Annotated in this window: 42 protein-coding genes and 1 tRNA gene (2 of these 43 running past the window's edge); 23 read left to right on the forward strand and 20 right to left on the reverse strand. The window is 71.3% G+C overall.

Translation table 11 applies throughout. The features are described from left to right. Both WMF42_RS06515 and WMF42_RS06520 read right to left on the reverse strand, forming a co-directional pair. Positions 1-2,556, reverse strand: partial view of a GAF domain-containing protein gene (locus tag WMF42_RS06515; RefSeq protein WP_437690918.1) — the 5' portion only. Its footprint begins 360 nt before the window's first position; 2,556 of the gene's 2,916 nt are visible here — the first part of the coding sequence; it begins with the start codon at positions 2,554-2,556; the stop codon falls past the left edge of the window. A gap of 206 nt (positions 2,557-2,762) precedes the next feature. Beyond that, positions 2,763-4,013, reverse strand: a complete 1,251-nt coding sequence (locus tag WMF42_RS06520; protein WP_437690920.1) for an NAD-dependent epimerase/dehydratase family protein — start codon at positions 4,011-4,013, stop codon at positions 2,763-2,765. Positions 4,014-4,337: 324 nt separating this feature from the next. Between WMF42_RS06520 and WMF42_RS06525 the strand changes: the two genes are divergently transcribed. Beyond that, on the forward strand, positions 4,338-5,660 hold the full coding sequence (locus WMF42_RS06525) for a hypothetical protein (RefSeq protein ID WP_233562204.1): 1,323 nt from the start codon (positions 4,338-4,340) through the stop codon (positions 5,658-5,660). Between the two features lie 33 nt (positions 5,661-5,693). Here WMF42_RS06525 and WMF42_RS06530 read toward each other — a convergent pair whose 3' ends face one another. Beyond that, entirely contained in the window at positions 5,694-6,179 is a 486-nt protein-coding gene (locus tag WMF42_RS06530; RefSeq protein WP_437690922.1) for a gluconokinase, read from the reverse strand. A 345-nt stretch (positions 6,180-6,524) separates the two neighbouring features. Between WMF42_RS06530 and WMF42_RS06535 the strand changes: the two genes are divergently transcribed. Then, positions 6,525-7,841 carry a serpin family protein gene (locus tag WMF42_RS06535; RefSeq protein ID WP_437690924.1) on the forward strand — a complete coding sequence of 439 codons (1,317 nt, stop codon included), beginning with the start codon at positions 6,525-6,527 and terminating at the stop codon, positions 7,839-7,841. Between the two features lie 287 nt (positions 7,842-8,128). On the opposite strand, the gene WMF42_RS06540 is transcribed toward WMF42_RS06535, so the two are convergent. After that, positions 8,129-8,791 carry a methyltransferase family protein gene (locus WMF42_RS06540; RefSeq protein WP_061611064.1) on the reverse strand — a complete coding sequence of 221 codons (663 nt, stop codon included), beginning with the start codon at positions 8,789-8,791 and terminating at the stop codon, positions 8,129-8,131. Positions 8,792-8,850: 59 nt separating this feature from the next. Next, positions 8,851-9,348 carry a Kazal-type serine protease inhibitor family protein gene (locus tag WMF42_RS06545; protein WP_081426836.1) on the reverse strand — a complete coding sequence of 166 codons (498 nt, stop codon included), beginning with the start codon at positions 9,346-9,348 and terminating at the stop codon, positions 8,851-8,853. 542 nt (positions 9,349-9,890) lie between these two features. On the opposite strand from WMF42_RS06545, the gene WMF42_RS06550 reads away from it, so the two are divergent. Together WMF42_RS06550 and WMF42_RS06555 are read left to right on the forward strand one after the other, a co-directional pair. Continuing rightward, on the forward strand, positions 9,891-10,178 hold the full coding sequence (locus WMF42_RS06550) for a hypothetical protein (RefSeq protein ID WP_437694216.1): 288 nt from the start codon (positions 9,891-9,893) through the stop codon (positions 10,176-10,178). Positions 10,179-10,269: 91 nt separating this feature from the next. Next, positions 10,270-10,533, forward strand: coding sequence for a hypothetical protein (locus WMF42_RS06555; protein ID WP_061611061.1), 264 nt, complete (start codon positions 10,270-10,272; stop codon positions 10,531-10,533). An 83-nt stretch (positions 10,534-10,616) separates the two neighbouring features. Here WMF42_RS06555 and WMF42_RS06560 read toward each other — a convergent pair. After that, a tRNA-Arg gene (locus WMF42_RS06560) sits at positions 10,617-10,690 on the reverse strand. A gap of 331 nt (positions 10,691-11,021) precedes the next feature. On the opposite strand from WMF42_RS06560, the gene WMF42_RS06565 reads away from it, so the two are divergent. Then, positions 11,022-12,569: a L,D-transpeptidase gene (locus WMF42_RS06565; RefSeq protein ID WP_061607811.1), complete on the forward strand. Its 1,548-nt coding sequence runs from the start codon at positions 11,022-11,024 to the stop codon at positions 12,567-12,569. Between the two features lie 55 nt (positions 12,570-12,624). On the opposite strand, the gene fusA is transcribed toward WMF42_RS06565, so the two are convergent. Continuing rightward, positions 12,625-14,736 (reverse strand): elongation factor G, encoded by a 2,112-nt coding sequence (fusA, locus tag WMF42_RS06570; protein ID WP_061607812.1) that lies wholly within the window; start codon positions 14,734-14,736, stop codon positions 12,625-12,627. A 201-nt stretch (positions 14,737-14,937) separates the two neighbouring features. Here fusA and WMF42_RS06575 point away from each other — a divergent pair, with 201 nt between their 5' ends. The 3 genes from WMF42_RS06575 to WMF42_RS06585 all read left to right on the forward strand — a co-directional run bounded on the left by WMF42_RS06575 (position 14,938) and on the right by WMF42_RS06585 (position 18,826). Beyond that, positions 14,938-15,276, forward strand: coding sequence for a transcriptional regulator (locus tag WMF42_RS06575; RefSeq protein ID WP_437690927.1), 339 nt, complete (start codon positions 14,938-14,940; stop codon positions 15,274-15,276). Positions 15,277-15,582: 306 nt separating this feature from the next. Then, on the forward strand, positions 15,583-17,544 hold the full coding sequence (locus WMF42_RS06580) for a serine/threonine-protein kinase (protein WP_437690929.1): 1,962 nt from the start codon (positions 15,583-15,585) through the stop codon (positions 17,542-17,544). Positions 17,545-17,596: 52 nt separating this feature from the next. Next, positions 17,597-18,826, forward strand: a complete 1,230-nt coding sequence (locus WMF42_RS06585; RefSeq protein ID WP_437694217.1) for a glycoside hydrolase family 113 — start codon at positions 17,597-17,599, stop codon at positions 18,824-18,826. On the opposite strand, the gene WMF42_RS06590 is transcribed toward WMF42_RS06585, so the two are convergent. The 4 genes from WMF42_RS06590 to WMF42_RS06605 all read right to left on the reverse strand — a co-directional run bounded on the left by WMF42_RS06590 (position 18,823) and on the right by WMF42_RS06605 (position 23,166). Then, entirely contained in the window at positions 18,823-20,235 is a 1,413-nt protein-coding gene (locus tag WMF42_RS06590) for an ATP-binding protein (RefSeq protein WP_437690931.1), read from the reverse strand. The two genes, WMF42_RS06585 and WMF42_RS06590, sit on opposite strands and share 4 nt — an antisense overlap. A 177-nt stretch (positions 20,236-20,412) precedes the next feature. Continuing rightward, on the reverse strand, positions 20,413-21,129 hold the full coding sequence (locus WMF42_RS06595; protein WP_061612669.1) for a TIM barrel protein: 717 nt from the start codon (positions 21,127-21,129) through the stop codon (positions 20,413-20,415). Beyond that, positions 21,129-22,208 (reverse strand): nucleotidyltransferase domain-containing protein, encoded by a 1,080-nt coding sequence (locus tag WMF42_RS06600; RefSeq protein ID WP_061612670.1) that lies wholly within the window; start codon positions 22,206-22,208, stop codon positions 21,129-21,131. Before WMF42_RS06600 ends, WMF42_RS06595 begins: the two co-directional genes overlap by 1 nt. 64 nt (positions 22,209-22,272) lie before the next feature. Beyond that, positions 22,273-23,166, reverse strand: a complete 894-nt coding sequence (locus WMF42_RS06605; RefSeq protein ID WP_437690933.1) for a hypothetical protein — start codon at positions 23,164-23,166, stop codon at positions 22,273-22,275. A 197-nt stretch (positions 23,167-23,363) separates the two neighbouring features. Here WMF42_RS06605 and WMF42_RS06610 point away from each other — a divergent pair, with 197 nt between their 5' ends. Further along, positions 23,364-24,473 carry a glycosyltransferase family 4 protein gene (locus WMF42_RS06610; RefSeq protein ID WP_437690935.1) on the forward strand — a complete coding sequence of 370 codons (1,110 nt, stop codon included), beginning with the start codon at positions 23,364-23,366 and terminating at the stop codon, positions 24,471-24,473. A gap of 14 nt (positions 24,474-24,487) precedes the next feature. After that, on the forward strand, positions 24,488-25,675 hold the full coding sequence (locus tag WMF42_RS06615; protein WP_155799033.1) for a glycosyltransferase family 4 protein: 1,188 nt from the start codon (positions 24,488-24,490) through the stop codon (positions 25,673-25,675). 136 nt (positions 25,676-25,811) lie between these two features. On the opposite strand, the gene WMF42_RS06620 is transcribed toward WMF42_RS06615, so the two are convergent. Next, a complete protein-coding gene (locus tag WMF42_RS06620) occupies positions 25,812-26,945 on the reverse strand; it encodes a hypothetical protein (protein WP_437690937.1) in 1,134 nt (377 codons plus the stop codon). A 734-nt stretch (positions 26,946-27,679) separates the two neighbouring features. Here WMF42_RS06620 and WMF42_RS06625 point away from each other — a divergent pair. Together WMF42_RS06625 and glgX are read left to right on the forward strand one after the other, a co-directional pair. Next, a complete protein-coding gene (locus WMF42_RS06625) occupies positions 27,680-27,814 on the forward strand; it encodes a hypothetical protein (RefSeq protein ID WP_267888152.1) in 135 nt (44 codons plus the stop codon). A gap of 69 nt (positions 27,815-27,883) precedes the next feature. Continuing rightward, complete coding sequence (glgX, locus tag WMF42_RS06630; protein ID WP_061612677.1) at positions 27,884-30,013, forward strand: glycogen debranching protein GlgX; 2,130 nt, start codon at positions 27,884-27,886, stop codon at positions 30,011-30,013. A gap of 30 nt (positions 30,014-30,043) precedes the next feature. Here the strand turns inward: glgX and WMF42_RS06635 are convergent, their stop codons facing one another. The 5 genes from WMF42_RS06635 to WMF42_RS06655 all read right to left on the reverse strand — a co-directional run bounded on the left by WMF42_RS06635 (position 30,044) and on the right by WMF42_RS06655 (position 39,012). Continuing rightward, positions 30,044-31,363, reverse strand: coding sequence for a GNAT family N-acetyltransferase (locus tag WMF42_RS06635; protein ID WP_061612678.1), 1,320 nt, complete (start codon positions 31,361-31,363; stop codon positions 30,044-30,046). A 5-nt stretch (positions 31,364-31,368) separates the two neighbouring features. Beyond that, positions 31,369-32,256: a serine/threonine-protein kinase gene (locus WMF42_RS06640; protein WP_061612679.1), complete on the reverse strand. Its 888-nt coding sequence runs from the start codon at positions 32,254-32,256 to the stop codon at positions 31,369-31,371. Positions 32,257-32,509: 253 nt separating this feature from the next. Then, positions 32,510-34,288: a Rieske 2Fe-2S domain-containing protein gene (locus tag WMF42_RS06645; RefSeq protein WP_437690941.1), complete on the reverse strand. Its 1,779-nt coding sequence runs from the start codon at positions 34,286-34,288 to the stop codon at positions 32,510-32,512. 216 nt (positions 34,289-34,504) lie between these two features. After that, complete coding sequence (locus tag WMF42_RS06650; RefSeq protein WP_061610870.1) at positions 34,505-35,671, reverse strand: RtcB family protein; 1,167 nt, start codon at positions 35,669-35,671, stop codon at positions 34,505-34,507. Between the two features lie 158 nt (positions 35,672-35,829). Next, positions 35,830-39,012 (reverse strand): beta-propeller domain-containing protein, encoded by a 3,183-nt coding sequence (locus WMF42_RS06655; protein WP_437690943.1) that lies wholly within the window; start codon positions 39,010-39,012, stop codon positions 35,830-35,832. A gap of 355 nt (positions 39,013-39,367) precedes the next feature. Here WMF42_RS06655 and WMF42_RS06660 point away from each other — a divergent pair, with 355 nt between their 5' ends. The 5 genes from WMF42_RS06660 (at position 39,368) to uxuA (ending at position 48,791) form a co-directional block, all read left to right on the forward strand. Next, a complete protein-coding gene (locus WMF42_RS06660) occupies positions 39,368-41,311 on the forward strand; it encodes a D-glucuronyl C5-epimerase family protein (protein WP_437690945.1) in 1,944 nt (647 codons plus the stop codon). Between the two features lie 229 nt (positions 41,312-41,540). After that, the gene (locus WMF42_RS06665) at positions 41,541-42,731 is read left to right on the forward strand and encodes an FIST signal transduction protein (protein ID WP_437690947.1); all 1,191 of its coding nucleotides are present in this window, start codon (positions 41,541-41,543) and stop codon (positions 42,729-42,731) included. A 40-nt stretch (positions 42,732-42,771) separates the two neighbouring features. Next, on the forward strand, positions 42,772-43,161 hold the full coding sequence (locus WMF42_RS06670; RefSeq protein ID WP_061610383.1) for a tautomerase family protein: 390 nt from the start codon (positions 42,772-42,774) through the stop codon (positions 43,159-43,161). Positions 43,162-44,176: 1,015 nt separating this feature from the next. Further along, entirely contained in the window at positions 44,177-47,512 is a 3,336-nt protein-coding gene (locus WMF42_RS06675; protein WP_437690949.1) for a glycosyl hydrolase 115 family protein, read from the forward strand. 220 nt (positions 47,513-47,732) lie between these two features. Then, positions 47,733-48,791, forward strand: coding sequence for a mannonate dehydratase (gene uxuA / locus WMF42_RS06680; protein WP_437690951.1), 1,059 nt, complete (start codon positions 47,733-47,735; stop codon positions 48,789-48,791). Positions 48,792-48,825: 34 nt separating this feature from the next. Here the strand turns inward: uxuA and WMF42_RS06685 are convergent, their stop codons facing one another. Further along, complete coding sequence (locus WMF42_RS06685; RefSeq protein WP_437690953.1) at positions 48,826-50,028, reverse strand: serine hydrolase domain-containing protein; 1,203 nt, start codon at positions 50,026-50,028, stop codon at positions 48,826-48,828. Between the two features lie 227 nt (positions 50,029-50,255). Between WMF42_RS06685 and WMF42_RS06690 the strand changes: the two genes are divergently transcribed. After that, complete coding sequence (locus WMF42_RS06690) at positions 50,256-50,762, forward strand: winged helix-turn-helix transcriptional regulator (protein WP_061610389.1); 507 nt, start codon at positions 50,256-50,258, stop codon at positions 50,760-50,762. Here WMF42_RS06690 and WMF42_RS06695 read toward each other — a convergent pair. Both WMF42_RS06695 and WMF42_RS06700 read right to left on the reverse strand, forming a co-directional pair. After that, positions 50,723-50,884, reverse strand: coding sequence for a hypothetical protein (locus WMF42_RS06695; protein WP_437690956.1), 162 nt, complete (start codon positions 50,882-50,884; stop codon positions 50,723-50,725). The genes WMF42_RS06690 and WMF42_RS06695 overlap by 40 nt on opposite strands. Positions 50,885-50,945: 61 nt before the next feature. Further along, a complete protein-coding gene (locus tag WMF42_RS06700; RefSeq protein ID WP_081426756.1) occupies positions 50,946-51,761 on the reverse strand; it encodes a TetR/AcrR family transcriptional regulator in 816 nt (271 codons plus the stop codon). Between the two features lie 423 nt (positions 51,762-52,184). On the opposite strand from WMF42_RS06700, the gene WMF42_RS06705 reads away from it, so the two are divergent. From WMF42_RS06705 to WMF42_RS06725, 5 genes are all read left to right on the forward strand, one after another. Further along, positions 52,185-52,394, forward strand: coding sequence for a hypothetical protein (locus WMF42_RS06705; RefSeq protein ID WP_437690958.1), 210 nt, complete (start codon positions 52,185-52,187; stop codon positions 52,392-52,394). 145 nt (positions 52,395-52,539) lie between these two features. Beyond that, positions 52,540-54,069 (forward strand): amidohydrolase family protein, encoded by a 1,530-nt coding sequence (locus WMF42_RS06710; protein WP_061610387.1) that lies wholly within the window; start codon positions 52,540-52,542, stop codon positions 54,067-54,069. A gap of 80 nt (positions 54,070-54,149) precedes the next feature. After that, on the forward strand, positions 54,150-55,682 hold the full coding sequence (locus WMF42_RS06715) for a hypothetical protein (RefSeq protein WP_437690959.1): 1,533 nt from the start codon (positions 54,150-54,152) through the stop codon (positions 55,680-55,682). Positions 55,683-55,706: 24 nt separating this feature from the next. Continuing rightward, positions 55,707-56,789, forward strand: a complete 1,083-nt coding sequence (locus tag WMF42_RS06720; protein ID WP_437690963.1) for an ABC transporter substrate-binding protein — start codon at positions 55,707-55,709, stop codon at positions 56,787-56,789. Between the two features lie 69 nt (positions 56,790-56,858). Further along, positions 56,859-57,671, forward strand: the 5' portion of a protein-coding gene (locus WMF42_RS06725) for an ABC transporter permease (protein WP_437690965.1). The gene runs 48 nt beyond the window's last position; only the first 813 of its 861 coding nucleotides appear in the window; the start codon lies at positions 56,859-56,861; the stop codon falls past the right edge of the window.

Below are 57,671 nucleotides of genomic sequence, written 5' to 3' on the forward strand. Positions count from 1 at the left end.
GACGTGCTGGACCACGCTCGCGGCGAGACCGGCGGCCGCATCGAGCGGCGTCGAGGGGCCGACGCGGACCACCTCGGGATCGCTCGTGCGCTCAGCCTCCACGGTCAGCGCCCCGTCGCGCGCGAGGAGCAGCACGGCCCGCCGCGCCCCCGTGCTCTCGCTCAGGACGCGCAGCAGCCGCTCGAAGAGCCGCTCGAGCACGAGCTCCCCGCTGAGCGCGCGCGACGCGCGGAGGACGGCCATCGCGTCGAGCGCGCCGCCGCGCTCCACGCTCGGCGGGATCGACTCCGCCGGCCGGCTCGGCTGCCCGAGGATCCCCATGCGCGCCACGAGGTGTGGGTACTTTCGCGACAGCTGTCGCACTTTGGCCGTCGCGCCCCACCGCGCGTAGCCCTCGTGCGCGTCCATCATGTAGACGTGCGCGATCCGCTCCCTCCCGCTCGCCAGGTGGAACTTGGCGCAGAGCTCGCTGGCGAGCGCCTCGTCCCGCACGAACCCGTTCACCTTCGCCGCCTCGATCGCCTGATCGTAGAGCTTCATCGCCGCGAGCTCCTCGCCGGCGGCCCGCGCGGACTCCGCGCGGACGAGGAGGTGCTTGTGACGGTAGTTGTCCGGGCACTGCTCCGCCCACGCCGAGAGCCGGTCCCTGTAGCTCGCCAGCGACACGGCGCTGAGCTGCCGGCCGCGCGACAGCGCCGGCGAGAGCTGCGTGAGGCACGTGTAGAAGAAGACCTCGGTCGCGAGGTGGTCGCCGACCCCGCCCTGCATCTTCGCCTCCGCCAGCGACCCCATCCGCAGCGCCCCCTCGTAGTCCTCCAGGAGGAAGCAGAGCTGCTGCCGCAGCGCGCAATGGACGAGCGCGACGGCGCTGTAGCTCGGCGTCGCGAGCCGCTCTTCCTGGGCCGCGTCGTGGAACGCGCGGCTGTCCGGCGCGCGCGAGATGCCGCCGCGCGACGGATCCATCAGCTCGTCGAGCGCGCGCCGCGCGCTGGTCAGCGCCGCGACGGCGAGCTCCTCCCGCGCGCCCCGCGCCAGCGCCAGGGACCCGTCGACCTCGTCCCGCACTGCCTCGCACTCGTCGCCGAGCCCGAAGCGGACCAGGGCCGTGTGGACGCACGCCTGCGCGACGTAGGTGAGATCGCCCGCCCTGAGCCCGGCCTCGTGGGCCTCCTTGAAGAGATCGAGGCTCGAGAGCAGGTGCTTCGCGAAGGGGCTGACGTGCGCCCCGAGCAGGAGGCGGAGGCGGCACGAGAGCTCGTGTTGCCCGGACCGTTCGCCCATCTCGAGCGCGAGCTCGCCGAGCTCGTAGGCCTCGTCGTAGCGGCGGAAGGCCCGCGCGGCGACCCAGGCGTACGCCATGTAGCCGTAGGCGGACACGCCGCCGTGCCCGCGCTCCAGCGACAGGTTGACCTGCCTGGCCGCGATGAAGGCGAAGAGCGGCGGGCTCACGAGCGCCGCGGGCAGCGTCAGCGACATGAGCAGCCGGAGCGCCGCGCGCGTCCGGGCGTCCGACGTCTCGGGCTCGTCGAGCAGGTCCCTGAGCCGGCGCGCGCCGAGCGCGGTGCGCGCGGCCGCGAGCTCGGCGTCCGCGGCCGCCTTCCGCGCCGCCGCCCCGTCCTCGGGGAGGGGCACGCCGAGCAGCGCGAGCGCCGTCTTCCCGAGCGCCAGCGCCTCCTCGATCTGGCCCCGCGTCGTGTACACAGCGATGCGCAGCTCGTGCGCCCGGGCGCGCTCGAGGTCCGAGCGCGCCTCGGCCGCGAGCACCTCGAGCAGCGCCTCCGCGCGCTCGATCTGGCCGCCGACGTACGCGCACTCGGCCGCCTCCGCGTGCAGCGAGAAGGCGAGATCGTGGTCCTCCTTGAAGCACCCGTCCGGCAGCGCCGAGATCCCGGCCTCGAAGAAGTCGGCCGCGGCCGGGGGCGCGCCGCGCTCCTTCGCCTTGCGGCCCGCCGTGAGGTTCATCGCCGCGAGCTCCGCGCGCTCGCGCGGCTCGATGATCAGGGTCGCGCCGAGGTTCAGGTGCTGCGCCGCCTCGAAGAGCGCCTCGTCCGAGCGCTGGCGCTGCGACCGCGCCTCGGCCATGCGCCCGAGGCGCAGGTGCACAGCGCGCCGCTCCGCGTCCGGCAGGGCGGCGTAGGCGGCCTGGTGCACGCCGTCGTGCAGGAAGCGCAGCCGCAGCGCGTCATCGTCGAGCGGATCGGGCGCGCCCTCGTCGCGCTGCGGCGTGAGGATGCCGGCGCTCTCCGCCTCGCGGAGCAGCGCGTTCACCTCGGCCTGCGGCTGCTCGGCGATCTGCGAGAGCGTGGCCGCGTCGAGCTCGTGGCCGATGCAGGCGCCGAGCGCCACGGCGCGGCGCGCGGCGGGCGAGAGCCGGTCGAGCGTGCGTTGCGTGGACGAGGCGCCGTCGTCGAGCCGCTGCGCCTCGGTGAGGGGCCCGAGGTCCCACGAGGCGGCGCCCGCGCGCGCGTCCCAGCGCTGCAGGCACGCCTCGACATCGACCTTCAGCGCCTGCGCGCCCGGATAGCGCTCGTCAGCCGGCTTGCAGAGGAGCTTCATCACGATCTCCGAGGCGATCGCGGGGGCACCGGCAGAGAGCTCCGGGCGTCCGCGCGGCGGCCCCTTCGCTCGCAGGGAGCTCCTTCGTGATCGTGGATGGATGGGGGACCATGGAGGGACGTCGCCCGCGACAGCGGGCTCCCCCAGCGGCGCGACGTCCGCTGGAGTCGTGCTCCGGCATCCTACCTGAAAGAGGCACGGGTGCGCTACGGTGGCAGTGCCCCGGTCTTCTTCGGCTGCGCTCGCCCTGCGCGCCAGGCCACGAGGAGCTCGGCCTCGCGCTCCGGCGAGAGCCCCGCCCGCGGCCTGGACTGCCGCTCCGGCGGTAAAGCCTTCCACCACGACAGGGTGTCCTTGACCGTTTCCTGCACGGCGCGGAACTTGAGCCCTGCCTTGCGCGCGCGCTCGGCGCTGCGCAGGTGAAAGGCCCTGGTCTCGCCCTCCGCGGGCGCCCAGATCGGCAGGTCGACCGGCTCGCCGGGCGGCTTCTCGAGGAACTTCGCGCTGACCCACGTGAAGCGCGCGCTCGATCCCGAGGCGGCCTTGCACGCGTCGAGCAGCGCGCCCATCGTGAGCGGCTCTCCGGGCCCGGCGGCGTTGAAGATGCCTGTCGTCCGGCTCTCCACGACGGTGATGAGCCACTCGGCCAGATCGCGGACATCGATGATCTGGATCGGATCGAGCGGCGCGCCCGGCGCGAGGACCTCTCCGCCCCTGTCGACGCGGGCAGGCCAGTACGTGAATCGGTCGGTCGGGTCCTCGGGACCCACGATGAAGCCCGGGCGAACCCGGGTGACCCGGCCGGGCATCGCGGCCTCGGCGGCCTGCTCGCAGAGCGCCTTGAGAGGGCCGTAGTTCTCGAACTCCTTGCCCATCGTCTCGACGGTGGGATCGGGCATCGTCGCGACAGGGGCCGTCTCGTCCTCTCCTGGGGTCGTGTGGCTCGCATAGACGGAGAGGCTCGAGATGAACACGTACTGTCGCACGCTCGGGGCGAGCAGCTCTGCCGACGCCTTGACGATCCGAGGCACGTACCCGGAGTTGTCGATGACGGCGTCCCAGGAGCGGCCGGTGAGGGCCTTGAGCCCGTCGCCCTTGGCCGGGTCCCGGTCGCCGTGCAGCTTCTCGATATCGGGGAACAGATGGGGCCGCGTCTTGCCGCGGTTGAAGAGGGTGACCGTATAGCCGCGCGCCTTCGCCGCCTCGACGACGGACGGCCCGAGGAAGCCTGTTCCCCCGAGGACGAGCAGCGTCTTCTTCGTCTTCTTCCCGGAGGCCGAGGGCGACTGCGGCGCTTGCGGCGTGGACCGCTGGGTCGGCTCTGGGCCGCGCGATGGGCCGCTTCCCGGGCCGGCGGCCGCCGGCGAGCTGATCCTGGCCGGCGCCGAGCAGCCGAGCGCAGCCATCGCGCCCGCCGTGGCGGTCAGCGAGAGAAAATGGCGGCGTGAGGAGGGCATGAGGCGGTTTTACCCGATCGCGCTCTGTCGTCCCAGGTGAGTTCGCGCGAATCCAGAAAAATTGGAGTGCGCGTAGTGGGGATAAGTTTGAAAGCGAGGGGCCCTGGTCCACATCCTGCAATGTTTCCAGCCTGCCCGCTCGATGCGGGAGAGGAGAAGTGCCGTATGCGGTCTGTCTTGGGGGCGTTGAGCGCGCTTTGTGGGGTCATCTGCTGGGGAGCTGGTTGCGCTTCGGGAGGGGCGGATGGCGCGGCGCAGGGCGGGCCGGGGCGCGACGGCGTCGACCCCGTGGGGGCGAACGCGGAGCACAGATCGCCTTCGGGGATGTGCGGGACGGGCGCAGCGGACGCGACGGGGGTGTGCCAGGACGCCGCGGTCGAGCGCGGCGGGATCCCGTCCGGCGCGGCCGAGCCCGAGCCCGTGAGCGTGCGGTCCGAGCCGGCCTGCCGGCGGCGGTCGTTCGTCCGGCAGTTCCCCGGATCGAGCGCGATCCTGCGCGGCTTCGCTGTCGACACGGCGGGCCGGGCATTGCTCGCCGGCTCCTTCGAGGGGGAGCTCGACTTCGACGGCACCCGGCTGGAGAGCGCGGGCGACGCCGACGCCTTCGTGGCGCGGCTCGACGGCTGCGGCGACCTGATCTGGGCCAGGCGGTTCGGCGGCCCCGAGACCGAGCGGGCCATCGACGTCGTCGCGGGCAGCGGCGGCAACGCGATCGTGCTCGGCTCCTTCTCCGGCGCCATCGACCTCGGGACGCGCCAGCTCACCGCGGCGTCGTCCTGGGGCGTCGATCTGTTCGTCGCGAAGCTCGGCCCGACCGGCACCACCCGCTGGGCGGTGCAGATCTCCGGGGAGGAGGACGCCATCCTGGGCGGCACGGCGCTGGCCTGGGACGGCGAGGGCGGCGTGCTCGTGCTCGGCAAGCTCGAGGGGGCCGCGACGGTCGGCGGCGTGCGGATCGAGCGGCGGGGCCTCGGCACCTTCGTCGTCCGGCTCGACGCCGCGGGCCGCTTCCAGTGGGTCAGCCTGCCGCCGAGCGGCTCGGACACCGAGGAGATCGGCATCGAGGTCGACGACGACGGCAACGCCTTCATCGCGGCCCAGGACGCGCGGGGCTCGGCCACGTTCGTCACCAAGCTGGACGAGGACGGCGAGGTCGCGTGGCACCAGCGGTTCCGCGGCTCCCCGGATCAGCTCGAGATGGCGTACGACATCGCCGTGGATCCGGACGGCGCCGTGCTGCTCTCCGGCAGCGGCGTCTTCGGCGACGCCGCTCTGCCGGGCGGGCCGCGGCCGTTCGTCGCCAAGATCGACGACGGCGGCGAGGTGCTCTGGGTGAAGCGCTACGACGCGCAGAGCCCGCGCCAGGTCACGGCGACCGAGGGGAGCGTGGTGCTGGCCGGCGACGCGCTGTGCGACGTCGCGGAGCCCGGGTCGTGCAGCGCGTGGACGGCCAGGCTCAGCGAGGACGGGGAGGAGCAGTGGACGCAGCGCCTCGGCGCCGACGTCCAGTTCTCCGGGCTGGAGCTCGACCCGTGGGAGCAGCCGATGCTGGCCGGATCGTTCCGTGGCGCCATCGAGATCGGGAGCGAGCACCTCTCCAGCGATCAGGGCGCGCTGTTCCTGAGCCGCGTGGCGACGCGGCACTGACCGCGCGCCTCGGCAGCGCGGCGCGCGGCCGGATCACAGGCCGAGCGCGCGGCGGACGTCGGCGGCGATCTCGTCCGGGGTGCCGCCGACGTCGACGCGGAGGGCGTCCTCGGGCGGCTCGAGCGCGGCGAGCTGGGTCGACAGGAGGCCGGCGGGCATGAAGTGGTTCGATCGCGCCGCGAGGCGCGCGGCGATCAGCGAGGGGTCGCCGGTCAGGTGCACGAGGCGCATCCGCGCGGGATCGACGAGGAGCTGCGCTCGGTAGGCGGCCTTCAGCGCCGAGCAGGCGATCACGGCCTCGCGCCCCTCGTCGAGGAGGCGGCGGATGCACGCGGAGAGCGCGGCGAGCCACGGCGTGCGGTCCTGGTCGTCGAGCGGCTTGCCGGCCCGCATCTTCTCGACGTTGGTGGGGGGGTGGAGGTCGTCGGCATCGACGAACTCCCAGCCGAGGTCGCGCGCAAGGCGCTGCCCGACCGTCGTTTTTCCGGCGCCGCTCACGCCCATCACGAGCACGATCACGGTCGCCGCGCCTCCGCGAGGGCTGTCTCTCGCTCTCTCGACATGTCCAGCGCGATGCTACCACGCGCGGCCGCGGCGCACGCCTCCGCCCGCCCGCGCGTGCGCCACAGTGCGCCGTCCCGGGCCCCGGGATCACGGTCCGCCGCTGCGCCGCGCGCCCGGGCTGCGGCCGGCCCGGCGCCCGGCGCGCCCGGGCTGCGGCCCGATCCAGCGCGCTCGATGCACCCGGAGATCGGCCCGCCGGCGCGCTCGGCACACCCGGCTGCGGCCCCGCCAGGGCGCCCGTCTCACCCGGGTTGCGGCCCGTCGTGGCGCTCCGGCATACCCTCTGCTCTGCCGGGCGGCATGCGTAGGCCCTCGATCCCCGTCGCCCTGTTGCCACTTTCCCTGCTCGTCGCGGGTTGCGCCCCCAGGAGCGCCGAGCCGGAGCCGCAGCCCTCGCCGTCCGTGTGCGGCGACGCCGACACCGCGGGCTGCCTCGTCACCTCGAACAAGCCGCGGGACCGCGAGCCTGCCGTGCCGGAGGCCGACGCGAAGGCGCTCGTCGCCGGCAACACGGCCTTTGCGCTCGACCTCTACCGCAGGGTCTCCGCCTGGTCGAGCAACCTCATCTACTCGCCGTACAGCGTGTCGAGCGCGCTCGCGATGACGTACGCCGGCGCTCGAGGCGAGACGGAGGCGCAAATGATGCGCGCGCTCCGCTTCACGCTGCCGCAGGAGCGGCTGCACCCGGCGTTCAACGCGCTCGACCTGGCGCTCGCGAGCCGCGGCGAGGGCGCCGAGGGGCAGGACGGCGAGGGGTTCCGGCTCAACGTCGCCAACGCGCTCTGGGCGCAGGTCGGCTCCTCGTTCGCGCCGTCGTTCCTCGACGTGCTCGCCGAGAGCTACGGGGCCGGGCTGCATGTCGTCGACTTCGCGCAGGCGCCCGACGAGGCGCGGGGGATCATCAACGGCTGGGTGGCCGAACGGACCGAGGACCGGATCAAGGACATCCTCCCCGCGGGCGCCATCCAGCCCGCGACCCGGCTGATCCTGACGAACGCCGTCTACTTCAACGCAGCATGGCAGTTCCCCTTCGACGAGGACGACACGGCCCCGGGCGACTTCTCGCTGATGGACGGCACGTCAGTCTCCGTGCCGATGATGAGCAACAGCGCGCAGGTCCGTCATGGCGAGGGCGACGATTTCGAGGCGCTGGAGCTGCCCTATGACGGCGGCGAGCTGTCGATGGTGCTCGTGCTCCCGTCGGCCGGCGGAGCGCGCTTCCTGGACATCGATCCGGAGTGGCTCGAGGGCGTCTTCGCCTCGCTCGAGACGCGGAGCGTCACGATGACGCTGCCGAGGTTCAAGTTCGAGTCGAGCCTGGATCTCGTCGATCCGCTCGTGCAGCTGGGGATGCCCCTCGCCTTCACCGGCCTCGCGGACTTCTCGGGGATCGACGGGCAAGGCGGCCTCTTCATCTCCGACGTGCTCCACAAGGCGTTCATCTCCGTGAACGAGGCGGGCACCGAGGCGGCGGCGGCGACGGCGGTTGTCATCGGCGAGACGTCGGCGCCCGAGCCCGCCACGATCCACTTCGACCGTCCGTTCCTCTTCTTCATCCGCGACACAGCGACGGGCGCGATCCTGTTCGTCGGCCGCGTCATGGAACCGTCCCGCTGAGCGGCCGAGCCCGTCCCCTGACGGCGCGGCCCATTCCCCCGGGTGTCCTGTCGAGCCCGCGGCCATTCACGCTCAGCGCTCAGCCCGCCGAGGCATTTTCCCTCTCGAGATAGGTCCGCTGCGCGCTCATGAGACCTCGTCGACAGCGATGCGCTGCGGCTGTGTCGCGCGCCCGTCTCGCACCCTGTGCTGCGCCGGGCGCCCCTGCGACAGGCGTGGCATTTTGCATCGGAGCGCCGGCGGCGCATCGACCGCTCCAGGGGGGGTGAGCCGGGGCGAGCGGCTCGTCAGTAGATGCCGGGGACGATCCGCGCGGAGGTCTGGCGCGCGTAGTCGTCGTATTCGTGGAAGGTCTCGCGCAGCACGCGCTCTTCGTACCCCATGCGGACGATCTGCAAGATCAGCTCGACCGTGTAGATCAGGACCGCGACCAGGGACGGATAGAGCAGGAGCACCCCGGCGCCCTGGATCAACGACGCGAGGTAGACCGGATGGCGCACGAGCCGGTACGGGCCGCTCGTGATGAGGCGGCGCGCCTCGGGCATGACGCTGAACGATTTGCCCAGCCACCCGAGGCTGACCAGCGAGAGCGCCAGCCCCGCGGTGATGAGCAGCGCCCCGATCACCTGGCGCCCTGGCGTCGGCGGGATCTTGGGCAGCCACGCCAGGCTCGCGGGCAGCAGGCCGGCGACGAGCGCGGTGACGCGAGGAACGACGCCCTTCAGCTTGCGCAGCGGGCGGAGCCGCACCAGCGTGAGCGTCGCGACCAGCAGCAGGTACGCCTCTGTCGCGAGGAGCGCGGCCAGCGTCGTCCCGTACGTGAGCCCCGCGGCCCCGGGCCAGAGCATCAGATGAGCATGGATATCCTGCCCGACGAACAGGGCGTTATAAAGCATCAGGACGGCGAGCGGCAGCCGCATCGCGAGGTCGTAGAGCACCGCGCCATTCATTGTGATCCCCCTTACGTGGGATCGTGCAAGCGGGCGCGGGCGCGGTCAAGCGCGCTCTATCACTCGCTCTTGGGCGTGCCGGCGCACTCGCCTTTCGTGTAGACGGCGACGCCGTCCATCGCGGCCAGACAGGCATTCGCGTAAGTCCGGTTGTCGCAGCCGCAGACAGGCATGTACTCCTCTGTGCAGGACGCAGGTCGCTCCGCGCAGAGGCCCGACGCGTCCGCCCAGCCGCAAACGTCCTCGAGCGTGTAGTCGCAATAGAGCCCCTCGGCGCAGACGGGGGCGGGGCCCCGCGTGAAGCCGCCGCAGCTCTCCCCGACCTCGGCGATCGGAGCAGGGGTGTCGGCCGGGGGCTCGCCTTCATCGGTCCATGCGCCGCCGCGGGGCGCCGCGCCCTGGGGCGCCTGGCCGAGCGCCACGGGGGCCGCGCTCACCGCCTCCGGCGCGATCTGGCCCTCGGCTGTCCCGGCCGCCGCGCCGTCCATCTCCGTGGGTACCGCGCAGCCCGAGGCCGCGAGAGCGAGGAGAACACCCAGTCCGTCGAATCGTCTCATGAATCAACCTCTTCGGATAAAAGGAAGTCCATGGCACGCGGCGATCTCGACGCAGATCCGGCCCCCTGCCCCAGGCGCGCAAAGCCCGACGTGGTTCGCTGGAGGAGCTGCGCCCTCGTCTGCTGCCTCGGACTGGGCGAGGTAGTAGGACGTGACAAATGCTCTGTCAAGCAAGGCTGAAAAATATCGGCTTCGGTGAAATCGGCAGAAGATGCCTCGACCGGATAAGGGGCGGCCGAGCGATGTTGGCCTCCTCGCAGGCGTGGTGGTGGGCGGGGCCGCCGGGCAGGCGGCGCAGGGGAGGGCGGCTCGGCCGTATCGGCGCTTGAGGATGAACACGATACCCGAGAGGATGGAGGTGATCGCGTTCGCGACGAGGATCGGCGCGCCCCGGGAGGGGAGTCCATGAAAGAGAGGGGCGGCTCAGATCGCTTTGACCATCCTCTCCACGGCCTCGCGGATCTCTCGCTCATCCAACGCCGCTCGTGGCGACGGGGCGGGCGATCAGCGACGGGAGCAGGCGCGCGTGGATGTTCGACGTGATGGTCGCCCCGGCGCTGCGCGGCCTCGGCGTGGGCGAGGCGGTTGTGCGGCTGCTGCTCGATCACCCGGGAGTACGCGGCGCGCGGAGCGTCCACCTGGGCACCCAGGACGCGCACACGATCTATGCGCGGTCCGGGTTTCCAGCACCGCGCGGACCTGCCGCCGCCGCCGTTCATGTCGACCGAGATGGTGCTCACCAGGACGGGGTAGAGGCCCCCGAGGGGCACCCTCCCGCTGTGTCCGTCGCAGGGCCTCCGCGGGCCGTTCCGGGCGCGGCCCCGGCTTGACCTGGTCGTCGCGGGCGCCAGGTTCGCCGGATGGCTGCCCGGCTTGCCGGGCCGCCCATGTCAAGGCCGCGCGCTGCGGCGGAGGGAGACCATGGACGAGCGGAGGATCCAGGAGATCAAGGCCGAGGCCGCGCGTCAGGCGGCCGCGGGCGCCTCGGGTGGGATGGAGCGACCCGACGACGAGAACGAGGAGCCGAGCGACATGCCCAAGCCGCCGGTGGCCGTGGAAGCCCGGACGGCGGCGCAGGAGGACGGCGAGCGCCAGCCCTACGCGAACAGCGAGGTGTCCGGGGCCTCGCCAGCGCCGGCTCCTGGCGCCGGGACGACGAAGGGCGAGCCGGCGGTGAAGCGGTGAGCGAGCGCGGATCTCGCGGAGACGCACCGCGGTGCGATGCGGCCTGCTCCGTCGCTCTTGCGACGGGACCGACGAGAACCCTGCGCGCCACAGTGGATTCGAACCACTGGCCTTCGGCTCCGGAGGCCGACGCTCTATCCAGCTGAGCTAGTGGCGCACTCTCGCGGGGTTTCGCGAGGGCCCCGAACCTACCCAAGGCCGGGCTCCAGCGCAACCCCATTCCAGCATCATCGCGCACCGACGCCGCGCGCGCATTGATCGCCCCGGGGGGGGGCCCCCGGGCGCGGCGGGCGCCCCCGCGATGGCGCCGGGCACGCCGCGCGGCGCGGCCGCCGCCCGCCCTGCGGCCGCGCGTCGCAGGCCAAAACTTGGCCACCGGCCCGGCTGTCCGGCATCCCCGGGTCATGGATGCCCGACAGCGAAGCTCCGCGATCCAAGCCCCCGCTCGCGGCCCCCTCCCGCTTGCCCTGGCTGTCGCCGCCCTCGCGTTGCCGGTCCTGCCGGCCTGCAGCAGCGGGGAGACCGCCACGCCCGAGGGGATCGTCAGCCTCTCCGGCGCCGCGCCCCAGACGGCCGCCGAGAACGACCCGGCCACCCTCCCGCGCCCCGACGGGCCCCGCATCGGCGCCGTGCAGATGGTCGCGCCCATCTACGAGAAGGCGGATCGCCGCTCGGCCAAGCTCGGCTACCTCCGCGCGGGCGGGACGGCGCCCCGCGGGGAGAAGCCGGTCGCGTTCGACGACTGCCAGGGCGGCTACTACCGCGTGCTGCCCGCCGGGTACGTCTGCGCGGACGGCGACGCCACGATCGACATGCAGCACCCGATCCTCCGGGCGCTCACGCGGCGGCCCGACCTGTCGAAGCCGATGCCGTACCCGTACGCGTTCGTCCGGGCGATCGCGCCGAACTACTACAGGATGCCGTCCAAGAAGGAGCAGCTCCAGTACGAGATGAGCCTCGAGCGGCACCTCCGCAGCTACAAGAAGCTCAAGAAGAAGTGGGACGAGGTCAAGGTCGGCGCCAACGACGTGCCGCTCGACGCGCAGGGCAACGCCGTCGGCGACCCGCCCGCCGAGCCGCCCGAGCTCGGCGACAGCGAGCTCTTCGGCGGCAACGGCAGCGACGAGATCCCCTGGTTCTTCAAGGGCGGGCGGCAGCTCCCGAACATCTCGTCCTTCAAGGTCCCGGGCTACGCGATCATCACGAACCGGATCGCGCGCAAGGCGGGGCTCGCGCTCGTCGACACCTTCATGGGCGACAACGGGCGGCGCTTCGCGCTGACCACCGACGCGCGGCTCGTGCCCACCTCGAAGCTCAAGCCCGCGCGCGGCTCGACGTTCCACGGCGTCGACATGACGAAGGGCTGGGAGCTGCCGCTCGCGTTCGTGCACCGACAGGACGCGAAGCGCTACGACATCTCGGGCGGCGAGATGGAGAAGGCGGGCGATCTGCCCTGGCACACCGCCGTGCAGCTCACGGGGCGCTCGAAGAAGGTCGGCGGCGCGCGCCTGGTCGAGGCGAAGGACGGCACGTGGGTGCGCGACTCCGACGTCGCCATCGCGGTGAAGCCCTCGGAGCTGCCGTCATTCGCGCAGGGGAACGTGAAGTGGATCGACATCTCGATCCTCACCCAGACGCTGATCCTCTACGAGGGCAAGACGCCCGTCTACGCGACGGCGGCGGCGACGGGCCGCGACGGGCTCGGCGACCCCAAGAAGACGTTCTCGACGGTGCGCGGGACGTTCCGGGTCCGCGACAAGCACGTCACGACGACGATGGACGCGCACGAGGTCGACAACAAGTTCGAGCTCCGCGACGTGCCGTGGGTGCAGTACTTCGAGGCGGGCTACGCGATCCACGCGGCGCCGTGGCACGACGACTACGGCAAGCCGCGCAGCCACGGGTGCATCAACCTGTCGCCGATCGACGCGCGCCGGGTGTTCCTGTGGACCGATCCGCCGGTGCCGGAGGGGTGGCACGGGGTCACCGCGGGGAAGGCGACGGGGGAGGGGACCATCGTCCACATCCATCCCTAGGCGGGCACGCCCTCCGCGGGCCTGCGGTGAGGGGCTCGGGGGGCGAGGCGCGGCGTCAGTCCTCGTCGGCCTCGGCCTTGAAGCCGCTCTCCTTGATGACCTTGTCCTGCACCACCGGCGGGCAGATCTCGAGGTGCTCGACGCTCATCGTGAACGTGCCTTTCCCCTGCGTCATGCTCTTCAGCTTCGACTCGTACTCGAGCACCTCGGCGAGCGGGACGAACGCGTTCACGACCGTCTGGCTCTCGATGGAGTCGGTGCCGATGATCCTGCCGCGTCGGCTGTTGATGTCGCCGATGATGTCGCCCATCGTGGCGCTCGGCACCGTCACCGAGAGCCGCACGATCGGCTCGAGCAGCACCGGGGCGCACTGCGCCGCGGCGGCCTTGAAGGCCTTGCTGCCGGCCATCTGGAACGCGGCGTCCGACGAGTCGACGTCGTGGTACTTGCCGTCGGTGAGCCGCACCTTGACGTCGACCATCGGGTAGCCGGCCAGGACGCCCTTCGACATCGCCTTGACGATGCCCTTCTCGACCGAGGGGATGAACTGCCGCGGCACGGCGCCGCCCACGACCGCGTCCTCGAAGACGAAGCCGCCGCCGCGCGGCATCGGCTCCATGTCGATGTAACAGACGCCGAACTGGCCGTGGCCGCCGGTCTGCTTCTTGTGCTTGCCCTCGACGCCCGCGGCCCTCCGCGTGATCGTCTCCTTGTAGGCGATGTGCGGCGGGCCGAGCCGGCAGTCGATGCCCACCCGCCGGCGGATGCGCTCCACCGTGATCTCCAGGTGCAGGGCGCCCAGGCCCGAGACGACGAGCTCGCGGGTCGACGCGTCCTGGTGCACGCTGAGCCCCGGGTCCTCCTCGGTCAGCCGGTGGAGCGCGTTGCCGACCTTGTCCTCGCCGCCCTTCGCGTCGAACCGCACGCCGCGCGAGAACAGGGCCGGCGGCAGCTCCGGCGCGCCGAGCTGGAACGGCTGCCTCTCGTCGCAGATCGTGTGCCCGCTCAGCGTCGCCTTCAGCTTGTGGAGCGCGACGATGTCCCCGGCCCGCGCCTCGTCCACCTGCCTGTGGTCCTTGCCGACCACCGTGTGGATCTTGCCGAGGCGCTCCGCGGCGCCGGTGCTCGCGTTGATCAGCGTGGCGTCGGGCCGCACGGCGCCGGAGAGCACGCGCGCGAACGACGTGCGGCCGGCGTGCGGATCGATCGACGTCTTGAAGACGAACGCCGCCGCCGGCGCGTCCGCCGACGCAGGCCGCTCCGCCGGCTGCGGCGGGGCCCCGGGCTTGCCGCTCGGGACGACGCCGCTCCACGCCGGGTGCTCGGTCGGCGGCGGCACGAGCTCGACGACGCCGTCGAGCAGCGCGGCGACGCCGCTCGGGCGCACCCCGGAGGCGAAGTAGACCGGGACGAGGACCCCCGTGCGGACCGCGGCGCGGAGCCCCTGATCGAGCTGCTCCTGCGTGAGATCGCCCTCGTTCAGGTAGCTCTCGGTGAGATCGTCGTCGCTGCCGGCGACGTCGTCGACGAGCTTCCCCCGCGCGCGCTCCACGGCGGCCGCGACGTCGGCCGGCACGGGGGAGCCCGCGGCCGCGGCGGGCGCCTCGGGCTTGTCGAGCCAGGCCTTCCGCGTGCGGATCGCGACGACCCCCCGGTACTGGAGCCCGTCGCCGACGCGCTCCTCCATCACCGCGAGGGGCGCCTTGAGGCGCGCGCGGACGTCGGCGAGCACCTCGTCGGGACGCGCGTTCTCGGCGTCGACCTTCGTGACCACGATCATGCACGGCAGCCTCGCCTCCCTCACCCAGCCGAAGACGCGCTCGGTGATCGGCTGCACGCCGTCCTTGCCGCTCACGACGAGGATCGCCGCGTCGACCGCCGCGAGGGCGAGCCGCGTCTCGGCGAGGAAGCTCCCCTCTCCCGGCGTGTCGACGAGGTTGATCTTCTTTCCTCCCCAGGAGAGGTGCGCGACGCTCGCCTCGAACGAGCAAGCGTGCTCTTTTTCCTCGGCCGTGTCGTCGAGGACACTCGTTCTGTCGTCCACCTTGCCGAGCTTGGCTGTCGCCTTCGCGACGTACAGCAGCGCCTCGGCAAGCGATGTCTTCCCAGCCCCCTTGTGTCCGATGATTGCAACGTTCCTGATGTCCCCTGCCTCAGTCGTTGTCATCCCTCGTTCGTATCAACCCCCGTCGGCAACGAGAAGGCCGGTACGCGATTTTCGCGGCGCTTTCCTCGGCGCGCGCGGACAGCGACGACGTGCGCGTCGCTCACCCGAGCTCTGCCGCGACGCGCTGCGGCGTACTCGAGTGGACAGCGCGTGTCCGGTGTTGCCTGAGCGGCGCTCGGGCGCGGCGCCTCGGTGCGCGACATGAGCGCTCTGCGCCTCGCGCTCCAGATGGCGCTCGGCATCGCGCTGCCGCTCGCGCTCCAGCTCTGGGACCGCCGGCGACTCACGACGGAACAGCGCAATGCCTGCTGGAACGGAGCGACGTGGGGCGCCGCTCTCTACGCGTTCGGCCCGCTGTCCATGCTCGGGTGGTGCTGGGTCACGCGCGGCGTCCAGCGCGGGCGGCCGACAGCGCGCTGGACACGCCGCCGGCGCGCGGCGACGGCGCTCGGGCTCGGCGTCGCGTCGACCTCCGCGATCGTCCTGGTCATGAGCGGCATCGACACCCTGGTAGCGCTCGCGCTGGGGCTCCCGCCGTGAGCCGAGCGGCAGGGCATCGCGTCGGCGCGGCGCGAGGCGGCCCGCTCGCGAGATGACCCGACGCCGGATGGCCAGGACGGCGCATGGACTGCACGGCTGGGGATGGCTGCGCGGCACGCGGCAGCGAACGCTGGCCGGCCACCCGGCCGGCTGGCCGGCCAGCCCGCTGTGCATGGAAAGGGCACTTCCGCGCGGACGTGTCGCTAGACGACACGTCATGGACGCGATAGCAGCACTCTGAATCTGTTATTCATAGGGCAGGTTTGACTCCCTCCGCGGAGCCCGCGGACACACCGAGGCAGTGCGTTGACGTCGCTGAAGCCCAGAGCAGAGGATCGCGCGGCCGCACGGGGGCGGACCGATGCGCCGGGGACGCCCGAGGGCGTCCCCGGCAGGCAGGAGGTCGTCGCCGGCAGGTACGCGGTAGAGACCCGGATCGGCGCCGGCGGCCTGGGCGTCGTCCAGCTCGCGACCGATCTCGAGTCGGGCCGGCACGTCGCGCTCAAGCGCGTCGATCCGGCGATCGCCCAGAACCGGCACGCCGTCGAGCGGCTGTTGCGGGGCGCTCGCGCCGCGCGCGCCCTCTCGGGCAGGTACGTCGCGCGGGTGCTCGACGTCGGCGCCGAGGGCGGCGCGCCGTTCATCGTCAGCGAGTACCTCGAGGGGTCCGACTTCACGAGCTACCTGCAGCGCCGCGGCCCGCTCCGGCTCAGGGAGGCGGTGAAGTACCTCCTGCAGATCTGCGAGGCCGTCGCCGAGGCGCACGCGGCCGGGCTCCTCCACCGCGACATCAAGCCCGAGAACCTGTTCCTCAGCATCGGCGCCGGCGCGCCGAGCGTGAAGGTGCTCGACTTCGGCGTCTCGGCCGTCGCCTGCGGCGTCGAGAGCGAGGGCCCGAACGCCGCCTCGGGCGCGATGCGCGGCTCGCTGCTCTACATGGCGCCGGAGCAGATGCGGTCGGCGGGCGGCATCGACGAGCGCGCCGACATCTGGTCGATCGGCGCTGTCGCGTACGCGCTCCTCTGCGGCGTGAGCCCGTTCGAGGCGCCGACCGAGCTCGACATCTGCACCCGGGTCCTGAGCGAGCCGCCCTCGCCCTTCCCGCCGCACGTCGAGCCGGTCGAGCTCAGGATGCTCCTGCTGCGCTGCCTCGACAAGGACCCGGAGGCGCGCCCCCCGGACGTCGCGAAGCTCGCCTTCGCCCTCGCGCGCTTCGGGGGGGAGGGCGCGGAGGACGCGGCCGAGCGCGTGTGGGAGGTGCTCCGGGCAGAGGACGAGACCGTCCGCATGGCGACGCCGGCCCCCGTTGCCGTCGACGAGTGGGCGCCCGACACGCTGGCCGACCTGCCGAGGATGTCGCCCGACGACCTCCTGCACGACCTCGAGACGACGGCCAAGTGGGACGCCGCCGCGGGCACCCGTCACTCCGACGTCACGCTCGTGTCGCACGCGGGCGCGTCGTGGGACGGCGGCGAGCAGCTCCGGGCGAGCCGCACGCCGCCCCCGGTCCTCACGGTGAGCCCGCCGGAGCGCTCCTCCGATCCGGCCGCGAACGGGCCGGGGCAGCGCCCCTCGAGCGAGGAGACGCCCGTCCCGCTCGCCGGCCGGGCCGCGCAGCGGATCAGCGCCGACGCGCGCGCGCCGGCCGAGACCGAGCGGCTCACGGTGGTGCGCCGCCCGCCGTCGCCGTGGCCCCGGCGGCTCGCTGTCGCCGCCGCGGGGCTCGGGCTGCTCGCGGGGCTCGTCGGGGTGTGGTTCGTGCAGGCGCGCACGCTCGACGCCGACAAGGGCGTCCCGCCCGCGGCGAAGAGCGTGGAGAGGCGCGCGGTCCCGGCGGCGAGCTCCTCGGCCGCGTCGCTGCCGGCCGCGACCGCGTTGCCCACGTCGGAGCCCACGTCGGAGCCCGCGCTGGAGCCCACGCCGGAGCCGCGGGCGGCCGAGCCGGGCGCCGAGGGCGCCGCGAGCCCGGAGGCCGCGCGCCTGGTCGGCGAGGCGCCGCAGGCCGCGCCGGGGGGCCCGTACCGGCCGCCGCGCCCCGATGTGATCTACGACGAGGTCGAGCGCGAGCGGCTGCGGCGCCAGAAGCTCGATCGCGAGCGGCAGTGGCGCGAGGCGACCGAGCGGGCGCTGCAGCAGCGCGACGCGCTCAGGCGGGAGCCGCAGCCGTCCGAGGGGAGCGCGCGGGAGCCGCAGCCGTCCGAGGGGAGCGCGCGGGAGCCGCAGCCGCCCGCTGCGAGCGGCGGCGCGCAGCGCCCGGACGGCGGGTGACGTCCGCGATCCCGCGCGCCGTCTGCCTGGTATAAACGCGCCCGTGTCAGCGATGAGTCGAGAGCTACGCGCGCTCGCCCGGGCGGCGGGCGCCGCGCTCGCCGTGGCGGCGGCCGTCTGCGGCCCGGCGCGCCCCGCGAGCGCCGCGCCGAAGATCGCGCCGGAGCACCTGCCGCACGGCGCGGCGGGGTGGACCACGTCGGGCTGGGGCGGCGTGCGCGGCGTGACGATCGGGCCGATCGAGAACCAGCGGCACCCCGGCCGCGGCTACGGCACCGCGGCGAGCGGGCGGGCGATGGACGAGGCGGCGGCCATGGGCGCGACCTGGATCAGCCTGACCCCGTTCGGCCGCGTGTGGGACGGCAAGGGCACCGGCGTCGATCTCGTCTTCGAGGCGCCGTTCGAGGAGAACCGGCGCAACGTGCTCGCGGCCATCGCGCAGGCGCACGCGCGCGGGCTCAAGGTGCTGCTCGTTCCGCACCTCTGGGTCGAGAGCGGCGAGTGGCGGGCGCTGATCGACCCGGGGGACGACGCCGGCTGGGCGCGCTGGGCCGCGTCGTACCGCCGTTTCCTGCTCACGTGGGCCGAGGTCGCGCGCGAGGGCGGCGCCGAGATGCTCAGCGTCGGCGTCGAGCTGCGGAGCTGGGTGACGACGCCGCGCGCGGCGAGCTTCCTGCCCATCATCGAGGCGGTGCGCCGGGTGTACCCGGGGCTGCTCACCTACTCGGCGAACTGGGACGACGTCGAGCACACGCTGATCTTCGACGCCCTGGATCTCATCGGCATCAACGCGTTCTACCCGCTGGCCGAGCGCGAGGGCGCGTCGTTCGAGGAGCTCCTGCGCGGCGGCCGCAAGGTGGCGGCCGGGGTGGACGCGGTGGCGCGCGCCTGGGGCAAGCCGGTCCTGCTCACCGAGATCGGCTACACGACGCGGCGCGACCCGGCGGTGCGCCCGTGGGAGTGGCCCGACCGGATGAAGGGCGTGGTGATCGATCAGCGCGCGCAGGCCGAGGCCTACGCCGCGGTGATCGCGCCGTTCCTCGACGCGCGCACCTGCGCCGGCTTCTTCGTCTGGCGTCTCTACGCCGATCCGGACGACGTCTCGCAGGAGGCCGAGTGGGGCTTCTCGCCGCGGGGCAAGCTCGCCGAGCTCGTGCTGCGCGACGCCTTCACCGCCCGCTGGGCCGCCGACGGCCCGTGGCTCCCCGGCGAGGTGGTCGGCAAGCACCGCGCGCGCACCCCCGGCGTCCTCGGCTGGGAGCTCGATCCGGACGAGCTCTAGCCGGGGAGGTGGAGGGTGAAGGTCGAGCCCTCGCCGGGGGCGCTCGTCACCTCGATGCGGCCGCCGTGCGCCTCGGCGATGCGCCGCGCGGCCCACAGGCCGAGGCCCACGCCCGAGGCCACGCGGCCCGACGACGGCGCGCGGAAGTAGCGCTCGAACAGCCGCCCCTGGTCCTCGTGCGCGATGCCGACGCCCCGGTCCGAGACCGCGATGGTGACCTCGGCGCCCTCGCGCGCCACGGCGACGCGCACGGCGCCGCCGCCCGGCGAGTACTTGATGGCGTTCGCGACCAGGTTGTTGAGCACCTGCTCGATCCGGATCGGATCGCAGCGCAGCAGGACGGGCTCCTCGGGGAGCGACAGCCCGAGCTCGTGCGCGGTCGCCGCCGGGCGGTAGAGCTCCACGACCTCGCGGGCGAGCTCGCGCGCGTCGCGGACCTCGCTGCGCAGCTCGAGCTCGCCGCCCTCGATCCGCGCGATGTCCATGAGATCCGTGAGCATGCGGTCGCAGCGCGCGGCCTCCTTCCCGATGCGGGCGAGCATCGGCCTGAGCTGCTGCTCCGGCGGCAGCGGCCGGTCGGGCCGCAGGCGGTCGACGGTGAGCTTCAGCGCGGCGAGCGGGTTGCGCAGATCGTGCGCCACGCTCGCGAGGATCCCGAGCTGCTTCCGGCGCTGCTCGGCCAGCGCGGCGGCCATCTCGTTGAACGCCACGGCGATCTCGCGCAGCTCGTCGAGCCCGCCGTGCGGCGCCCGGGCGTCTTGCGAGCCCGCCCCGTAGCTGTCGATCGCGGCGCGGAGCGCGAGGAGCGGGCGATAGAGGCACCGGCTGATCTGCCAGAGCGTCGCGAGGATGCCGGCGAGCAGCGCCACCGCGGCCCCGACGCTCATGGCGTTCGACAGCCGGAGCACCCGGTCGACCCGGGCGCGGACGACCCGCGACTCCTCGATCTTGGTCGAGAGCAGCCGATCGAGCGCGGCGTAGGCGCGGTCGGCCTCCATGGCGGACGCGGCCAGCTCCGCCGTCGAGGGGGGCTCCACGCTGTCGCCCTGCGCGTGCGTGGCCAGGTAGCGCTCGACCTCGGCCTCGGCCTCGCGGAAGGCGTGCGCGCTGTCCGCGGTGACCGGGTGGGCTCGGAGCTCCTCGAGCCACCGCTTCATCTCGCGCTCGGCGGCGTCGCGCGCGCGCGCGTGCTCGGGGTGCTGGGCCAGCGCGACGCGGGCGCTCTCGCGCTCGTGGAAGAGCATGTTGACCTGCAGCTCCGTGATGGACCGCACCTCCCGCACCATGTGGAAGAGGCACGTGACCTCGCGGTGCATGGCCGCCGTGCCGAGCGTCAGCCCGCTTGCCGTCAGCAGCGCGAGGGCGGCGAGCGACGCGGTGCTCGCGACCGCGAGCGTCTTCAGCTTCATCGTTGTATCCCCCGATTCCGGCCCTGGGCGCGCCGGAAGGCGCGCAGAGCGTAGCGCCCCGGGCGCCCGCAGACCGTTCGCGGCGCTCCGAAGATCCCGAGGCCTCCCCCGCGAAGCGGTCGGGCCTGGGCTCTCCACGATCGATGCCGGCGCGGCGCAAAGGCGGCGCGCGCAGGCTCAGGCGCGCGCCTCGTCCGCGGCCTTCGGGGGGGACAGCGCCGCGCTCGCGATCGCCATCTGCCGCTCCAGATCTGCGGGCGACGCCGGCGCTTCCAGGATGAGCGCCGCGTCGCCCGGGACGTGCGCGGCGACGCGCTGGAACGCGTGGGCGGCGCTCTGGCTCAGGGCGTCGTGGCGGCTCCCCGCGTTCACCTCGCTCACGTGGAGCTGCTTCAGCCTCGCCCGGTGCGCCTTCACCAGGAAATGCGCCTCCGTCATGGTGCGATCGACCTGGTGCGCGTGGCCGATATCGAAGCAGAACGACGCCTCGGGCAGCGCGTCGAAGAACGCCGCGAGCTCCTCCACGGTGCGGCCTGTCCGCTTGCGCTTGTCCATGTTCTCGATGGCGAGCTGGCCGCCGAGCTGCCGCCAGGCCCCGAGATCGTGGAGGGTGTCGGGGTGGAGGACGACGAGCCAGCCCAGCGCGGCCACCTCGGCCATCGCGTCGGCGACGGCGCGCTCCTCCGCCGCGTCGAAGCGGCTCGGGGCGTGGAACGACACGTACCGATACCGCGACAGGTCCAGCGACCCGAGCCGCCGGAGCAGCGGCCTGAGCTCCGAGATGCGCAGCGCGGACAGCTCCACCGCGGTCGCGGAGCTCCCCTCCAGCATCGCGAGCGCGCGTTCGACGTCGCTCAGCGCGAGCGCCCCTGTCGAGTACCCCAACGGTCGCATCAGAACACCCCGTAACGCTGGATGAGTTCGCTGAGCTCGTCGTCCTCCTTGAAGAAGAGCCGGTTGAGCCCGTCCTGGAACGCGCGCGCGATGTCGCGCACCCGCTTGAAGGTCGGATCGTTGCCCAGGTGCTCGTCGAGCGGTAGCCGCTTCAGGCGGTCGCGCTCCTCCTCGTTCGAGAGGACGGCGAGGAACGCGTCGTAGCTGTCGAACAGCATGCGCGCCGTCTCCGCGGAGATCGAGGGCCGGAGCAGCACCTCGGCCAGGCTCTCGAGCGGGGTCACCCGGATGCGCTCTCTGAGGAAGCGCACGAGCGACGGCGTCGAGATGCCGCCCTCGCCGGCCCACGTCGCCCGGTCCTTGCCGAACAGCTCGAAGCTGAAGCAGGTGATGAGCCCGCTGAGGAAGATGAGCTTCCGCGACATCCTGAGCTTCGCGTTGCGGAGCGCCCAGCCCGAGCTGCGCTCCCGCTGCTTGTAGACGAAGTCCACGGCGACCGTGCGCCAGTACCGGACGATGTCGTTCAGCAGGAACATCGGGATGATCTCGCGCTTGCTCCCGTAGTGAAGCCCGCGATCGTCCTCCACGTAGCGCGAGAGCACGAGCCTGAGCACCCGCTCGTGGGCGTCCGGCTTGCCGATCGCGAGCGACTCCAGGAGCAGCAGGATGCGCTGGGTCGTGTTCTTGTTCGTGTCCTCCTGTCCGCCGATCTGGTGGAGGATCGGGTGGCTGAACGCCACGTTCCCGAACACGCCCGTCGGGCCTGGCTCGTGGAACTTCGCTTCCCTCAGGATCTTCGTGATGGCCTGGACCTGGCTGAAGTGCCCCTCGTCGGCCTGGCCGTCGATGAGCAGCGTCCAGTCGAGATCGCTGCCGGTCGTGTACTCGCCGCGCGCCAGCGAGCCGAACACCACCGCGCTCGTGTCGCACGGGATCTGCTCGCGGAGCAGCGCCGCGAGCCGCGCGCGGGTCTCCGCCGAGAGCCGCGCGGCCGCCTCGATGCTCGGCCACGACCGCCCCACCTTCTCTCCGATCCGCTCGATGGCGCTCCGCGGCGCCCCGCCTTCGTCTCGCGTCATCGATCGCACCTGCCGCGCCTGCCGCGCCTGCCGCGCCTGCCGCGCCTGCCGCGCCCGGCGCGCCTCACGCCCCGCCGCCCGGGAGGGAGAGCCCGAACCAGCGGTTCACGAGGTCATGGTGCTCCGCGAGGCGCTCGCGGTAGCGGGGGGTGCCCTCGAGCGCGGCCCGCTCGAAATCGATCCAGTACAGGGCGCCCGTCTTCTCCCCGATGAGCACGTTGCCCAGCTTGACGTCGAGCGGCGCGACGCCGCGCGCGTTCATCGCCCGGACGATCTCCTCGACGCGGTCGCGGTAGTCGTCGCCTTCTCCCTGCGCGAACGCCTCGATCTCGCGCCGGTCGCGATCGGGATCGAAGAGCTGCCCGAGCGGCGCGAGGTCGATGTCGAGCACCTTCTCCCCGCGCTCGGCGAGCTGCTGCTGGAGCGTCTTGCCGCGCACGTAGTCGATGAAGAGGGCGCGCGTGGCGAGGTGCACATCGCGGATCCTCGGGACGCTCGGGAGGTCGCGCAGGCGGAGGAGCGACGCCGCTTCATTGTAGAAGAAGAGGCCGAGCAGGGAGAAGAGGTGCGCGTCGAGGGACGCGTTCCTCGGCTGGCCGATAAAGCGCTTCCGGACGCAGACGTACCCGCGGCGCAGCACGACGTGGAGCCGGTACCTCAGGCGCGGCATCTTCTCGCTCCGCCGGTTGAAGAAGGGGACGTCGGCCGGGTGGATGGCGAAGGCGAACCCGTCTTGATCGAGCTCGGCGAGCACCCTGTCCCCCGGGCCGAGCTCCGCGACCGACGGGATGTCGCTCGGGGTCACGGCGTCGGGCACGGGGAGCGGGTTCTCGTCGAGCCGCCGCGCCAGGAGCGCCCTGACCGTCTCGATCCGCACGGCGAGCAGCCTCGTCGCGGCGTCCATGCCTGGCACGCGGCGCAGGCCCTGATCGAGGGCGCGCCGAAGTTCAGGGTTCATGCTCGTCTAGTACCTGCTTCCGCTCGCCAAATCAAAAGGTGCGGGGACGGTGACGCGAGGTGATACCGTCGTCCAGCGACCTTGGGCGCCACGCGCGACGAGCGCTGGCGCGCAGGCGACGCGAGGTGGCAGCTTGGGTGAGGCTGCGCGGCGCTGTCCGCGCTTCAACGGGAGACCCGGTTCGGGTAGCAAGCCACATGGGGACTTCGACGCTGCGGATCGTCCATGCCGTGAGCAGCCTCAACGGCGGAGGCATGGAGCATTTCGTGCTGCGCCTGGCCGAGGCGCAGCGGCGCCACGGCCATGACGCCTCCATCCTCGCGCTGCGCGGCGGGCCGCTCGAGGATCTGGCGCGGCAGCGGGCGCTGCCCCTCACGGTGCTGCGCGGCGGCCTGCCCGCGCGGGTCGCGCACACGGCGCTCGCGTTCGCGCGCAGGCGGCCGCACATCATCCACGCGCACAACCCCACCTCGCTCCACTACGCCACGGTCGGCAAGCTGCTCACGCGGGCGCGACTCGTCTTCACCGATCACGCGCAGACGCGCGGGATCATCCGCGTCCCGTCGCGCTTCGAGTGGCGTGAGACGGACGCCGTCGTCGGTTGTTCGCAGGACACCGCCGACAAGAGCGGCGCGACGGGCGTCGCCAGCAACATCTCTGTGATTCACAACGGGATCGACATCACCCCGGCGCGGCGGGCGCGCGAGGAGGTGCGCGCCGAGCTCGGCTTCGACGCGGGCGCGGCGCCGGCGCCCGCGGGCTCCGGCGGCGCGTTCCTCGGGATCATGCCGGCCGCGTTCCACCCGGTGAAGGGGCACGACGTGCTGCTGCGGGCGCTCGCGCGGCTCCGGGATCGCGGCGTCGCGGTCACGGTGCTCATCGTGGGCGACGGCGACGAGCGCGACCGCATCCACGGGCTCGCGCGGGAGCTCGGGATCCACGGCAAGGAGGCGCGTTTCCTCGGGTTTCGCAAGGACGTCCCCGATCTCCTCGTCGCGGCCGATTTCTTCGTCCTGCCCTCGCGCGACGAGGGGTTGCCGCTCGCGGTGCTCGAGGCGATGGCGCGCAGGTTGCCTGTCGTGGTGACGCCTGTCGGCGGCGTCCCGGAGGTGGTGCGCGACGAGGAGCACGGCCTGCTCGTCCCCGTGGACGCGCCCGACGCGCTGGCGGACGCGATCGAGCGGCTCGCGCGCGATCCGGCGCTCGGGCGGCGGCTCGGCGAGGCGGGGCACGTCCGGGTCCGCGACGACTTCTCGTTCGAGAAGATGACGCGCAAATACGAGCAGCTCTATTTCAGCCTCACGTGATCGGCGGGCGCGCGATGAAGGTCCTCGTCTTCACCCATCATTACCCGTCGTTGCGGCAGCCGACGATGGCGCCGTACAGCTATCAGACCTACCGGGCGCTTGCGCGCCGCTGCGAGCTCCGGCTGGTGGCGCCGACGCCCTGGTGGACGCGGGCGCGCGGCGCCTCGCGCGAGCTGCTCGGCGGTACGCGCGAGTCCCACACCGGCATCGACGCGCTGTTCCCCACCTACTGGTCGATCCCGGGGCTGCCGGCCCTGCACGCGCGCGCGATCCACGCCTCGCTCCGGGGCACGATGGCCGCGCTGCGCCGCGAGTTCCCCTACGACGCGATCCTGGCCGCGTGGGCCTATCCCGACACAGTCGCCGCGGAGGCGTTCGCGCGGGGCGCGGGGGTGCCGATCGTCACGACGGTGCTCGGCAGCGACATCAACGAGCAGCCGAGGAGCGCCGTGCTGCGGGCGCAGATCGCGCCGGCGCTCCAGCGCTGCGCCCGCGTGGTGGCGGTGAGCGGCGCCCTCGGCGATCGCCTGGTGGAGCTCGGGGTGCCGCGGGAGCGCGTGGTGGTGCAGCTCAACGCGGTCGACGGCGAGCGGTTCACGATCCGGGACCGCGCCGCGCCGCGGGCGCGCCTCGGCGTCCCGGCGGACGCGCGCGTGGTGCTCTACGCCGGCTATCACGTGCCCGAGAAGGGCGTGGACGTCCTCGTCGAGGCGATGGCGCACCTCGACCGGACGGGTCGCCGCGACGTGCACCTGATGATGGTGGGCGGCGGCGAGCTGCTCGATCCGCTGCGCGCGCGGGTCAGCGCGCTCGGCCTCGGCGACCGCGTGCAGCTGTTCGGCTGGGCGCTCCCTGCGGAGATCCCGGACTACATGGCGGCGTGCGACGTGTTCTGTTTGCCGAGCCGCCGCGAGGGGTGTCCGAACGTCGTCCTGGAGGCGCTCGCCTCGGGCCGCCCGGTCGTCGCGACCCGGGTGGGCGGCGTGCCGGAGCTCGTGCGCGAGGGGCAGGGGGGCAACGGCCTGCTCGTCCCTGCCGGCGATCCGCAGGCGCTCGGGGACGCGCTGGTCCGTGCGCTGGAGCAGGCGTGGGATCCGGAGGCGCTGCGGGGCAGCGTCGGAGCGCTCTCATGGGACGTCGTGGGGCAGCGCTATCACGCGCTCCTGGAGGAGGTCATCCGGGAGCGGGGCGGGGCGGGCTGAGGATTGCCGAGCTGCCCGGCCCTCTGAAGGGGTGTTCGGCGCGCGGGGTGGGGGCCCCGCGCGCGCCCGCGCGCGCCCACGTACCACGCTGCCCCTCGTCCTCGGCCCCTTGCAATTCGGATCTACCCCCCGCGCGTCAGCTCGCGCAGGGCGGCGGCTGCAGCCGGTAGTCCCTGAAGTCCCCGGGATTGCCTGTCTTCCCGTCGAGCGCCGCGATCGCGATGTTGTACATCTCCCGCGCTGTCACGTAGTGGAGCACCCACTCCTTGCCATCGTTGTACCGGGTGGTGAGCTCCCGGTGCAGGCCGTGGCTCCCCGCGCCGAGCAGCGACTCCGCCTGATCCTCGGGCGCGCCGTGCGTGTAGACCTTCACGAACACCCACTCGGGCCTCCCCTCGATGTGGATGTTCTGGTCAACCCACGTCTTCACCCGCTCCGGCGTCGGCGGGTCGATCGCCTGGAGCGCGCCGTACTCCATGCGCACCCGCGTCTTGTTCCCCCGGCGCGTCAGCGCCAGCGCGAGCGGACCTTCGATCATCAGGATGCGGTCCTCCAGCACCTCTCCGACCCTGGCCCGCGCGCCCACCGTGTGGGCCTTCCGGCGCGCGAGGTTGCCCGTCGGCCAGTAGATCTGGTTCACGATGCTGTGCTGCGACTCGTCGGGCGCCGACGGGAACGTGTAGTCGGCATAGCAGCCCGTCTCGAACAGGAGCGGGAGCTCCTCGTCGACTCCGCAGTTGCGCGAGTCCCGCCCGGAGTTCGCCAGACACCAGTTGCCGTGGATGAACCCGTAACGCATGCGACCGTCCGCGTCGCGCGAGAAGTGCCCGTGCTTCCCCAGGATGTCCAGGTACCTGAGGATGTCCGCGCGCAGGTTCTCCGCCGTGTCGTTGTGATGGTGCAAGTGGAGCTCCACCTCCCCGAAGCCTCGGCGCGTGAGGTCCGCCAGCGCGTCGAGCCATCCAGGCGTGTACTGCTCCCCCGGGAAGAAGAAGCTGTGGCGCGGGTGCCGGCCGTCCGCGTCGCGGTAGGCGCTCGCCATCTCGGGATACCGCTCCGACCACGCCCTCACCCGCGCGTCGCCGACCTCCGGCGTGGCGTTCTCCCACCCAGGCTCCCAGTGATCGCAGACCGCGAAGAGGAGGTGCCGCGGGCCGATCGGACGCTGAGCGCGGGCGTTCTCGAGCCTCTGACGGGCGTAGCCGCCGAGCCAGTTGTGGAGGTTCTTGTTCTTGAGATACTGGAGCTTCGCCTGGAGTGTTCCGATCATGAGCTTTCTCGACCGCGACGCGTTCGACCGGCGGCCGTCGCGGCGGACCGGATACTAACCTGCCACCCAGGGGCGCTGCTACAGCCGCCTCGTGGCCTGCCCCGCGATCGAGACCGCCTCTCTCAGGCGGCCGGCGCGCAGGCCGGCCCCACCGCCGACCGCGAGGCAGGACGCCTCACGGCCCACGCGCTCACGGCGGAGCGGCACCCCGGACCCGACCGCGGCGTCGAAAACGTGCGAGCAAAGGCGGACCGGATGCGAGCGCGCGCGGCACGCTCGCCCGCTCCCGCCGCGGAAATCCACGCACGGCCGCGGGAGCTCGACCTTTCCTCCGGCAGAGGTCGTTTTGCCGTCCGGGGCAGTGGAACGCCGGCGTCAGCGCGGCGGCGCGCGCATCCTGCTTACAATTTTCGCGTCTGGCTATCCAGCCAACGATCTGGCGCCTCGTGGGAGACAAATCGCCCCACCTGTGGCGCTTTTGCAGCGGCGGCTTCCACCTGTCCGCTGCCAGCCGCTGTGCCCGCAGTGAGCGCCCCTACTGGAAACCTCGTGGCACGATGCCTGCACCACGCCGTGGTTGACTGTAGGCATCACCGCAGCGTAAGGAGCCAGGCATGATTTCGACCACGATGACGCCGACCGAAGAAATGGTCTCCCTTCCCCCGCGGAGGACTTCCCTCGAGTCATCAGCCTCCATGGCGGAGGCGTGCGAGCTAGCCCGGCGGCTCGCGGACATGATTGAACGCCTGAGGGTGTGCACCCCCGAGGGCGATCAGGCCCAGACGCTCCGCATCGCAGAGGGGATGGCGCGCAGCGTGGCGGACGCCGTGTCCGACGTCATGCGCAGCCGGCGAACCCACGCCGCCTAGCGTCCGGCACGCGCGTCGCCTAGAACACGAAGGCCGCACGGGGGGGGCCCACCCGGCCTGGAGACAAGCATGATATTCAAGCGCAAGGGATTGCGACCCGGAGAGCCATATCCGCTCGGTGCGACATGGGACGGTTCTGGTACGCAGTTCGCGCTCTATTCAGAGAACGCTGAGGCTGTCGAGCTTTGCCTCGTCGATGACGAGGGGAACGAGCAGCGCCTGCCGGTGCGTCACCGCACCTCCTTCGTGTGGCACGTCTACGTGCCGGAGATCGGACCGGGGCAGCGATACGGCTACCGCGTCCACGGCCCGTGGGCCCCGGAGCGGGGCTTCCGGTTCAACCCGAACGTGCGCCTGCTCGACCCGTACGCGAAGGCGCTCGCGTCGCGGGTCCAGTGGAACGCGAACTCGTTCGCCCACCGCATCGATGAGCCGGACGGGGATCTCAAGATGTCCGAGAACGAGGCGCTCGGCGCCCCCCTCGGCGTCGTCATCGATCCCTCGTTCGACTGGACCGGAGACCGGCCCCCGCGCGTCCCGTTCCACCGCAGCGTCATCTACGAGGCGCATGTCCGCGGCCTGACGATGCTGCACCCGGAGATCCCGGAGGAGCTCCGCGGGACGTACCTCGGTATCGCCCACCCGGCCATGATCGGGTACCTGAGATACCTCGGCATCACGGCGATCGAGCTCCTGCCGGTGCACGCCTTCGTGCACGAGAAGTTCCTGCTCGACAGGGGGCTCCGGAACTACTGGGGCTACCACACGATAGGCTTCTTCGCGCCGGACGTCGGGTACCGCGCGGGCAACGAAGTGACAGCCGAGGTCCGGCAGTTCAAGGAGATGGTCAAGGCGCTCCACGCCGCCGGCATCGAGGTCATCCTCGACGTCGTCTACAACCACACGGCCGAGGGCAACCACATGGGCCCGACGCTGAGCCTGCGCGGCATCGACAACCCGACCTACTACCGGCTCGTCCCCGGCAACGAGCGCTTCTACTTCGATTACACAGGCACCGGGAACACCCTCAACGTGCGCCACCCGCAGTCGCTCCAGCTCATCATGGACTCGCTGCGGTACTGGGTCCTGGAGATGCACGTCGACGGGTTCCGGTTCGATCTGGCCTCGGCGCTCGCGCGCGGCCTGCACGACGTCGATCAGCTCTCGAGCTTCTTCACCATCGTCCACCAGGACCCGGTGCTCAGCCAGACGAAGCTCATCGCCGAGCCCTGGGACGTCGGCCCCGGCGGCTACCAGGTCGGCAACTTCCCTGTTCGCTGGGCCGAGTGGAACGGCCGTTATCGCGACACGCTGCGCGACTTCTGGCGCGGCAGCGGCGGTACGGCCTCGGACCTCGGGTTCCGGATCACGGGGAGCAGCGACCTCTACGAGAACAACGGGCGCAAGCCGTACACGAGCATCAACTTCGTCACGGCCCACGACGGCTTCACCCTCGCGGACCTCGTCTCGTACAACGAGAAGCACAACGAGGCGAACGGGGAGGGCAACTGCGACGGCGCGGACGACAACCGGTCGTGGAACTGCGGCGCCGAGGGGCCCACGGACGACCCCGCGATCCTCCAGCTCCGCGCCCGACAGATGCGCAACATCATGGCGTCTCTCCTGTTCTCGCAGGGCACGCCCATGATCCTCCACGGCGACGAGCGGGGGCGCACGCAGGAGGGGAACAACAACGGATATTGCCAGGACAGCCCGCTCACGTGGCAGCCGTGGACCTGGGACGAGCCGTCGCGGGCGCTCATGGAGTTCACGCGCAAGTGCCTCCGCATCCGGCACGAGCACCCCGGGCTCAGGCGATCGACGTTCTTCAAGGGGCGCCCGATCCGCGGCGGCAAGACCTACGATATCCAGTGGTATCGCCCGGACGGGGAGCTGATGACCGACGAGGACTGGTGCAACCACTGCACGCAGTGCCTCGGGGTGTTCCTCTCCGGAGAGGGGCTGGACGACGTGGACGAGTCCGGCGACCGGCTGATCGACGACGACTTCGTCCTGCTGCTCAACGCGTCTCCGTGCGATCTGGGCTTCGTCCTCCCCTTCGCCGACGATTCAAGGCCGTGGCAGCTCCTCGTGGACACCCACGACGACGCCGCGACCGAGACGCGGAAGGGCGGCGAGGAGACGGCGCTGACGTCGCGCTCGCTCAAGCTCTTCCTCCGCGCCCGGCGCGGCGCCTGACCGGACGCGGCCGCGCCCGCGGCCGCCCGATCAGAACCCGTTGAAGGAGCCGAGGAACAGGGGGGGGCCGGCGAAGGCCGCGTCGAGGAGCGCGGCCGCCTTGGCGCTGCCCACAACGAAGCCCTGGCTCAGGAGATCGCGCGCCGAGGTGGCGCCGAAGTAGATCTGCGTGAGCCGCTCGATCGAGAGCGAGAGGCGGTCGCCCGCCGTGCTGCCGGGCGCCGTCTGGACGCCGCGCGCCGCGAAGGTCACGTCGAAGGCGCGCGGCGCGTCCGTGAACACGGGATCCTCGACGTCGAGGCCGATGGCGCCGCGCACGCCGTGCTTCCTCGGCGAGGGGTGCAGCGCGAGCGCGGCGGCGACGTCGACGATGCGCCCCATCGCGCCGGCCGCGGTCAGGCCGAGGACGTTGCGGCGGTGCGCCACGTGGACGGGCGGGCACAGGCCGGGGTGCCGGGCCGCCGTCTCGTAAAGAATGGGCTCGTCGCGGATGCCGGGCTCGTCGAGCAGCGGCGCGCCGTAGCCGCGCGGGAGCATGAGCTCCACGACCTCGTACTGGTCGCCGAGCGCGCCGAGGAAGCCGATGAGCCCGCGGTAGGCGCCCGGCGTCGGCGCGCGGAGCTCGCGGACGAGGAGCTGCTGGACGCCGTAGGCGCTGCCTTCCGGCACGTCGAAGAGCAGGTAGCCCGCGATCGCCTTCGAGCCCGGATCGACGTAGACCGCGCCGCTGGGGGAGCGCTTGAACACGCGCACGTCCCACCAGTACTCGCTCCGCTTGAGCTGCCCCGTCGTGTCGGTCCGCGCGAGATCGTAGGCCTGCTTGATGAGCGGCTCGTCGCGGGGGCGGGAGAACGCCCGCACGTGGCGGCGGAGCACCGAGTCAGGGAGCCGATCGGGCGAGGTGCGCACGACGTCCCGGAGCTCGCAGACGCCGAAGCCGAACCTGCGATAAAACGAGAGCCGGACCGGGTGGAGCAGCGCGAGCGCCTCGCCGCGGCGGCGCATGCGGCGGAGGCTCTCGCGGACGAGCCGATCGGCGATGCCGCGGCGGCGGAACTCGGGGAGCACGGCCACTGTCGCGAGGCCCTGGAAGGGCACGTCCGCGCCCGCGAAGCTCATCGTGAGGTCGAGCGAGGCGACGTGCCCGACGAGCTGGCCGTCGGTCTCCGCGACGATCACGTTGTCGAGGGCGAGGTGCGCGTGCTCGGTGAAATACCGCAGCCACGCCTCCGGATCGCCCGCCTGGAACGCGCGGTAGGCGACAGTGGCCAGCGTGCCCTCCTCACCCTTGCGGGCGCTGCGGAACACGAGCTCGTGGTTGGATCGGCTCGGGATGCGGGCGCGCGCCATGACCGCTAGCCCGCCCCGCCGGCGGCGCCCGCCGGCGGCTGCCCGGAGGCGACGGCCCCGCGCAGCGCGCCCGCCATCTCCGCGGCCGCGCCGAAGCGGCCGGACGGATCGCGGGACAGCGCCTTGACGAACCACGCGTCCAGGGCCGGCGTGATGTCGGCGCAACGCTCGCTCGGGAGCGGGAAGTGGCCGATGCGGATGGCGCTGAGCAGGGCCTCGAGCCCCCTCTGCTCGAACGGCGGAGCGCCGGTGAGCGCCTGGTACGCCATGACGGCGACGGACCAGAGATCCGAGCGGCCGTCGACCTGCTTCGGGTTGAAGAACTGCTCCGGGCTCATGTAGACGAGGCTGCCGACGACCGCGCCCGTGGCCGTCAGCGTGGTCCCGTCGGGGTCGACGTCGCCCCGCGCCACGCCGAAGTCGAGCAGCTTGACGCACGTGCTGCCGCCGACGTCGGCGAGGAAGACGTGCTCGGGCGTGATGTCCCGGTGGATGACGCCGAGCGCGTGCGCCGCGGCGAGGCCGTCGCAGAGCTCGGACACGAGGGAGACCGTCTCGTCCAGCGAGAGGCGACCGGCGCGCGCGAGCCGGTCGGACAGCTCCTCGCCGCGGAGCAGCTCCATCACGATGTACGGGAGGCCGTCCTCGGCGACGCCGTGCTCGTGGACCTCGGCCACGTGAGGGCTCTTGATCCTGGCCATGAGCGCGCCCTCCCGGTGAAACCGGGCGACCGCGGTCGGATCGGTCGCGAGCGACGCGGACATGAACTTGACGGCGACGTCCTTGCCGAGCCCGAGGTGGCGCGCCGCCCAGATGCTGCCGATGCCGCCCATCCTGAGCAGGGTCACGAGCGTGAGGTGCGGCGCTACGTGGGAACCGGGCTCGAGCCGCATGGAGGGCCAGTATGCATGAAGCGTCCTCCGCTGGCCACAAGGCGGGAATCGGCCCGGCGGGCAGCGCGGAGGGCGTCGCGTTGTCGCGTCGTCGTCGCGTCGTCGACGGCGCGTCGTCACCGACGCTCTCGTCGCTCGCGTCCCCGGCGCGTTGTCGTCCCGATCGGATTCCGCTCGCGCTCGTCGCTGTCGCGTCGCGTCGCGCCGGCGCGTGTGCGTCGCGACGGCGCCCCGCGAGGGAGGCGCGCGCGGCTCAATACAGCCCCTCCGGGGGCCGGCCATCGGACATGAACTTCTTCGCCACGGCCGCGATCCGCCGCACGTGGAGCTCCCGTCGGACGGGCACGAGATAGGCGAGCAGCGCCTCCAGGTAGGCGCCGTCCGGGTGCGGATCGGACGACTCGAGCCGCTGGAGCGCCTCGAGCGTCTTCACGGCGTGCGCGGTGAAGATCGGCCTCACCGAGGCGTCGAACGCGGCGAACGGGGCGAGCTCGGCAAAGGCGCGGCGGCGCCCCTCGGCGTCGAGGTGCCGCGCGACAGCGAGCGCCCCGCCCAGGTCGCGCGCCGCCGCGGCCTCGAGCAGCGCGCCGCTGGACGCGCGCGCGGGGGTCGGTCCCGGCGCGACGGCGCCCGGCGCGGCGGCGTCCGCGCTGCGGAGCTTGCCGACGAAGCCGGCAGCGAGCACGGCGAGCTGCGCGGCCTCGCGCGGGAGCGCGTCGCGGCCGAGCGCCGCCGCCGCCTCCGCGAAGGTCACCGCGTGGGTGACGTCGAGCACCCCGACCTCGGCGTCGAGGCGCTGCTCCCAGCCCGGATCGAAGCGCGCGAGGCGGACGGCCGCGGCGTGGCCGATCGCGCCGAGCAGCGCGAGCGGGCCGGCGCCGCGCGCGAGCCAGCGCGCGGTCGCCTCGACGGCCTGGCGCTCGCCGGCGAGCACCTCCGCCTCGAAGGCGGCGCGCTCCGCGGGGTCGAGCGGCGCGGCGGCCGGCCCCGCGGCGCCCTCGGGCGCGGGCAGGGGGAGCTCGGCCACGCGCGCGAGCGCGGCGCGCGTGGCCGCGAAGGGCGGCAGGCTCGTGTCGGCGGTGGCCCAGGCGAGCTGCACCGTGGAGGCCGCGAGGACCTCGTCCGCGGCGGAGGAGAACCGCTCGCCGAGCTCGAGCGCCTTGGAGAGGAAGATCGCGCCGTGCCCGTAGTCGTGGAGGTGCTGCGCGACGAAGGGCAGGAGCGCCCGGCGCGCGCCGGGCGTGCCGCGGACCTCGATCAGCTCGCGCATCCGCGCCTCGGCCTCGTCGCGCCGCTCCGCCGCGAGCGCCTCGCTCACCTTCACCGGCTCGTCGAGCTCGAAGTCGGCGATGCGCGCGAGCGCCGAGCTCCCGCCGGCCTTGCCGGCGGCCTTGCCGCGCGGGCCGAGCCGGGCCGACGCCTCGCCGATCGCGTGGGCGGCGACAACGAACGCCTCCTCGGCGGGGACCCAGCCGCGCTCGACCCAGGAGCAGAGGTCCGCGAGCAGGGCGAGGCCGTGATCGAAGCCGTGCTCGGCGCGCTCCGCCCCGTCCCTGGCGAGCACCTCGAACGCGAGGTGCAGGCTGCCGAGGCCCGTCTCGGCCCGGTGGAGCCCGAGCGCCCCCAGCCGGAGCCCCTCGCGCAGGGCGCGCGCCGGCTCGTCGCGCCGGACCGCCTCGCGCAGGCCGGCGACGAGGCGCCGCACCTCGGCCGCTGTGTCGACGGCGCGGTTCAGGAGCACGCGCCCGCCGTCGACGCGGGTGGCGTAGCGCCGCACCGGCTCGCCGCCGAACGAGCAGGCGCCCGTGGCGATGTCGAACTTCCAGTTGTGCCACGCGCAGGTCAGCACGCCGCCGCGCAGCGCGCCCTGCGAGAGCGGGTAGCCCTGGTGGGGGCACCGATCGTCGAGCGCGTGGACCTCGCCGCCCCGGAGCACGCAGGCGAAGCGCCGCCCCGCGTCGTCCTTGCGCAGCACCGGCTCCTCCGCCGGGAATTCGGAGAGGGGGCCGAGATCGATCCAGTCCGACTTCATGACGTCTCCGCGCGGCCGCGCACGCAGCGGCGAACGCGGCGTCCGGCCGCGGCGTGCGTCGCGCCGGCGACGCGCATCGTAGCCGACGGCAGCGCGGGGAGGGACGGTGAATCCGGCGCGACGCGGAAAAGGCGCGGAAAGGCATCGGCGGCGGCGCGCCGGTCGTCTGCCCGTCCGTTCGTCGGTGATGGCGCCGGTCCCCCGCCCCGAGCCCGCTCACCCCTTCACGCACATCACCTGGCGCAGCTCGGCGACGATCTCCACGAGATCGCGCTGGTCCTCCATGACCCGCTCGATCGGCTTGTAGGCGGCGGGGATCTCGTCGAGGACCCCGCCGTCCTTGCGGCACTCGACGCCGGCCGTCTGCGCGGCCAGGTCCTTGACGGTGAAGCGCCGCTTCGCCTCGCCGCGGCTCATCTTGCGCCCCGCGCCGTGCGACGCGCTCTCGAACGCCTCGGGGTTGCCGAGGCCCCGGACGATGTACGAGCGCGTGCCCATCGAGCCGGGGATGATGCCGAGCTCGCCCTTGCCCGCGCGGATCGCGCCCTTGCGCGTCACCAGCACCTCCTCGCCGAAGTGGTGCTCCTCGGCCACGTAGTTGTGGTGGCAATAGATGGCTTCCTGGATCTCGAGCTGCGGGAAGTGCCGCCGGAGCACGCCCTCGGCGAGGTGGAACATGGCCTCGCGGTTCGCGCGCGCGTACCGCTGCGCCCAGAAGAGGTCGTGTCGGTACGCCTTCATCTCCGGGGTGCCGGCGAGGAACACAGCGAGATCGCGATCGGGCAGGTCGCGGTTGTGGGCGAGCTTCTTCGCCGTGGCGATGTGGATCTCGGCCAGCTCTTTCCCGATGTTGCGAGAGCCGGAGTGGAGCATCAGCCACACGCCGCCTCCCGTGTCGAGGCAGAGCTCGATGAAGTGGTTGCCGCCGCCCAGCGTGCCGAGCTGACAGCGCGCCTTCGTGAACAGGCCCTTGACCTTCGGGGTCAGACTCGAGAACTCCTCCCAGAGCGGCAGCTTCGCGAACTCCTTCGGCGGCGCGTCGTGGGCGGCGAACCCGACGGGGATCGCCCGCTCGATGTCGCTGCGGATCCGCTTGAGGTCGTCGGGCAGGTCGGCGGCCTCGAGGTTCGTGCGGAGCGCGCCCATCCCGCAGCCGATGTCCACGCCCACGGCGGCCGGCGCGACCGCGTCGCGCATCGCGATCACCGAGCCGACTGTCGCGCCCTTGCCGAAGTGGACGTCGGGCATCGCGGCGACGTGGTGGAACACCCAGGGCAGGGCGCTGATGTTGCGTAGCTGCTCCAGCGCGACCTGCTCGACCTCCTCCGGCCGGGTCCACATCTTGATGTCGACGTTCCTGCCCTTGATCTGCGTGGGTCCCATGCCGGGCAGGATAGCGCGCCGCGCGGCGGCCGCAGCGCCGGCCTTCCGGTCGCGGCGGTGAGGCGGGGCGCTCTCCGAGCTCTGCAGGGCTGTCGCCCCGCCGTCGACGAGCGCGCCGCGATCGGCCTGGTGCCGGAGGGGGATGCGCGCCGCGCGCGCTACGGGAGGAGGTTCGAGGCGTCGAGATCGATCTGGTGGATGCCGTACCGCTCCGCGGCGACGAGGACCTCGTCCTTGGCCCGGTCGACCAGCAGCTCGGGGTACCACGCGCCCGTGAAGAACGCCTGCGCCACGGGCCGGCGCGGGTCGTCGTAATCGACCATCAGCGTGCCGCTATACAGGTTGAAGAACGCGCGGCGCTCGGCGGTGAAGGGCATGAGCGTCATCCAGCGATCGGTCGGCGTCTCCGAGAGCACGTCGAACCCGGTCGACGAGATCGTGTCGCTCGGCCTCAGGATCGCGAGGCTGCCGGACTCGTAGCCGTAGCTCCACCGCCAGTACGACGGCCAGATCCGCTCGCCGTACGTCATGAGGGCCCGCTGGTGCTGGTCGATGAGGATGGTCTCGCCGACCGTCTTGCCGGCGAGCTCCTGGTAGTTGTTCAGGTGCGCGCGCCCGTTGTGCAGCGTCGATCGCGCGATCGCCGGCTCGATGAAGTGAGCCCCCCACACCCGGTCGCGCGTGAACACCTTGGTCCCGCGGATCGCGAGGGCCTCGCCGGGGACGTTGATCGCCGGGCCGACGACGGGCGCTCCGGGGCGGGACAGGTCGACGCGCCGGACGAAGTAGCGCGCGTGGGGGCGCGGGTCGTCAGCCACAACGGCGGGCACCTTGACGGACACGTAGAGGTCGCCCTCGTGCGCCAGCGTGCTCACCGCGTCCTCGTCGGCCGGGAGCGCGACGGGCGCCGCCAGGGCCGGGTGATCCGGATCGGAGAGGTCGACCACGTGGACGGTCATCTGCCGGATCTGGCGGCGCGCCTCGCCCTCGTAGCACGACGACTCGAGCAGCCCGTCGAGCGCGGCCTCGTCGAGGACGGGCGTGCAGGTGTCGCCTTCGCCGAGCCGCGTCGTGCACGCGGCGAACCCGCCCGTGCAGTACTCCGGCCCGCCGTCGACGGACTGGCAGGTGCGCTGCCCGGTGGTGTACCTGCAGTTGTCCACGCCGGAGCAGGCGTAGTCGCCGTGGCTGTAGGTGACGTACGACTCGCAGTGCTCTGCCGGGCCGAGCTCGACCCAGGAGTCGGTCTTGTGCGCGAACGTGAGCGACCCGTTCGTGGGATGGACCCGCGTCGGCGCGTAATAGTAGTAGTCGTAATAACGGCCGTACGTCGGGGGCAGGTCCGTCGTGACGAGCTGCCCCGCCGCGCGGGGCCGCAGCGGGTTCGAGAGATCGACAACGCTGATCGTTGTCTCGTACCTGGGCCAGTCCACGTACCTGGAGGTCACGACGGCGAGCAGGTCGTCACCGACTTTATAGTAGCTCGCGTCGGGCGTGACCGGGAAGGTCGCGCGCGGCGTCGCGACGTCGGCCACGTCCGCCGCGTCGATGACCTCCGCCAGGGCCATCTGGCCTGGATCGCGGTCCCAGGAGTCCTGCTCGGGGTTGCGGATGCGCACGCGGTGATCGCCGTACCCGAGGATCGTCGTGTAGTTGGGCGCGAGGTCGAGCTCGCCGAGCTTCTCCGGGTCGTCCAGGTTGCGCTGATCGTAGAGGCTTAGCTGCGTCTCCGACACGTTCGCCGCGGTGTCCGGGCCGGCGCGGAACGAGCGGCGCACCGGGGAGGCGTGCTTCATCACGCCACGGCGGGTCAGGGTCGCGCTCGAGTACGTGAAGATCTGCACGGCAGAGCTCTGCCTCCACCGGCCTTCCTCCTCGGTCCAGCCGGAGAACGGCAGGAGCACGAGGCCCGTCTCTGTCTCGCCGGTCGGCGCGGCCACGCGCACGGCCCCGTCGAGCACGGTGAACGCGCGGTGGTCCCAGTTGGCCTCCGACCAGTTCCATCCGTCATCGTCCCCGGCCACCTCGGAGCGCGCGATCATCGGGTTCGGGTTGGTCAGATCGGTGATGTCGTACAGGCTGGCCGCGAGCCTGCGCCCCCCGCCCTCGTCGTTCACGCCGATCCCGATGAGCCGGGTCGCGCCGAGCACCGGGCGGAGGAAGTCGTTCCAGCCGGAGACGATGAACTCGCTCTTCTCCTCGACGTTCCCGTCGGGATCGATCGAGAAGGCGTGGAACGGATCCGTGCGGAAGTAGGTGACGGCGAACGCCCGGTCGTCGAGGAAGACAGCGCCGTAGAGCGACTCTCCCTCGCCGAAGTCCTCGTCGTCGATCGGCGTGAGATCGCCGAGATCCGACGCGTCCCACGTCTGCAGGTGGCTCACCCCTCCGCCCCACTGCGGGCCCGAGAAGACGCGCAGCGTGTCGTCGCGGAAGTCCATGTGGAACTGCGAGCGCACGTAGCCGTCCACGGTGACCGTATCCCGCAGCGCCATGGCGCCGTCGATGCTCGAGATGTCGACGATCGACACCTGGCTGTCCTCGTAATCCCAGCCCTCGGGGCTGCGCGCCACCAGCAGGACGTCTCCCTCGCCGTGGATGTCCGTCACGTACCCCCCGAGGTCGAGCTGGCTGCGCTCGGTGAGCCCGCGCTGGGTCACCTCGAAGCTCTTGACCACGGCCTGGTTGTGATACTCGTATTCGCCGTTCCCCAGCTCGACCCACCCCCAGTCGGTGCTGGCCACGTAGAGGGCGTCCCGGCTCGCGCCGTTCGCGTACCGGCTCGTCTGGATGTACCCCGGCACCTCGAACTGCGACAGGAGCCTGGGCGCGTTCCGGTTGGAGATGTCGACGAGGAGGACGGCCCCGCCCGCGCGGCGCTCCATGGCGAGGCTGCCCGGCGTGGCGCGGACCCCGACCCAGTCGTTCATCAGCACGATCGCGCGGTCGCCGTCGACGTACATCTCGACCGGGCTCCCGGCGACCTGCATCTGCCCGACCATCGTCGGGCTCCCCGGATCATGGATGTCGATGACCTGGAGTCCCCGATAGCCATTGAGGTTCAGGAGGTGCCCGTCCCCGAGGACCCGGTAGATGTCGCCCTCCTCCAGCTCGCGCTCCTCTTCTTCCTCCTCTTCCTCCTCTTCTTCCTCTTCCTCCTCCTCTTCTTCCCCGTAGAACACCAGCGGCAGATCGTCCGCCGACACGAATGACGTCGTGCCGCTGAGGAAATCGGCGACCTTTGCCGCGTCCTCGGCGACGTTGCCTGCCGGCGCGCGATCCGCTCCGGCCGTGCACCCCGGGCCGATCACGAGCAGCGACCCCCCCAGCCAGCATGTCAACGCCGCGTTGTGTTGTGTTAAGAACCTCATCCCGCCACCTGGCCCCTTTCCCTCGTATCCGAATAAGGGAGCGAAACTGTCCTAGTTCGCCCCCGCGCGGCGTTCGGCGCAAGTGAGAAATAGCCTGAGTTCGTCGAGGAACCACGCTGCTGCGCGGCTGTCACAGGCGGCCGCGTACGTACGAGACAAGCGCATGCTGCGCGCACAAACGGCGCCGATGTGAGCGTCGCTGTGCCCGCGACAGCCAGGCGCGGGCGCGACCTCGGCGAGGCGGCGTGCCCCGCCCGGCTTCGGCCTTGCGGAGCCTCGGAGTTGCTGATACGCGTCGAAATCGCTTCTTCCGGGGTGTTTGTCCATGCTGTCTGCTCGCGCTCTCTCCATCGCAACCCTGGCGGCGCTGGCCGCCGTGTCCTCGGCGCTCACGACCGGATGCGACAGCCGCAAGCCCGGCGAGGAGGCGGCGGCTGCGAAGCCCGTCGCCGCCGCTCCGGCCGCTTCGACAGGCGCCCCGGAGGCCCGGAAGGCCGCCCCGCGGCCAGGGGACGACCGCTTTGCGGTCCAGATCGCCGCGAATCTGTCCCGGGTGCCCGATCCGGCGATCCAGCCCGCGGCGGGAGGCGGCGCGGGCGCCGAGCTCGACAATGCCACCTTCCGCGATCGCACAATGACCTTTGTCCGCCAGGTGATCGCGGGCGGTGACAAGGTGACATGCGATCTGTCCCTGTCGTCCAAACGCCCCTTCCGCGCCGTCGTGATGGGCTTTCAGGAAGGGAAGCAGATCGCGCGCGGCGACGCGTCGGACGCGGGGCTCTGCGTGGCGCTGAAGGGCGCCGCGCGCCGGGCGGTGGCCGCGGCGGGCGGCGCGCCCGAGGCGCTCGCCGGCGCGCGGCTCGTCGTGGAGCTGCCGGATCATCACGAGTCGATGGTCGAGCGCGTCGAGGCCAAGGGGAAGGGGGTAGAGCTCACCCAGGGCCTCGTGCCGGTCCGCCTCCTCGACAAGGCGCTCCTCGCGAAGCGCATCGAGGACGGCAAGGGCTATCTCTTGCGCGTCATCGACCCCCAGCACAAGGGGGTTCACAAGTACTACCACGCCCCCGCCGACCGGTTCGAGAACGAGCTTCACACGATCTACACCGCGTCGACGGCGCTGACGCTGCTGAAGCTGCACGCCTACAAGCCGGACGAGCGCCTGCTCCGCCTCGCGACCGAGGCCGCCGGCTTCATGATGGGCATGCAGAGCCGCGAGATGCGCGATCGCACGGCCGGCGGCTTCTTCTATGCGTTCGACCTGGAGCGCAAGCGGCCCGAGCGCCGGCTCGTCGTCGGCACCGCGTCGAAGTCGATCTTCACGCTGATCGAGCTCCACGGGCTGACGAAGGAGAAGAAGTACCTCGAGTCGGCGGTCATGGCCGCCGACTGGCTGATCGCGATGCAGCGGCCCGACGGCAGCGTGCGCTCGGCCCTGAGCGGGCAGGAGGGGGGCGCGTGGAAGGTCCAGGGCAAGGAGTCGATGCTCTACACCGGACAGGTCCTCTCCGCGCTGTCGCGCACCTACCGGGCCACGAACAACAAGAAGTACCTCGACGCCGCGGCGCAGACAGCGGACTTCCTGCTCGCCAGGATCGCCAAGAAGGGCTGCTTCCTCGGCGACGACTACAGGAAGCCGAACCCGATCTCGAGCTCGTGGGCGGTCCAGTCGCTGCTCGATTTCGCGAAGGCGAGCGGCGATCAGCGCGCCGAGCATGCCGTGTTCCGCTGCGCCGACGACCTCGTGAAGCGGCAGTGGCGCAGGCCCGAGGACGCCTACCGCTACGGCCGCTGGCAGCGATCGCTGTCGAGCAGCGGGACAGGCTGGCTCGCCGAGGTGATGTCGGAGGTCTATCACCACTGCCGCCAGAAGGGCATGGACGGCTGCGATCGGTACAAGGACGCGGTTGTCGCCGCGATCCGGTTGCTCCTGCAATACACGTACGGCCCGGAGAACTCGTTCGTGGTGAAGAACCCGCAGGTGTCCGCGGGCGGGGTGTTCTGGAGCGTCAGGGATCGTTACGTGCGCACCGACTCGGTGTGCCACGCGATGAACGCGTACCTCAACATGATGAGCGAGCTCGGCGACGGGCCGCTGCTCACGCTGCCCGAGCGGCCCCTCGCCGATCGAATGGCGCTCGCCGCGGGGCCGGGGGGCGCTGAGGCGGCGAACGCTGGGCTCGCCGCCGAGGACTCCGCGGAGGACGGAGAGGAGGGCGATGAGGCCGCCGCAGGGCAATCCGGGCCGCGGAGCGAGGATCCGGACGATTGAGGGTTGCTCTCACTCCTGCGGTCGAATCCCGCCGACCCGGCGCGGGTTGGTGTATAGAGATCGGGCGTGATCGACCCGATCCTGGGGGGGCACGGCAGGAGGTCAAGAGCCGATGGACAGCAACGATCGCAGCAGGGCTGACGGCGCTTTCCCCGGGGGGAACGGCGGGGCGAGGGAGGCTCCGCGGGTGGGCCGGGCGGGCGCTGGAGGGGCGGCGGGGACGATGAGGATGGCCACCGCGTCCTCCACGGCGGGCTCGACCGATGTCGCGTTCGCGGAGGCCATGTCCGCGCTCGGCGAGAGCCTGGGCAGGGAGCCGGACCACGTGTTCCTGAGCTACACCGAGTCCCATGATCTCGACGAGCTCGCGCGCGCCACAGCGGCGCTTCCGTCCTCGGTCCGGGTCCACGGATCGAGCTCGTGCCTCTCGGTCATGACCGCTGCCGGGGTCCACGGCGCGGGGGGCCCTGGCCTGGCCGTGCTCGGCGTCGCGGACGCGCAGGGCGCCTATGGCGCGGCGGCCGAGCCGGTCGGCGACGCGCCGCGCGCGGCGGCCGCCCGCGCGGCGCGCCGCGCGATGGAGGACGCCGGCCGGGCGGGCAAGCCGCCGGCGCTGTTCTGGCTGACCGCGCCGCCCGGCGTGGAGGAGCAGATCCTCTGCGGGATCGAGGACGCTGTGGGGCCCGACGTGCCGGTGTTCGGCGGCTCCTCCGCGGCGAACTCGCTCGACGGCGCGCTGTCGCAGCTCGCGCGCGGGCAGGCGCACAGCGGCGCGGTGCTCCTGTCGGCGCTGTACCCTTCGGGCGAGATCGCCTGTGCGTTCAGCTCCGGATACACCCCGACCGAGCACCGGGGCTGGGTCACCCGCTCGGAGGGGCGGCGGGTGCCCGAGATCGACGGGCTCCCGGCCGCGGAGGTCTACGACCGCTGGACCGGCGGCGCGTTCTCCGCGCAGCTCGGCGGCGGCTCCATCGGGGCGGAGAGCACGCTCTGCCCCCTCGGCCGGCCCTCCGGGTGGGCGGGCAAGGTCCCGCAGTTCCTGCTCATTCATCCGAACGCGGTGGACGGGGACAACGCGCTGACCTTCGGCGTGCACATCAACGAGGGGGACGAGCTCGTGCTCATGAAGGCGACGCGGGACGACCTGCTCGAGCGCATCCAGTCCGTGGCGGGCGCCGCGCTGGCGTCCGCGCGGCCCTCGTTCCGGCCGCAGGGCGCGCTCGTGATCTTCTGCGCCGGGTGCATGCTCGCGGTGCGCGACGACATCGATCGCGTGGTCCAGGGGGTGACCGCCGCGCTCGGCCCGACGCCGTTCCTCGGCAGGTTCGCGTTCGGCGAACAGGGGTGCTTCGTGCGGGGCAAGAACCAGCACGCGAACCTGTCCATCGCCGTCGTCCTGCTCGGGCAGCAGGAGCAGTAGGCAACGGCTCGATTCGCCCGGTGCTCCAGGAGGACCCTCGATGTCTCAGGTGAAGATCTACGGAATCAAGGACAGGCTCAACCCGGTGAAGGAGACCCTGTCGAGGGTGATCCACGCGTGCGTCATGGAGGCGCTGCAGCTCCCGCAGGACAAGCGGGCGCACCGCTTCTTCCCGATGGAGCGCGAGGACATGCTGGCCCCGGGCGGGCGCACCGACGCGTACACGATCATCGAGATCTCGATGATGACCGGCCGCAGCGTCGAGACGAAGAAGAAGCTCGTGCGGCTCCTGTTCGACAGGATCCGCGACGAGGTCGGCATCGACCATCAGGACATCGAGATCTGCATCTCGGAGTCGCCGCCCCACGACTGGGGGTTTCGCGGCATGCACGGCGACGAGGTCAAGCTGAACTACAAGGTCAACCTCTAGCTCCGCGCTCCCGGGCCCGCGGTTGCCGCGGTGCGCCGCAGCGGCTCCGCGAGCGCTCCGGCCGTCATCCGGCTTCCCGACCCCCGCCCACCGGGTGTACACTCCGGGGCATGGGTCGCCGATTTCCTGACCTGCCTCCTCCCGCTTTCCGCGCCGTAGCTGGTCGCTCTTCCCGGGATGGGCTGGGCGTCGGTTCCGGCGCGATCGGCGCGGGCAGGGCCGGTGGAGCCGGCGAGGGCACCGGCAGCGGCGGCGGAGCCGGCGCAGGGGAGGGTAGAGGCAAAACGGTTCAAGGATGTCAAGGCCGAATGGTCACGTAGGCCACGGGTGATCGGAGCTCCCTGGCGCGCTCCGCCCACCTGCCCGGATGAGCGACGAACGATCGGACTCCGGTCCACGCAGGGAGAGGGCGGTCTTCACGCCACATCTGCCAGGCCAGCATCACGAGATCGAGAATCACGATCACGCGATGATGCGGCGCAGGCGGTGTGCCGGCCGTGGCGCCGAGCGGCGCAGACCACCTAGAAACGACGCTTCGGGCGGCTGCAAGCATCGCGCAGCGCGCCGCGGGCTCCTCATGCTTCGTCGAGGAAGCCTGCCGTGGTGTCTCCTCGTTGTCGCAATGGAGTTGCACGGCTTACAACCTGTGCTGGAATGGTTGAATGTGTGATCAGAGCGGCTCTTCGCGGGAATATTGCACCGCTCAGAACTCGCCGACCGCGTTCGTTCTGACGGGCTCGAGCGTCGACATCCCTGGAAGAATTTTTTAGCTGCAGTCGACGGCGAAGGCCCGCGGCTTCGTCGACCACCACGAACCGGATCTCCGCAGGCGCACGTCTTAGAAGGACTTGGACAATCGCATAAGAGCGGCCGGCCTCAGAGCCGGACGTCGCGGCCAGCGCGCAGCGCAGGCGAGCCGACGACGCCGGTTGGCCGCAACCACGAGGAAAACACCGTCATGAGCTACGCACGCATTACCATCAGGAAGGGTCGGATCGGACCCTCGCTACTCTGCTTGTTACTTCCCCTGTCGCTCGCCACGTTGACCGCCTGCGGGTCGGACGGCGTGAATGGCGCGCCGGGGGAGCCGGGCGAGCAGGGGCCGCCGGGACCGAAGGGCGAGCCGGGGGAGCCGGGGTCGCCGGGAGCGGACGGCGAGCCGGGCGCTCCGGCCGCGGAGGCCACAGGCCCCCAGCCCAAGTACGTTTCGACCGAGGGTGGGGCGGGGCGTTTTCCCCTGGCCGTGGGCGGCAAGGCTGCTCCGCTGGTCGTCAGCTCCGACGATCACGACGGCGTGGTCCGCGTCGTGAGCGATCTCGCGGCGGACATCGAGCGGGTGACCGAGATCAAGCCCGAGATCTTCCAGGACGAGGTCCCGGAGGCGGCGACCGAGGTGGTCCTGATCGGAACGCTGGGCAAGAGCCCGCTCATCGATCGGCTCGAGGCGGACGGGAAGCTCGACGTCTCGGGGGTCACCGGCAAGTGGGAGACCTTCGTCACGCAGATCGTCGATGCCCCGATGGAGGGCGTGGAGCGCGCGCTCGTGATCGCGGGCAGCGACCAGCGCGGCGCCATCTTCGGCGCGTACGATCTCTCCTCGCAGATCGGCGTGTCGCCCGTCTACTGGTGGGACGACGTCCCGCCCCAGAAGAAGCAGGCGCTGTACGTGCTGCCCGGGCTCCATACCCAGGGTGAGCCGGCGGTGAGGTTCCGCGGCTTCTTCGTCAACGACGAGAACCCGGCGACCGGCAACTGGGCGGCCAAGATGTTCGGGCCGGGCAAGGCGCCGGGCTTCCCGGGTGGGCTCAACCACCTTTACTGGGAAAAGATCTTCGAGGCCGCCCTCCGCATGAAGGCGAACTACATCTGGCCGGCCGTGTGGGGCCGGGCGTTCGGCGAGGACGACCCCGAGAACCACAAGACCGCCACGCGCTACGGCATCGTGATGGGCACCTCCCACGAGGCCCCGATGATGCAGGGCATCGAGGAGTGGAATCGCCACGTGGTCCCGGAGGTCAAGGACGCCGCCGGCAACGTCGTCACGCCCAAGACCGATCCGTACGGCGGCACCGGTGACTGGCGCTTCTCGGTGAACGCCGACGCGCTGAAGAAGCACTGGACCAAGGGCATCCAGCGGATGGTCGACCAGAACATCGAGGGCGTCGTCACCCTCGGCATGCGCGGCCCCGGCGACGTCAGCCTGGCGCCGGAGGACGGCATCCCGCTGATGGAGAGCATCATCGCCTCGCAGCGCGAGATCCTCGCCGACGTGACGGGCCAGGACGTGAAGACCATCCCCCAGGTCTGGACGCTGTACAAGGAGATCCAGGGGTACTGGGACGCCGGCATCCGCGTGCCGGACGACGTCACCGTCGTCTGGGCCGACGACAACTGGGGCAACATGAAGCGCCTGCCCAAGCCCGGTGAGCAGCGGGAGGGCGGATACGGCCTCTACTACCACTTCGACTACGTCGGCGGCGGCCGCAACTACAAGTGGGTCGACACCAACCTCCTGCCCAACATCTGGGAGCAGCTCCACCTCGCCTACAGCTACGGCGTGGATCGGCTCTGGGTCGTCAACGTCGGCGACTTCAAGAACGAGGAGCTCCCGCTCCAGTTCTTCCTCGACTACGCCTGGAACCCGGATCGCTGGCCGGTCGAGAAGCTCGGCGAGTGGGAGCAGCAGTGGACCGAGCAGCAGTTCGGCTCGGAGCACTCGGACATCATCGCCGACATCCTGCACAGCTATTCGCTGCTGCAGTCGGATCGCAAGCCGGAGCTGACGAACCGGAAGATCACCGTCGATTACGATGTCCTGTTCAGCCAGCCCTCGACCGACGTGCCGGATCCCGACACCGCCGCCGTCACGTACGACGACAGCGCGAGCCCGTTCAGCCTCACGAACTACCGCGAGCTCGAGAGCGTCGTGGAGGAGTGGGAGGCGCTGGCCACGCAGGCGGAGTTCGTCGCCAACTTCCTGCCGCACGAGGCGAAGGACGCGTATTTCCAGCTCGTGCTCTACCAGGTGAAGGCGACCGCCAACCTGTACGCGCTGCGCCTGGCCGGGTTCAAGAACCGGCTCTACGCGCAGCAGGGGCGCGCCGCCACGAACGACATGGCCGTCCTCGCGGAGGAGCGGCTCCAGGACGATCTGGACCTCTCCTACTACTACAATCACGAGCTCGCCGACGGCAAGTGGGAGGGCTTCCAGACGCAGCCGCACATCGGCTATGGCGCGCCGGGCAACCCGTCCTGGCAGCAGCCCGAGCACCAGTACAACAACATCCAGGAGTTCATCTGGCCCGAGCTCGTGTCGATCAACGTCCCCGCGGGGGCTGAGCTCGGCGTGGCGATCGACGGCTCGAGCAACTACTGGACGGGGGCCGGGGCGGGCGACGAGAGCAGCGAGCTGCCCGTGCTGCCGGCGTTCAGCCCGTACCAGACCCAGCCCGAGCAGTACATCGAGGTGTTCAACCGCGGCAGCGAGCCGCTCGAGTACACGATCGAGGCTGATCTCCCGGTCGCGTGCCCCCAGGGCTGGGCCGCGAACACCGTGTGCCCGCCGTGGCTGACCGTCTACCCGAGCCACGGCACCGTCGACAAGGAGGTGCGCGCGACGGTGAGGGTGGACTGGACGCTCGCTCCGACGACGTACCCCGACCCGACGAACCCGTCGCAGTGGCTGCCCCTCGAGTTCCCGCTCGAGATCCCGATCACGGTCCAGGGCTCGGATGGAAGCTCCGTGGTGGTCACGGCGCGCGTCGAGGACCCGCGGAAGATCGACTGGAAGGCCAACCGCTACATCGAGGCGAACGGCTATGTGTCGATGGAGGCGGAGCACTACAGCCGCGCCGTCAGCACGGAGGACGTCTGGTGGAAGCGGCTCCCGGACATCGGCCGCACCGGCGCGGGCATGACGCCGTTCCCGGTGACGGTGGACCCGCAGGAGCCCGGCGGCGCCTCGCCTCGCCTCGAGTACGACATGCACCTGTTCAGCAGCGGCGAGGTGACGGTCTGGGTGTACGTGTCGCCCAGGAACAACTTCCAGAAGTGGCCCGAGGGGCTGCAGTACGGCGTGTCGATCGACGATGGAGAGATCCAGACGGTCAACACGACCTATGCGATCGACCTCGACGGCAACGGAAACAAGATCTGGGAGCGGCACACCTCGGACAACGCCAACATCATGCGAACGAAGCACACGATCGACAAGCCGGGCGAGCACGTGCTGAAGTTCTGGATGGTCCATCCGGGCGTCATCGTGCAGAAGATCGTGGTGGACGCCGGCGGCGTGCAGGAGAGCTACCTCGGCCCGCCGGAGAGCTACTGGATGGGCAAGGGACTGGAATAGTCGAGAACCCTCCGTAGACGACCAGGGAGCCCGCCGCGCGCCTCGTGCGCGGCGGGCTCCCGTCGTTTGTGCGCCCGGCGGGCGCTGTCTCGAGGGGGCGAGTCCCGTCTCCCGGGGCGGGAGAGAGGCTGAGGCCGGCGGCTGTTTCAGCGAGGAACGGTTGATGCGGCGAGGGGCCGGAGCTACCATCGGGAACACGTCGCCTGAGGAGATCCCAACGATGAAGATGACCTTTCGCTGGTACGGCGAGAACGATCCCGTGCGGCTCGAGTACATCCGCCAGATTCCGGGCATCTACGGCGTCGTCTCGGCGATCTACGATGTGCCGGTGGGCGAGGTGTGGCCGGTCGAGAAGCTGCAGGCGCTCAGGGCGCGCATCGAGGCCGTCGGCCTCAAGTTCGAGGTCGTGGAGAGCGTGCCGGTGCACGAGGACATCAAGCTCGGCAAGCCGACCCGCGACAGGCTGATCGACAATTTCTGCCAGAACATCCGCAACTGCGCCGCCGCGGGCGTGAAGGTGATCTGCTACAACTTCATGCCGGTCTTCGACTGGACCCGCACGGAGATGGCGAAGGAGCTCGCCGACGGCTCGCTGACCCTGGCCTTCGACGCCCAGGCGGTCGCGGAGATCGACCCGGAGCAAGGAATCGCGCTGCCCGGCTGGGACACGAGCTACAGGCCGGAGCAGCTCCGCGCCATCCTCGAAGAGTACAAGAGCATCCGTGAAGAGGCGCTGTGGGAGCACCTGGAGGTCTTCCTCCAGCGCATCATCCCGGTGGCCGAGGAGGTCGGCGTCCGCATGGCCATGCACCCGGACGACCCGCCCCGGCCGATCTTCGGCCTGCCGCGCATCGTCAAGAACCGCGACGACCTGATGCGCCTGGTGAAGACCGTCGACTCCCCGGCCAACGGCATCACGCTGTGCTCCGGCTCGCTGGGCGCCGACCTCTGCAACAGCATCGTGTCGCTCGTGCGCGAGTTCGGCGGCATGGGACGCATTCCGTTTGGCCACCTGCGCAACGTGGCGGTCCAGGAGGACGGCACCTTCTTCGAGTCGGCCCACCTGTCCTGTGAGGGCTCGCTCGACATGGCGGCGATCGTGAAGGCGTACCACGACGTCGGGTTCGACGGCTACGTGCGCCCGGACCACGGCCGCATGATCTGGGGTGAGACAGGCAAGCCGGGGTACGGGCTGTACGACCGCGCGCTGGGCCTCGTCTACCTCAATGGCCTGTGGGAGGCCACGTGCAAGCTCTCATCGAAGGCGGGTGTCGGATGAGGTTGACCGGAGGGGCAGGGTCGCTGCGAGATCCTCACGCCCCCGCGGCGTCGTAGGTCGAGCGCCAGAAGTCCACGAAGACGGGCGGCGCGCTGGGCGAATCCATCAGGCGCTGGGTCATCAGCACGCCGATCACACCCGTCTCCGGATCCCAGTAGCAGGACGTGCCATATCCGCCATCCCAGCCGAGGCCGCGCGGCTCGCCCTGCCTCGACCTCGTGACGATGGATAACGCATACCCCCAGCCGCGGCTCTCCCAGAAGCCGGGGCTGAACGGCGAGATCGCCTTCTGCGCCGGGGGGATGTGGTCGGCGGCCATGAGCTCGACAGAGCGCGCGGAGAGGAGCCGCTTGCCCCCGTGCTCGCCCCTGTTCAGCATCATCCTGGCGAACGCGAGGACGTCGTCCGCTGTCGAGACGAGGCCGCCGGCGGCGGACGGAAAGCCGGGGGCGCGGCTGAACCGGCTCTCGCGGCCGGCGGGATCGAAGACATCGAGCTGCCCTGTTCGAGGGTTGCGCACGTAGCAGACCGGCAGGCGATGGAGCTTGTCCGCGGGCACGGTGAAGCCGGTGTCCTTCATCCCGAGCGGCTCGAAGACGCGCTCGCGCAGGAAGGCCTCCAGCGGCAGGCCGGAGGCCCTGGCGATCAGCGCGCCCAGCACGGTGAGGGACGTGTCGTACATCCATGCCTCGCCCGGGTGGTGCATCAGCGGGAGCGAGCCGAGGTTCTGCAGCCAGGCATCGGGGCTCGGCGCGTCCGGGAGCAGCGGCCCGGCCGCCACGCCCCTGTCCATCATGGCCTGGGCGATGGGATAGTCGCCCGGCGCCATGATCGCGCCGATGCCCATGCGCAGGGTGAGGAGGTCGCTGACAAGGATCGGGCGTCGCGCTGGCTCGGTGTCGTCCACGGGGCCATCCAGCGCCCGCAGGACCCTTCGATTCGCGAGCTCCGGGAGCAGCGAGTCCACCGGCTCATCGAGCCGGAGCGTCCCGTCTTCCACCAGCATCATCGCCGCTGCGCCCGCGATGGGCTTCGTGACCGAGGCGATCCGGAAGAGGGTGTCGCGCTGCACCGGCCCGGCGTCGCCGAAGGCCATCTTGCCGACGGCGTCGGCGTGCGCCTCGCCACCGCGGCTGACAAGCGTGACGACGCCGGGCAGATCGCCCCGCTCCACGTGCGCGGCCATCGCCGCGCGCATCCGCTCCAGCCCCGCCTCGGAAAACCCGCCGTCGCCCATTGCTCGCTCCTCCTCTTCGGGGCGACAGGCGCCCCCCATCCCTGCGGCCACCAGCGCGGCGATCCTCGTCAGCAAGCTGCGTCGATCGGCGCATCCCGATGTCGCGCGCGTGCCTCGAGCCCGCATCACCGCTTCTGATATGAATCTGGTTCCAGTTGCGTTTTGCAACTGGTTGCAGAATAGGATCTTCGGTGCGAGAGTGCAACCAGTTTTCCGAGGAGCCGCTGATGAGCGCCACGTACAGGTCGGGCTGCCCGATCAACCTCTCGCTCGAGGTGTTCGGGGACCGCTGGAGCCTGATCCTCCTGCGCGACATGATGTTCGGCGGCCGCCGCCACTTCCGTGAGCTGCTCACCCTGTCGGAGGAGGGGATCTCCTCCAACATCCTCGCCGATCGCTTGAAGTCGCTCCAGGAGGCGGGGATGATCACGAAGGCCGACGACCCCACCCACAAGCAGAAGGCGGTCTACAGCCTGACGGAGAAGGCGATCGCCCTGGTCCCCATCTTCGCGCACCTGGGCGCCTGGGGTCGCCGGTACATGCCCGTGAGCGAGGAGCTCAGCATTCGCGCGCAGCTCCTGGAGGAAGGAGGTCCGGCCATGTGGGATCAGTTCATGGCCGAGCTGCGCGAGGCCCACCTCGGCGTGCCAGCGCGGCGCGAGGGGCCCACCGTCGGCGAGCGGCTGCAGGCGGCCTACGAGGCGGTCTGCGCGCGCCGCGCGGCGCGGAGGTGACGCGGCCGGAGGGAGATCTCGCCGGCCCACCAGGGGGTCGGCTGCTGCTCGGGGACGCGGACGTCGATCGAGGCGACGCTCTTGATCGGGTCGCCGATCGCGAGCGGCGCGCGCTGGATCACCGTGTGACCGACGTTCGCGACCGAGAGCGCGCCACGCGTGAATCGTGAATGTTGATTCGTCTCAAGTCGTGTTGAGCTGTCGCTCCGAGATCAGGAGCGAGACGGCGTCGAGGATGCGCTCCAGGCCGAAGCGGAAGGCGTGCTCGGGGCTCGACACGCCCTGGTAGGCGTGACCGGCCGATTGCCCGACGCGCGTCGCGACGGGGAACCGCTTCGCGTCGATGACCTTGTCGAGCAGCGGGGCGGTCGCGACCCACCACTCCACGTCCGTCATGCCGCTCTCCTGGAGGGTGCGCTTCGCGTTCGCCAGCGCCCTCGCCGTCCCTTCGACGTGCGTGAGGAGGAGGGTGAGCACCGAATCCATCTCCACGTCAGTGAGGCTGAGGCCGTCGAGCGGCCGCAGCTCGGCCTCGTACTTGAGCGAGACGTTGGGGCCGAGCACAGGGCGCGCCGTGACGATCTCGAGCAGCCACGGGTGCGCCTTGTACAGGTCCCAGTTGCGCTGGGCGATGTACCGGAGCGACTCGCGCCACCCCCCCGGCTGCCGCGACGGCGCGTCCACGTCGTCGTAGAGGTGGCCATAGACGGTGTCGACCATGAGATCGGTCAGCTCGGCCTTGCCGGGGACATGCGTGTAGAGCGACATGGTGCCGACGTTCAGCTGGTCCGCGAGCTGACGCATGGAGACGGCATCCAGCCCTCCCGCGTCGGCGAGCTCGATGGCGGCCGACACGATGGCGCGCACCGTCAGCCCCGACCGACCGGGCTTGCCGTGAGAGCCCCAGAGCAGCGCGAGGGTCCGCGCCGGGTCGGGCGCCCGCGCCTCCACCTCGCGCTGCGCGCGCTTTCTCGCCGGCCTCGCGGGGCTGTTCTTCATCGAGCCGCTCCCGGGCCCGCGAGCTTGACAGCAGCCCTCGGTGTCGTACACCGTACTGAACGCATTACGGAACACCGCATGGTGGAAGTATGTGCGGGATCGGAGCAGCACGTCAATGCAAGACCTCCCCACGCGACGCTCACCCGAGCAGGCCGACGCGCTCTGGGTGCCCGAGGCGGCTGCCTGCTGCTCCAGCAACACCTCCGCAGCACCGCGCCTGCTGCTGGAGCAGCAGGGGGAGCGTCCGGTATAGCGGATCTCCGTCTTGCACAGCGGACATAAGCCTGGTACGCGCCGTGCAGAGCGCCAAGGGAGCAACGTTCGTCGATTTGCTCTGCTGACAGGGTCCGCGGCGCCTGCCGCTGCGAGGGCCTGGTCCGCGCAGTGCAACGCGTCAGGGCGACAGCTCACCTGAAGGCCGCCATGAAAACTCCAGTGGTCGCGCTCGCCGCGATTTCACTCGTCCTTACCAGCACGACCATGACGAACGCCCACGCGGGCGATCCTGCCGTCATGCCGCTCGGCGCTGCCGCGTGCGACGCGCCGGCGCGCCGCACGCCCCGCCAGCGCGGCGCGGACGTCGAGCCCTGGACTGCCACGCGCTGTCCGAGCGCCGCGCTCGCGGCGCTCTAGCTCGAAGGCCTCTCACGATTTCAGGACAGAGCGGTCGCGCCCTCCAGCATGGAGCGGCGCGCGCCGCCCGAGCCGCCCTCGATCGCGGGCGCGCAGCGCCGCTGCGGCTGCCCGAGCCCGCGACAGAACCATGGAGACATCATCAATGAGCATCTCATCCTCTCACCTCTCGCTGAAAGACGGCAAGAAGACCTCTCGCTCGCGGGCGGTGCGCGACAAGCTGGATTACCCGGTCATCGACACCGATCTGCACACGATCGAGTTCGCCCCGATCCTCGAGGACTACATCGCGAAGTACGGCGGCGCGAAGTACGTCGACGAGTTCCGCCAGGCGATCAACCGGGGTTTCGGTTACCTGAGCAACGAGTGGTACGAGCTCACGCCCGAGCAGCGCGCCGCGCAGCGCTCGGTGCGGCCGCCGTGGTGGGCCCTGCCGACAAAGAACACCCTCGATCTCGCCACTGTGTCGCTGCCCAGGCTGCTGCACGAGCGGCTCGGCGAGTCGGGGACCGATTATGCGGTCCTGTTCCCGAACGTCTCCACGTTCGCCACCCACGTCGGCAAGGAGGATCTGCGCAGGGTGCTCATCCGCGCGGTCAACGCCTATCACGCCGACGCGTACCGGCCGTACGCCGACCGCCTCACGCCCGTCGCCGCCATTCCGCTGCACACGCCGGAGGAGGGGGTCGAGGAGCTCGAGTTCGCCGTGCGCGAGCTCGGCCTGAAGGTCGCGCTCATCCCGGGCAACCTCCGGCGGCCCATCCGGTCGGTGGCCGAGAAGTACCCGTCCCGCCACCACCCGGACGTCGCGCGGCACGCGAACTGGCTCGACACGTTCGGCGTGGACAGCGAATACAACTACGACCCTTTCTGGGCCAAGGCGGTCGAGCTCAAGACGGTGCTGACCACCCACTCTGCCGGGATGGGGTGGACGAGCCGCAGCTCGGTGTCGAGCTACATGTACAACCACATCGGCCACTTCGCCTCCGCCTCCGAGGCGCTCGCGAAGTCGCTCTTCTTCAGCGGCGTGACCCGGCGGTTCCCCGACCTCCGCGTCGGCTTCCTCGAGGGGGGGGCGGCGTGGGGCGCGACGCTGTTCGCGGATCTCGTCGGCCACTGGGAGAAGCGCAACGGCAAGGCCGTCCAGAACTACAACCCTGACCTCATCGACGCGAAGCTGCTCTACGCGCTCTACCAGCAGTACGGCGGCCAGGAGGTCGAGGCGCGGCTCGGCGACATCCACGCCGTCCTCGGCGGGGCGCTCGGCGTGTCGAACAACTCGCGGCGCCAGCCGCAGGACCCGGGCGCGCTCGACGACTTCGCGGCGGCGGGCATCGAGCGGATCGAGGACATCCGCGACCGGTACGTGCCGAACTTCTACTTCGGCTCGGAGGCGGACGACCCGACCATCGCCTACGCGTTCAACACGAAGGTCAACCCGCTCGGCGTGCAGCTCAACGCCTTCTGGGCGTCGGACAGCGGCCACTGGGACGTGCCGGATCTGACCGAGGTCCTCGCGGACACGTGGAGCCTCGTCGAGCGGGGGGCGCTCACGGAGGCGAACTTCCGCGACCTCGTGTTCACCCATCCTTACAACTTCTTCGCCGGCAAGAACCCCGGCTTCTTCGCGGGAACCGCGGTCGAGCAGAAGCTGCCGAAGAGCAAGGCTGCCTGACGGACAAGCGCCGCGCGGGGCCGACGAGAGCGGCCCCGCGCGGCGGTGATTTCGAGAAAACGAACCTCCTGGATCCATTCATGCGTTTGCTTGACCGTTCAAGAACAGCCATCCCCACGATCCTCGCGACGACCGTCGTCCTTTGCGTGAGCCACGCGAGCGCGCAGAACCAGCCCGGAGGAGCCCAGGGGGAGCGCCCCGCGCCCGCCGGCGCGGCCCCGGCCCCTGCTGCGCCCGCCGGCGCGGCCCCGGCCCCTGCCGGCGCGGCGCCGGCCACCACGCCAGGCACCGCGGCTGCCGGGCCGGCGGCCCCGGACGCCGGCCCGGGCGTGCCGTCGCCCGTCACCTCGCCCGCGGGGAACCCGGCAGCCGAGGCCTTCGTCGAGCCCGACCCCAACGCCGTCACGCGCGACGATCTGCAGGGGCTGGTCACCGATCTCGAGAACTTCAAGTTCCAGTGGCAGCGCGAGCGCGATCTCCACACCGCCATCTCGACCCGCTCTCTGCTCATCGGCGGCGTCATCCAGACGCGCATCGGATGGACGGAGCAGCCGGTGAACACGGCGACGTCGAACGACCGCAAGGTGACGTTCGACACGGGCGCCGCGCTCCTGTCGTTCAACGGCATCCTCTACAAGGACTACGAGGAAGGGCGCAACCTCACCTACTCGCTGCGCTTCGGCGCCTCGCCCCAGCAGGCGAGCAACAACAGCTTCCTCAACCTGCTGGACGCCCAGCTCTCGTACTCCGTGCTCCCCACCCTCGCCCCCGAGGACTGGGTCCTGCAAATCACCCTCGGCCAGCAGCTCTTGCCGTTCGGGCTCGAGGTCCCGGCGAGCGAGGAGCTCAAGCCGGTGATCACCAACGCCCAGTTCACGACGAAGCTCGGGCTGAACCGGCGCGAGCTCGGGCTCATCGTCCGGGGCGACGTGCTGCCGCAGGTGGACTATGGCTACAACTACCGCGCGCCCGTCCTCGCGTACGCGGTGGGGCTCGTGAACGGCAGCGGGCCGAACTCGCCCGACGACAACAGCGAGAAGGACATCATCGGTCGCCTGGCGTTCACCGTCCCCTCCGACTACAACTCCCTCCTGCGGCAGATCACGCTCGGCGGGAGCGTGTACATCGGCTGGCAGAACACGTTCCTCAAGGACGAGAAGAAGACGCTGTCCGGGAAGGGCGCCAAGCGCCGCTACGGCGGCGATATCTACTACAACCACTACCCGATCGGCCTCACCTACGAGTTCATCTACGGTCAGGACGACGTGACGCTCGGGGCCACGCCGGAAGACCCGCAGAAGACGAGGCTCTCGAGCCTGTCGCACGTGGCCACCGTCTTCTACAACTGGGGCGAGCAGTTCCTGAGGGGCTATCGCAACCAGGGCCGATACGACGACTGGTGGCCGAAGACCTACCAGCCGTTCATCCGGGTCGACCTCTTCGATCCGAGCACCGAGGTGCTGGAGAACCGGGTCGACGTCTACACGCTCGGCTTCAACCTCTTCTTCGCGGAGACGACGAAGTTCCAGCTCAACCTCAACCGTCGCGACGACCGCACGAACACGCAAGGCGCCCAGCACGAGCTGCTCGCCCAGCTCCAGGGCGGCTTCTAGAGAAACGAATCGAGAGAGAAAACCATGAGACGCGCTCTTGTCATCCTGCAGATATTCATCGCGGCGATCTTGACCTTGTCCTCGCATGTGGCGCGGGCGGACGCGCCGACCGTCATCCGGGTGGCGTTCGCCGGGGTGGGGATCGGCAACCGGCCCTTCGTGGGCGGCAGCAGCCTCAGCGTTGTGCACGCGCGCGGGCTCCTCGAGGAGGAGTTCAAGAAGGACAACATCAAGATCCAGTGGTCCTTCTTCAAGGGCGCTGGCCCCGCCGTCAACGAGGCGTACGCGAACGGCCTCCTCGATTTCGCGCTCCAGGGAGACCTGCCGTCGAGCATCGGCAGGGCAGGGGGGCTCAAGACGAAGCTCCTCGCCGGGGTGTCGACGCGCCAGCACACCTACCTGGCCGTCCCCTCGGACTCCTCGATCGCGTCGCTCGCGGACCTCAAGGGGAAGAAGGTCGCCCTCTTCAAGGGCACCAACCTCCAGCTCGCCGTCAACAAGATCCTCGCCGGGAGCGGGCTGTCCGAGCGCGACCTCCGGATCCTCAATATGGATAGCGCGACCGCCAAGGCGGCGCTCGCCACCCGGGACATCGACGCGGCGTTCGGCGGGTCCGACCTTTACACGCTCCAGGACCAGGGGATCGCGAAGATCGTCTACTCGACGAAGAACGACTCGCCGACGTACCTGCGCCACGCCCACCTGATCGTCACCGAGGACTTCGCGAACAAGTACCCGGACATCACCAGGCGCGTCGTCAAGGTCGTCGTGCAGGCCGCCCACTGGATCGCGCAGAACGAGGCCAACCCGGCGCCCATCTACCAGCTCTGGTCCAAGTCGGGCGTGCCGTACTCGAACTACAAGGCCGACCAGGCGGGCGAATCGCTGAAGGTGCGCGCGAGCCCGCTGTTCGATGAGTACCTGATCTCCCGCTACAAGGCGGCGGTCGCCGACGCGAAGCGCTTCGGCCTCATCAGGAACACGTTCGACGTCGACTCCTGGATCGACCTCCGGTTCCTGAACGCGGCGCTCAAGGAGCTGAGCCTCGAGGGCTACTGGCCCGAGTTCGACGCGAACGGGAAGGTCAAGCACCCCGGCAGGCAATGAGGGCGGCGCGCGGCGGCGTCCGCGCCGCGCGCGGGCAGGGCGGCCGACCACGACAGAAAGGCAATGAAGATGACGCAGCAGGGAATCCAAGAAAGCCAGACCCAGGCCGCCTACGAGCTCGCGGCGCCCCAGGTGGCGCTGCCCGCGGGCGGCGCCGCGCCGCTCCTGTCGCGGCGGGTGGGCAACGTCGCCGTGGGGCTCATCTTCCCGGCGGCGCTCCTCCTCGCGTGGGGCTACGCCTCGCAGCGCGAGCTGATCCCGCCGCAGATCCTGCCGGCGCCGGGGCTGGTCGTGCAGACGCTGACCGAGCTCGCCAGCTCGGGAGATCTGCACTCGAACATCGCCATCAGCCTCGGGCGCGTCTTCGGCGGCTTCGCCCTCGGCGGCGCGGCCGGCCTGGTGCTCGGCGTTGCCATGGGCCTCTCGCGGCGGATCGAGGACTACGTTCACCCGCTCTTCCGGGCGCTCGCGCAGGTGCCCGTCCTCGCGTGGCTGCCGCTGTTCATGATGGTGGTGGGCATCGGCGAGCCGCTCAAGCTGATCCTCATCGCGCAGGCGAGCCTCATCCCGGTGGCGCTGAACACGCTCCAGGGCATCAAGAACGTCCCCCGCTCGTACATCGAGGTCGCGCGGGTCTTCCGGTTCAGCAACGTCCAGCTCCTCCGCAAGGTCGTGCTCCCCTCGGCCGTCCCCTCGATCGCCGTCGGGATCCGCTATGGGCTCACGCAAGCGTGGCTGTCGCTCGTCACGGTCGAGCTCCTGGCGTCCTCCGAGGGCGTCGGGTTCCTGATCGTCTGGGGCCGGCAGCTCTTCCAGCTCGACGTGGTGCTCGCGGCGATCCTCGTCGTGGGGATCCTCGGGCTCGCGCTCGACAAGGGGCTC

It is taken from the genome of Sorangium sp. So ce176 (assembly GCF_051519835.1).
Classification (GTDB): domain Bacteria; phylum Myxococcota_A; class Polyangia; order Polyangiales; family Polyangiaceae; genus Sorangium; species Sorangium cellulosum_G.

Coding starts and splice junctions, on each gene's coding strand:
- WMF42_RS06520 (WP_437690920.1), bottom strand. CDS start 4,013: ATGCCCTCCTCACGCCGCCATTTTCTCTCGCTGACCGCCACGGCGGGC.
- WMF42_RS06525 (WP_233562204.1), top strand. CDS start 4,338: ATGTGCGGGACGGGCGCAGCGGACGCGACGGGGGTGTGCCAGGACGCC.
- WMF42_RS06535 (WP_437690924.1), top strand. CDS start 6,525: ATGCGTAGGCCCTCGATCCCCGTCGCCCTGTTGCCACTTTCCCTGCTC.
- WMF42_RS06540 (WP_061611064.1), bottom strand. CDS start 8,791: ATGAATGGCGCGGTGCTCTACGACCTCGCGATGCGGCTGCCGCTCGCC.
- WMF42_RS06545 (WP_081426836.1), bottom strand. CDS start 9,348: ATGAGACGATTCGACGGACTGGGTGTTCTCCTCGCTCTCGCGGCCTCG.
- WMF42_RS06550 (WP_437694216.1), top strand. CDS start 9,891: ATGGTCGCCCCGGCGCTGCGCGGCCTCGGCGTGGGCGAGGCGGTTGTG.
- WMF42_RS06555 (WP_061611061.1), top strand. CDS start 10,270: ATGGACGAGCGGAGGATCCAGGAGATCAAGGCCGAGGCCGCGCGTCAG.
- fusA (WP_061607812.1), bottom strand. CDS start 14,736: ATGACAACGACTGAGGCAGGGGACATCAGGAACGTTGCAATCATCGGA.
- WMF42_RS06575 (WP_437690927.1), top strand. CDS start 14,938: ATGAGCGCTCTGCGCCTCGCGCTCCAGATGGCGCTCGGCATCGCGCTG.
- WMF42_RS06585 (WP_437694217.1), top strand. CDS start 17,597: ATGAGTCGAGAGCTACGCGCGCTCGCCCGGGCGGCGGGCGCCGCGCTC.
- WMF42_RS06590 (WP_437690931.1), bottom strand. CDS start 20,235: ATGAAGCTGAAGACGCTCGCGGTCGCGAGCACCGCGTCGCTCGCCGCC.
- WMF42_RS06595 (WP_061612669.1), bottom strand. CDS start 21,129: ATGCGACCGTTGGGGTACTCGACAGGGGCGCTCGCGCTGAGCGACGTC.
- WMF42_RS06600 (WP_061612670.1), bottom strand. CDS start 22,208: ATGACGCGAGACGAAGGCGGGGCGCCGCGGAGCGCCATCGAGCGGATC.
- WMF42_RS06605 (WP_437690933.1), bottom strand. CDS start 23,166: ATGAACCCTGAACTTCGGCGCGCCCTCGATCAGGGCCTGCGCCGCGTG.
- WMF42_RS06610 (WP_437690935.1), top strand. CDS start 23,364: ATGGGGACTTCGACGCTGCGGATCGTCCATGCCGTGAGCAGCCTCAAC.
- WMF42_RS06615 (WP_155799033.1), top strand. CDS start 24,488: ATGAAGGTCCTCGTCTTCACCCATCATTACCCGTCGTTGCGGCAGCCG.
- WMF42_RS06620 (WP_437690937.1), bottom strand. CDS start 26,945: ATGATCGGAACACTCCAGGCGAAGCTCCAGTATCTCAAGAACAAGAAC.
- WMF42_RS06625 (WP_267888152.1), top strand. CDS start 27,680: ATGATTGAACGCCTGAGGGTGTGCACCCCCGAGGGCGATCAGGCCCAG.
- glgX (WP_061612677.1), top strand. CDS start 27,884: ATGATATTCAAGCGCAAGGGATTGCGACCCGGAGAGCCATATCCGCTC.
- WMF42_RS06635 (WP_061612678.1), bottom strand. CDS start 31,363: ATGGCGCGCGCCCGCATCCCGAGCCGATCCAACCACGAGCTCGTGTTC.
- WMF42_RS06640 (WP_061612679.1), bottom strand. CDS start 32,256: ATGCGGCTCGAGCCCGGTTCCCACGTAGCGCCGCACCTCACGCTCGTG.
- WMF42_RS06645 (WP_437690941.1), bottom strand. CDS start 34,288: ATGAAGTCGGACTGGATCGATCTCGGCCCCCTCTCCGAATTCCCGGCG.
- WMF42_RS06650 (WP_061610870.1), bottom strand. CDS start 35,671: ATGGGACCCACGCAGATCAAGGGCAGGAACGTCGACATCAAGATGTGG.
- WMF42_RS06660 (WP_437690945.1), top strand. CDS start 39,368: ATGCTGTCTGCTCGCGCTCTCTCCATCGCAACCCTGGCGGCGCTGGCC.
- WMF42_RS06665 (WP_437690947.1), top strand. CDS start 41,541: ATGGCCACCGCGTCCTCCACGGCGGGCTCGACCGATGTCGCGTTCGCG.
- WMF42_RS06670 (WP_061610383.1), top strand. CDS start 42,772: ATGTCTCAGGTGAAGATCTACGGAATCAAGGACAGGCTCAACCCGGTG.
- uxuA (WP_437690951.1), top strand. CDS start 47,733: ATGAAGATGACCTTTCGCTGGTACGGCGAGAACGATCCCGTGCGGCTC.
- WMF42_RS06685 (WP_437690953.1), bottom strand. CDS start 50,028: ATGGGCGACGGCGGGTTTTCCGAGGCGGGGCTGGAGCGGATGCGCGCG.
- WMF42_RS06690 (WP_061610389.1), top strand. CDS start 50,256: ATGAGCGCCACGTACAGGTCGGGCTGCCCGATCAACCTCTCGCTCGAG.
- WMF42_RS06700 (WP_081426756.1), bottom strand. CDS start 51,761: ATGAAGAACAGCCCCGCGAGGCCGGCGAGAAAGCGCGCGCAGCGCGAG.
- WMF42_RS06705 (WP_437690958.1), top strand. CDS start 52,185: ATGAAAACTCCAGTGGTCGCGCTCGCCGCGATTTCACTCGTCCTTACC.
- WMF42_RS06710 (WP_061610387.1), top strand. CDS start 52,540: ATGAGCATCTCATCCTCTCACCTCTCGCTGAAAGACGGCAAGAAGACC.
- WMF42_RS06715 (WP_437690959.1), top strand. CDS start 54,150: ATGCGTTTGCTTGACCGTTCAAGAACAGCCATCCCCACGATCCTCGCG.
- WMF42_RS06720 (WP_437690963.1), top strand. CDS start 55,707: ATGAGACGCGCTCTTGTCATCCTGCAGATATTCATCGCGGCGATCTTG.